Here is a 44,665-nt window from a genome sequence, read left to right as displayed (position 1 = left end):
ATCAGTGATACCTCTCCCTGGGGAACACCGCACGCCACGGCCGTCCGCGACCGGCCGACCTCGGCGCCATGCCGCTCTTTCGAGCAGGAGACCGGTTACCGCGGTTGTCCACGGCTGTGCGAAGCCGGGCTCCGGCTACCGCGGCGTGACCCGAAGATCTCTCGCGACGGCCTCGGTCTTCTCACCGCGAGCGAATCGCCTGGCCGCCTCCAGACGCACCCGCTCTCGTTTCTCCTGCTCCTTGATCGTCAGATCCGCCGTTGATCAGACACTCCCCCTCCACTGGCAGAAGTCCTCCTTCTCGGGAGGAGGAGACGACGAGGACTGCGTCGAACTCGCCGTCACCGCAACCTCTCTGCACCTCCGTGTCGGCCTGGCTATAGGGTCCACACGTGCGTTGATCTTCCGGGCGGCGGCCAAGTGTCGCCGCGGACGGTGCGGGGCGCCCCGACAGCGGGGCCGCCCCGGCAGGCATACCCGTCACCATCCCACCGGAGATCACACAGTGACTGCTCAGCAGCCCCTCGCCTACGACGCGTTCGTCGAACTCGCCCTCGCCGATTCCGCCGTCGTCGGCCTCGCCCTCAAGGGTTCCCAGGCCCACGAGGGCCTGACCACCAAGCACTCCGACCACGACCTGTATGTCATCCTCGCCGATGACGCGGCAACGGATCTCACCCGGTTCACGGGCCACCGCACCCCCGAGCTCGACCTCGTCATCGTCTCCCTCGCTGGGTTCCGCACGGCCGGAATGCCCGGCTTCGAACGCTACGCCCTCGCCCGCGCTCGGGTGGTACTCGACCGGCTCGACGGAGGCATCGCCCAGATCCTGGCCGACAAGGCACGTCTCGACGCCGATGAAGCGTTCCGGGACTCCCGTGAGTGGCTCGACGCCTACGCCAACTCCCTCTACCGCTCCGTCAAGAACGACCGCGACGGCCATTCACTCGCCGCCCGCCTGGACGCCGCCGACAGCATTCGCTTCCTGCTGGAGCTGCTCTTCGCTCTCGACCGTCGCCCCCGCCCGTACAACAAGTACCTGGAGTGGGAACTCGCCCGATACCCGCTGCCCGGCTGGGACACCGACATGCTGCTCGATGCCGCAGCCCACATCTCAGGAACAGGCGACGTGCCCCTACAACGACACCTCTTCGCCCGTGTCGAGGCGGCGGCACGGCGGGCCGGACACGGGGCGGTGCTGGATTCATGGGGCGAGGACCTCGACCTGATGCGACCGCGGTAGAGGGACGTCGCGGAGGGCGGACTGCCGCCGGCACCAGCAAAAGTGGCCTTGTCGGAGCGGGTCCGCCCGCCGCTGCGATCGTCGGGACAATCCCACGCGGACGCGCCCCCCATGACGTACGCGCATCGCAGCCCCATGACCCCTATCGGGAAAAGCGTGAACACACAGGGCCAGAATGCCCTTTAGTCGCTCAAACGAGCGGCGCTTGAACGGAACCGGAAGAAATGCTCACGCCGTGGGACTCACCCCACGTCGCGGCCTCGGCTGCCCGCATTGCCGACGAGCTGGGCTGGAAGGCGAGGTACGACGCCACCGGCATGATCACGTCGGCTCGGGAGGGCTGGGTACGGCTGTACCCGGGGGCACGGCGGGACTGAGCGCGCAAAGGATCAGCCTCGCACTGTTTGCCCTAGAACATGGGGGTACTCAGGGGGGTGCAACCGGTGGGCCGGCGTGAGGGGAGCAACCATGGCGGCCCTCTTCACACTCCGCGGCCGGTGCACCCTCGCGGCGGTCGCCCTTGCCCTCACCGTGACCGCAAGCGGATGCGGCGGGGACGACGACTTCTCCCTGGCGGACTGGGACGCGCCGGGCCAGAACGCCCGCATCGGCGACATCATGATCCGGTACGCGCACGTGGCGGAACCGCGCGGCGAGCCGTGGCAGCCGGGAGACGACGTCCCTGCCTACGTGTGGCTCTACAACAAGGCCGACGAGGCCGACAAGCTCGTGGGCGCCAGCACACCGAACGCGGCCTCGGTGGACATCGTCGACTCCGACGGCAAGCCACTGCCCGACAGGGTGGACCTGCCGGCGAACCAGCTCGTGGAGCTGGAGCCGGGCAAGACCCATCTGATGCTGCGAGACGTGCGCCAGATCATCAGGAGCGGCGACTTCATGAAATTCACCACGCGGTTCAAGAACGCGGGCTCGATCACCTTCAACATCCAGTCCCAGATCCCCGCCTACGACGAAAGCCCGTCCCCGACCGGGTGAACCGCCCGCCGAGGGCTGCCAGCGCTGCGTTCTGCTGCAGCCAAGCACTCGGCTTCCCGCTTGACCTCCTCGCGGTCGGCGAGGTCGTCGAAGAATTCGGCGAGAAGGTCATCAGGCGTCTCGTAGACGCCCGCTTTGGGGTTGCTCATCGTCGGCCCTCCGTCATCCTCCTTCAAGTGTGTACTCATCCCTCGACTCCTTCTCACCCCAGCCGGATGGGCCAGGCGCACCGAGTTCGAACCAGTGATGCGGATTCTTGGAAACGGCTCTGTCCGCAGTCCCGTGAATCGACAGGTAACTTCGCTTCGCCCAGTGGACGAGAGTGGCACTCGGAAGGCTGGCCGGAGGATCAGCAAGTGTGGAGGAGCTGAGGTCTGCTGTCTCAGTCTCTCGCCGTCCTTGCTGCTGAAGCAGCCAACAACTTCTGGGTGTGCTGGTGCAGCCGCCGTGCTTCCTCGACGGTGAACCCGGGCCCGTGTGGGCTGAGCGGCTCGCCCTGCACGAAGGCGCTGAGCGGTGCGGTGGGCGGATCGTCCAGCACTTGGAGGATCGGCGTTATGGCCTCCTCGACCGACTGGGCGGACCGGCGGATGACCTCGATGTGCGCCATGATGTCCGAGGCGTACTGCCCCGAGAAGCTGGTGTTGACCGTTCCTGGGTCGAGCAACACATACCGCACGTTGGTGTCCGGTCGACGGTCCGCGAAGTCGACGCCGAGCAGGTCATTGAGCCGACCGCCTTGCATGAGCGCCCGTTGCCCGTCGTACTCCCGGGCGAGTTGCAGGTCTTCCCAATGGATTTGAGCCTGGCCGCCGGGGCCCGCGACGTTGAGGATAACTGGGGTGTCGGCGGCTTCGAGCAGGTCCACCAGCCCATGGCTCAGCACGAAGCGGCTCAGGTAGAAGTGCGCGAAGGTGTTCTCGAAGCCTTCGGCCGTGACCTGGCGGGTGGTCCGGAAATGCCGGGCGCACAGCACCAGGGTGTCAACCCTCGCAAAAGACGACCGGACGCTGTCAGCCGCTGCTCTGGTCTCGGCTATCAGGCTGAGGTCGGCATTTACGAAGTGTGCTCGCTCGGCCGCACCTCGTTGCCGCGCGGCGTCCAGCCATGCCTTGCCCTTCTCCGCGTTGCGTCCGACGACCACTACCTCGTGTCCTCTGTCCAGGTAGTGGCGGGCGACGGCCTTGCCGATTCCGTCCGTGCCGCCGGTGATGACGTGGGTCTTCATCGCCCTGCTCCTTCGTCGTTGCGGCGACTCACAGGAACCGGGCCGCGATCTTTTCCGGGGTGATGTGGATGGTGACCAGTTCCGGGAGCGTGGCGTACGACTGCGGGTTGTGTTCGGCGTAGGTCTTGCCGGTGTACTTGACCGCCAGTTCGTCCATGCGTTCGCGGGCGCCCACGCTTTCGAATCGGGCGGTGCCGCTGATCACCGCGTATCCGTAGGGATCGTCCGGCGGGTTGACTGTCACGCTGAGCCGAGGGTCGCGCCGCAGATTGCGCACTTTGACCTTGTCCACGCCGGTCACGAAGAGCAGGTTGTCTCCCTGCCTGCCTACCCAGACCACGGACTGGTGCGGACTGCCGTCGGGCTGCAGGGTCGCCACGGTGACGAAGACCCTGGAGTCGAGGACTTCCTTTAACTTCTCGGACATGTGGACCGGGCTCACGTATGACTCCTGGGGTGAGATGACCTGACGACAGGCACGCTGAACCGACGAAGAGCCACAACTATGTGACATTTGACTGGTGATTTGCAATACCCATGTGCCATCAACTGGGTGATCGGCCTCACTCTTGCGTATGCTTCGGTCACGATGAGAGCTGACGCGGCACGCAACCTGGACGCGGTCCTGCAGACCGGAGCACGTCTGCTGGCACACGACCCGAGCACGAGCATCGCGGCGATCGCAGCGGCGGCGGGCCTCGACCGACGTACCGTCTACCGCCGCTTCAAGACCCGCGAGGCACTGATGACCGCCGTCTACGCGGCCAAACTCGACGCCTGCGAGAAGGTCGTCGCCCAGGCACGGCTGACCGAGGCCTCCGTGGCGGTGGCACTGCACCGGTACGCGGAGGGCATCATCACCGTCAGCAGGCGGTGGCCCGTGGACGTCCAACAGGTGCACGACGAAGCGATGGCCGCCCGCCTCCAGCGACTGCTCGAGCAACTCGACGCCTTCATGGACCGCTCGGTCCGCGAGGGTGTCATCCGGCCCGGTCTTCCTGACCGCTGGGCCCGCTCCCTACTCGTCCACCTCACCAACATTGCCGCACACGAGATGCCGGAGCTGTCCCCCGCCCAGGGAGCCGACATGGTGGCCCAGTCCCTGATCACCGGACTCGGCGCCACCTGACGCGGCCGGCCCAGCCACGGCCGACCGGTTCACGGACGCGGGATCAGCCGACCAGCCGGGCTCACCCCGAGCGCCGGATGACCATTCAGAGGCTGCGACCGGAGTCGGGTGAAGGTCATGCCTGGATGAGGATCCGGGTTCGGAGGAGCCGGAAAGCAGGCGCCGATACGGCAGTTGGTCGGTCTGCGGCTGCAGTGGCACCAGAACACAGTCGTTCCGGACGCGCTCGACGAAAGCTCATCCGCTCGGGCGCCGTTGGACTCGGTCTTCGTTCGCGCCCGCGCTCGCCTCACAGAGATCCGGGACACCGACACCAACGTTCCCCAAGATCCCATGGCTGGAGTCTCTCAACATCGGTTCGCCGCCGCGCGAAGGCGGAGTTTCTCCCGCACTTGTGACGAGCGGGGAGCCTCCAGCGGCTGTCCGGTGGGAGGTACTGGGTCGCCATCGCCGCTGACGGTAATCGAGGTGACGCGTGTTCGGACGGCTGGGTAGCGTGAACCGAGTGTCGAGCGAGGAAGTGATGCAGGACGGTGCCCACCGTCGGGTGGTTCGGATCGGTGACACTGTCCGCAGGCCGGCCCAGCCGTGGACGCCCACCGTCCACGCGTTGCTGCGACACCTGGAGAACGTTGGCTTTGCCTACGCGCCCCGACCGCTGGGAATTGACGACGAGGGTCGTGAGGTCCTGACTTACATCGAGGGTGACTCCGGCTCGTTGGGCTGGGCCAAGGTCGTGGACGACCAGGGCCTGAGCAACTTCGCCCGGCTCCTGCGCGACTACCACGATGCCTGCGAGAGCTTTTCACCTCCACCGGGTGCGAACTGGTCCACGGATGCAGGCGGCAGGGAGGCAGGCAGCTCCGACAACGAGGTTATCTGCCATGGAGACTTCGGCCCCTGGAACGTCGTCTGGCAGGGTAACCAGCCGGTGGGAATCATCGACTGGGACTTCGCCCGCCCGGCACCACGCCTGCACGACGTGGCCTACGCGCTCGAGTACGTCGCCCCGTTCCGCGACGATGCCGAGTGCCTGCGCTGGCTGCACTATTCGGCGCCGCCCGACCGCCGTCTGAGGCTGGAGCACTTCTGCAGCGCGTACGGCCTCGACTCGACCGCGGGGATCGTCGACGCCGTCATTGCCAGACAGCAGGACAACGCCGACCTCGTGCGCCGACTGGCCGAGCAGGGGCACGAGCCCCAGGCCACCTGGGCCGCCGACGGGCTCCTGACCGAACTTGACCGCAGGATCGACTGGAGCAAGACACACCGACAACTGCTCGAGTAGCCGATTCGCCGGTCACCGACCGTACTTCTCGCTGCCATATCCAGTCGTTCGTCGGCCTAGACCGACAGGCATCACCCGGGCCGACAACCGCGTGACCTCGGCCTGGACTCAACCAAGCCAGGTCACCCGTTGGATGTACACCCGCTTCCGGTAGTCGATGATCTGATACCACACCATGAGCGGACCCATGGCGATCACGCGCAGGCCTTGCGGGTTCGTCACGCTCGCTCCGTCGCCCGGATCCTGACCCAGTGAGGCGAGTACGACGAGTTCTCTCGCGACTTCCTCGGCGGCTGCGCGTCCTTCGGCCGGCAATTCGCCGACCACCCAGTCAGGGTCCGCGCCGTACTCCCAGGCCCACTCGGGGTCCTGGGACTCCTGGTCGCTCAAGCCTCGATCTCCCGCTCGGCCTCGCGCAGAATCCTGTTGATCTCCGCCATGGCGGCACTGAACGCGGCTTCGTCGACTGTTTCGTTCTGAGAGATCCGCTCGGCCTCGTGCAGACGAGCCGCCCGTGCCGGATCCCGTTCGATCGCCACGAAGACGCCCCAGCGTTTCAGGAAGAGCTGAAGCGGGGCCGTGCTCCCGGTCTGGCTGGCCTGGTCGAACGCTCGCCCGGCTTCCAAGTCGAACTGCGGCAGGTCCACGAGGCTCACCCGCTTCACCGCCTCACGCAACGCGTCCCTGGTCAGGGGCGGCATCGGGATGATCGGCCCATCGTGATGCACCGGCTGTGCGCTCATCCCTCGATCCCTTCTCGCCCGCTGGTCAGGCCCAGTTTGCTCGTGGTCGTCACGTGCCAGGGTATCCACGTATGACCACGTCCGGCCCGTCATCGACCGAGCCCGGATGGTCCGGGCGCACCGAGTTCGAACCAGACGCCCTTGCCTCCCAGGGGCGGGCCGACGGAGTGCGCGGCGTCGGGTTCTGTGCCCCATCTCCCCTCGGTGAGTGCGTCCACGAGCCACATGCCGCGTCCGTTCTCGTCGAGGCAGCCATCTCTCAGGATGGGCGGCTGCAGATCTCCGTCGTAGACGGTGACCCGGACCGCGGCGAGCGGTTCACCGACTGTCAGCCGTAACACAGCGTCGGCCCCCTTGGCGTGTACGCAGGCGTTGGTGACGAGTTCGGAGGTGCAGAGGGCCGCGTCGTCGGCGAGGTCGTCGAGTTGCTGGGAGCGCAGGACGGAGACGACGAAGTCGCGGGCGACGCGAGGGGTGGTGTCCAGGGACGGGCAGAAGAGGGTGTATTCGGGCATGGAGGATCAACTCCGTTACAGGGGTGGGGAAATGTGGGGAGGAGGGAGCAGTAGGGGGTAGGGCGCCGGTTGGTGTCATTGCCCGTGGGGTCGACTTCACACGGGTGCGCTTCCAACTGGCGTTGGGCATAGGTGAGTTGAGCAGCCGAACACTGACGCAACGCAGCGTGTCGGCTTCAGCACTGAAGGTAGGGCGCAACCTAGTGACGGCACAAGCTAACGCCGAAAACTGCCCACTTTTCGGTGACCGTGCCGCGCTTGAGCGGCATACTCGTTCAGCCAAACCACCAGGGAGAGAGCACCAATGCCGCCAAGGAGCACCCCTACCGCCCGACAGGAGCGCCTGGGGGGCGAGCTACGCAAGATGCGTGAGCGTGCGGGAGTGACAGCCCGCGCCGCAGCCGCGCTGCTGGGCTCGAATCCCATGCAGCAGAGCGCCGTGGAAACCGGCCGCAGCGGCATCAGCGAAGAGCGCATTCGCCGCCTGGCAGCGCACTGCGCCTGTGACGACGCCGCGTACATCGATGCCTTGGTCGTCATGGCCACTGAGCGCGGGAAAGGCTGGTGGGAGGATTTCCGGGGCGTCATCCATCCCGGCGGGCTCGACCTGGCAGAGCTCGAACACCACGCCGTAGGCGTCCGCACCTTCCAAGTGACTCATATCCCAGGGCTGTTCCAGACCGAGGACCACATGCGAGCCGTCTTCCGCTTCGCCTCGCCCGACTGGCCGCGTAAGGATCAGGACGCCCACGTCGAGTTCCGCACACGTCGACAGCAGATCATCACCGGTCAGCGTGCGACGCCGTACGAGGCCGTGATCCATGAGGCCGCACTTCGCATCCGAGTTGGCGGCCGGAAGACTGCACGATCCCAGCTCGAACGCATCCTTGAACTCTCCGCGCTGGATCACGTGACCGTACGCGTGGTCCCCTTCGACAGTGAGGACTTCGCCGGAGCCGGACACTCCATGCTCTACGTGCGCGGCCCCGTCCCCCAACTCGACACGGTGCAATTGGACACCGCCCATGGGGGCAGGCTCCTCGATGCCGAGTCTCTGCTCCAGCAATACCGGAGGCGCTTCGACCAGGTCGTCACCACAGCCCTGACGCCGAAGCAGTCCCAAGACCTCATCACTCACATCACCACGGAACTCTGAAAGGCTCCCAACGTGTCCGCCCCCATCCAGTGGCAGAAGTCGACGTTCTCCGGTGGTGGTTCAAGCGAGGACTGCGTCGAACTCGCCACCGCCGACACTGCGATACGCCTCCGCGAAAGCGAACGCCCAACAGCCTTCCTCACCGCAGCCCCCGCCTCCCTGCGCGCCCTCCTCTCCACCCTCAAGGCCGGCCGCCTCGCCTCACGATGACGCCGGCCGACCGCACATCACGCGCCCTCGGGACCGTCCTCGGCTCCGCCGTCGGGGACGCCCTGGGCGCGCCCTTCGAATTCGGACCCGAAGGGGCGTTCTCGGCACGGTTTCCCAAGCCCGGTGGCGGCGGCGAGATGTGCGGAGGCGGCGGCTGGGACCCCGGTGAAGCCACCGACGACACGCAGATGGCTGTACTCGTCGGGGAGTCGCTGCTGGAGTGCGGTGGGCTCGAACTGGCCGACATCTTCCGGCGGTTCCAGCGGTGGGCGGTGTCCGGGCCCAAGGACATCGGGCTGCAGACCGAGGACGTCCTCACCAGCGGAGAACCCTGGGACTTCGCCGCCGCGCTCCACTTCCAGGTCAATCAACGGGCGGCGGGAAACGGGGCGTTAATGCGGGCGGCCACGTCCGCCGTGTACTTCGCGGGCGGTGGTACGGAGGCCACGATGGACGCCGGGCGTCGCATCGCCGCGCTCACCCACGGCGACCGGGCGGCCTGGGAGGGGACGGCGCTCTTTCACGAACTGGTCCGGGTGGCTCTGAGCGGGGGCGATCCGCTCGATGCGCTGCCGGGCGCCCTGGATCTCGTACACCCGGATCATCGGGCGCGGTACACGGCCGTCCTCGCGCCGGACTGGCATCCCGACCAGGCCACCGAGTTCAACGGGGCTGTGTGGCCTTGCCTCGGGTCCGCCGTGTGGGCGCTGCGTACCACCGATTCGTACGAAGGTGCCGTGCGGGCCGCCGTGGACCTGGGCGGGGACACCGACACCGTGGCGGCGGTCACGGGTGGGCTCGCGGGGGCGGTGTACGGGGCGGACGCCATCCCGTCGCGGTGGACCGAGCCGTTGCAGGTGCCGCTGCCGGGGTTCGACGGGCGGGTGCTGCGGGCGGCGGAGCTGGTGGGGCTGGCGGAGCGGCTGGCTCGGTAGCCACGCCGCGGGCGCGGAGACACGTTCGCCGCGGGCGGGACGGCGGTCCCAGTCCGCGGCGAGCGTTAGCGAGCGTTTCCGACGGGATCCGTCAGAGCTTGTCCATGCGGGTGTAGGGGCTGACGATTCGGGCCTGGCGGGCGCCGAAGTCGACGAGCATCGCGACGCCGTCCTCGACGCCGACGATCGTGCCCAGGCCGAACTGGTCGTGCGACACTCGGTCGCCCAGCTCGAAGTGCTTGGCGACCGGGGCAACCGGAGCTTTGAAGGGACTGGTGGGCAGATGGCGCCGGGGCGCGGAAGGCTTCGTCATCGTGTTACCAGTATGCGCCCCCGGAGGCTCCGAAAGTGAGTCACTGATGACAACGATCCGGTCGCTGCGGGGGCCGACCGGCCCTACGGCACGCGGATTCGCCGGGCCGAGGGCCTGGATTCACCGGGCCTGGGGCCCGTAAGAGGCCCGCAAGAGACGGCTTCGCCCGCCCCTTACAACGCCCTTACAACGCCTTGAGCGCCGCCGCCGTGGCCCGTGCCAGTTTCTCCAGGTAACCCTTCGGCAGCTTCGTGTCGCGGATCACCACCAAGCGCCAGTACAGCGGTCCGGAGATCAGGTCGAGGGCCATCTCGTCGTCTATGCCCATACGGACCTCGCCGCGCCGCTCGGCCGCCGCGACGATGCCGCTCGCGACGCCCTCCTGCCCTTCCCGCAGGGCCTTCTGCATGGCCTGGGCGATGTCCGGGTTGCGGGCCGCCTCCGCCTGGAGGTCGGGGATGACCTGCGAGGCGACGGGGTGGCGCAGGGCGCGGGACGTGACCTCGTACAGCAGCCGCAGGTCTCCCTCCAGGGTGCCGGTGTCGGGGGCCGGCAGTCCCTGTACGGCGATCGCCGACACCAGGTCGAGCACCAGGTGCAGCTTGGAACGCCACCGGCGGTAGACCGCCGTCTTGCCGACGCCCGCGCGGCGCGCGATCCCCTCGATGGACATCCGGGCGTAGCCGACGGCCGCGAGTTCCTCGAAGACGGCCGACCGGATGGCTTCCGTCACATCCTCGCGGAGTACGGCCGCCCCGGCGGGAGCCCTTCGGCGTGGCTGCTGAGGGCCCTGGGCGGCTTCGTCGGCTTTCCCGTCGGGGTTCGTCGTCATGCCGCACAGCATAGGGGCGTTACGACGAAACGGTTGCGTTCCGACGTCGAATCGGCCTACGCTCACGTTGCGACGATACGGTCCCGTCCCGACGTAAACGCCAAAGGATGCCGATGTGAGTCAGGTCCTCGACACAGCGCCTCCGGCGCCGGCCCACCCCGACGCCCCGCCCGACGACGACCCCGCGGCACTCGCCGCCCGCTACGGCCTGACGGTCAGCGGCGCCCGCCCCTCGCTGCCCGCGTACGTCCGCGAGCTGTGGGCGCGGCGGCACTTCATCACGGCGTTCGCGACGGCCAGGCTCACCGCGCAGTACAGCCAGGCGAAGCTCGGGCAGGTCTGGCAGGTGGCGACGCCGTTGCTGAACGCGGCGGTCTACTACTTCATCTTCGGCGTCCTGATGGGCACCAAGCATGGCGTGCCGGACTACGTCCCGTTCCTGGTCACGGGCGTGTTCGTGTGGACGTTCACGCAGAGTTCGATCATGGCGGGCACGCGGGCGATCTCCGGCAGCCTCGGCCTGGTCAGGGCGCTGCACTTCCCGCGAGCCGCGCTGCCGGTGTCGTACGCGCTGCAACAGCTACAGCAGCTGCTGTTCTCGATGGCGGCGCTGATCGTGATCCTGCTCTGCTTCGGAGTTCCGGTCGGCGTGTCGTGGCTGCTGGCGCTCCCGGCTCTGGCACTTCAGTTCGTGTTCAACGCGGGCGTGGCGATGATCATGGCGCGGTTGGGGGCGAAGACACCGGACATCGCGCAACTGATGCCGTTCGTGCTGCGGACCTGGATGTACGTCTCGGGTGTCATGTGGAGCATCGACAGGGTGCTCAGCGCCCACCAGGACATGCCGCACGTCGTACTGCTCGCGCTGGAGTGCAATCCGGCCACGGTCTACATCGACCTCATGCGGTTCGCGCTGATCGACAGCTTCCACGCGAGCCAGTTGCCGCACCACGCGTGGCCGCTCGCGATCGGCTGGGCGCTGCTCGCGGGCGTCGGCGGCTTCATCTACTTCTGGAAGGCCGAGGAGACGTACGGACGTGGCTGAGCAAGCAGAGAACCCAAAGCACACTGAGCACGCTGAGCACAACGAGAAGATCCCCACCGTCATCGCCGACCGCGTCGACATCGTCTACCGGGTCAACGGCACCGGCGCCGGCCGCGGCTCCGCGACCGCCGCGCTCAACCGCATCGTGCGCGGCAGAAAGGCCGAGCAGGCGGCGGGCGTACGCAAGGTGCACGCCGTGAAGAGCGTGTCCTTCACCGCGTACAAGGGCGAGGCCATCGGCCTGATCGGCACGAACGGGTCCGGCAAGTCGACCCTGCTCAAGGCGGTCGCGGGGCTGCTGCCCGTGGAGAGCGGCCGTATCTTCACGCACGGCCAGCCCTCCCTCCTCGGTGTGAACGCGGCCCTGATGAACGACCTGACCGGTGAGCGCAACGTCCACCTCGGCGGGCTCGCCATGGGCATGTCCCGCGAGCAGGTCCGCGAGCGGTACCAGGAGATCGTCGAGTTCTCCGGCATCAACGAAAAGGGCGACTTCATCACACTGCCCATGCGGACGTACTCCTCCGGAATGGCGGCGCGGCTTCGGTTCTCCATCGCCGCCGCCAAGGACCACGACGTACTGATGATCGATGAGGCGCTGGCCACCGGAGACCGCTCCTTCCAGAAACGCTCCGAGACTCGGATCCGTGAGCTGCGCAAGCACGCCGGCACGGTGTTCCTGGTCAGCCACAACAACAAGTCCATCCGGGATACGTGCGACCGGGTGCTGTGGCTCGAGCGGGGGGAGCTCCGGATGGACGGGCCGACCGGCGAAGTCCTCGCGGCATACGAGGAGTTCACCGGCGGAAGGCGCTGACGGACGGACCTCCTCAGCGCTCCAGGAAAGCAAACAGCTCCTCCCAGCGCCGTACGACCTCATCCGTCCCGTATCGCTGGATGTTCGCCCTCGCCGCAGCCCCCATCCGGTCCCGCAGCTCCTTGTCCGACATCAACGTGCCCAGCCTGCGGGCCAGTTCGCCCGTGTTGCCGAGCGCTGCGAGCAAACCGTCCTCCCCGTCCCGGACGATCTCGCGTACTCCGGGCGCGCAGTCGAACGCGACGCACGGCAGGCCCGTAGCCATCGCCTCCATCAGGGCGAGCGGGAAACCCTCCCCCCGCGACGACTGGACGAAGACCGAGCCGCCGCGCAACGCGCTCGCCACAGCGCCCGTACTCCCCATCCACTCCACGGAGTTGTCGAGCCCCAGTGCCGTGCACTGCTTTTTCAGGAGCTCCTCGTCCTCCCCGGAACCGTAGATCCGCAGGGTCCAGCCAGGGTGGTGCGGGGCGACCTCGGACCAGGTGTCGAGGAGCATGTCGATGCCCTTCTGGTCGTGCAGGCGGCCCATGCTGACGACCACGTTCGCGGTGCGCGGCGAGGGGACGTCGGGCATGAAGGGCAGTGGATTCGGCATGTACGAGGCGTTGTTGAGGCCCTCGCCGATCCACAGGTCGGCGTCCTCGCGGGTCAGGGTCAGCAGGCGGTCGACGTCGCGGTAGTGCTTGAGCACGCGCCGGAAGCGTCCGGCCGCCTTGGAGTACGCGTACGACTCGTGGCTCATGCCGATGACGGTCAGGCTGCGTGTGTCGGCCAGTTCCACCCACTCCATGGCCCACACCTGCGTGACGATCACGACCGCGCCGGGCCGAGCCGCCCGGAACAGCGCCGTCAGCCTGGCGGCCTGCTCGCGCATGCTCGCCCGGCGGGCACGGCCGGGGCGGGGCGGCCGTCCGGAGTGCAACGTCTTGGTCCGATACGGAAGTTCGCCCAGCTCCTGCTCGACCTCGGCCGGAGCGATGCCGACGACGTGCACGCGATGCCCGCGCCCGGTGAACAGCCGGGCCATCTGGTGCGACCAACTCGTCACTCCGCCCAGCTCGTTGACGCTGTTGGAGACGAAGAAGACGTCCCGCTCCGGATACCCGCTCACGCGCGCCTCCACTGGGAGAAGAACTGCTCGACGACGCTCCGCGCCGCGTCCCCCTTGTCGTACTCGCCGAAGTCCGCGACGAACCGCTCCCGCGCCGCCGCGTACTTGACCACCTGCTTCTCCAACGAGCCGAGGACGGCGTGCAGTTCGTCCTCGGTGCGCACGACGGGTCCGGGCGCCCGTTCCAGCAGGTCGAAGTAGGTCCCGCGGCCCTCGTACACGTACTCCTCGTAGTCGTACGCGAAGAAGAACATCGGCCGGTCGAGGAGGGCGTAGTCGAACATCACGGACGAGTAGTCGGTGATCAGGCCGTCGGCGAGCGCCAGGAGCGGTGTCACGTCGTGATGCGTCGATACGTCGATGACGCGGCCCCGTACGGACGGCGGGAGCACCACGTGGTCGAGGTAGTGCGAGCGGACGAGGAGGACGTAGCGGTCGCCGAAGGTGTCCGCGAAGCGCTCCACGTCGAAGGGCAGCTCGAAGCGGCGCTGCCCACGTCCGCGGAAGGTGGGCGCGTACAACAGGACCCTCCTGTCCTCCGGGATGCCCAACTCTGCGGCCAGCGGCGGTCGTTCGGTGGACTGGCGGGCCCGTACGAGCGCGTCGTTGCGTGGATAACCCACCCGCAGCAGCGTCTTCTCCTTGAGGCGGAAGGCGCGGGCGAGCGTGCGGACGTCGTGCTCGGAGCGGATCAGGAAGCGGTCGAAACGATCCAGCGTGCGCTGCTGCTCCTCTTGCCGGCGACGGGACTTGAGCTTCCACTCGGGTTCGTCGAAGCCCATCCGCTTGAGCGCCGAGCCGTGCCAGGTCTGGATGTACGTGGTCCGGGGCCGCTTGGTGAGCTTCAGCGGATAGCTCTGGTTGTCGATCCAGAACTCGGCCCGGGCCAGCGCCTGGAGATAGGGCAGTGACCAGCGGCGTACGAGAGTGGCATCGGACGGAAAGCCCACCGGACTGCCGCTGTACGACCACACCGCCTCGAACTCCAGGCCCTGGCGCCGCATTTCCTCGTAGATCGCCCGCGGACTGTCGCTGTACTGCCGGCCCAGGTGGCTCTCGAAGACGACCAGGCGTTTCTTCACGGGCAGCCGGCTGAACACCTCGTGGTACAGCCGGATCTTGGTGTCGCCGGAGGTCAGCTTCTTGCGCACCGCCTTCGCCTTCCGGTACCCGGACTTGGCGAGCCGGCCCGGCGGCCCCTGTACGCCGCGCGCGACGAAGGCGTCCACCTGCTCGTGGGACACGAGCCGGAAGCAGAGATGGCCGCGTGCGGAGATCTCGGGTTCGATGTGGTGGGCGGCCAGGCGGGTGAGCCGGGGCCTGACGGGCAACTGCCCGGTGGCCAGGCCGGGTTCGGAGGCGGTGAGGCGGGTCGTGGTGCGGGTTCCGTCGACGTCGAGATGGAGGCGTACGTCCCATACGGCGTCCACGATGCCCAGCGGACGCAGCCCGCGCGCGAGGTCCGCCGAGGCCTCCCAGGCGATGGTCTCGCCCTCGTGCCGCAGGGTGGCCACCGGGAAGCGGAAGGTCTGGAGGCGCAGGCTCTTGCGGCGGGCGTAGAACTCCAGCTCGCCGCTGAGCAGCGCGCCGGGCGGGACGACGCCGAGGGGGTTGGTGATGCGCCCGGCCAGCCGGACCGTGCCGGCCGCTTCCGCGTAGCCGGTCAGGGCGTTGCGCAGGAACATCTTCTCGACGGGCTTGGTGTGGTAGCCGAGTTCGGTGACGTCCATGACCTGCCGCCCGAAGCCGTCGCCGTCTCCGTCGAGATGACCGGCGTCGCACCAGTAGATCCGCCCGTCGCGTTCGAGGAGCGGCGAGGAGATCTTGTCGCGGTTGGTGAGCGTGTCCACGGCCGGGAGGAGGTGGTCCCAGTCGCTCCCCCGCAGCAGATGGGCGCAGATGGCGTGGATGGGTTCCACCTCGTCGAACGCGGCGTGGTCGATCGAGTCGAGGTAGTCGCGGGTGAGCGCGGCAAACTCGTGGCGGTAGGCGGCGTCCCGGAACGGCAGGTCGCGCAGGTGCAGCACCAGATCATGCTTGAGGAACTTGACGTCCTTGTGGAACTTCAGCTCCAACAGGCCCTGTTCCGCGAGCAGTTGGTCGACCCGGCGGTGGATCTCCATCCGTTGCGCGAAGTTGGCGATCTCGTCACGCCGGTTGCTGATCGACTTCGTGGCGGCCTTCTCGACGACGTTCCAGTCGTACACGCGGTTCGGGATCAGGGTGATGCGGCGGGCGGCGGCGTACGCCTGCGCCGAGAAGAGCAGGTCCTCGTAGTGGATGCCGACGGGGAAGCGCAGGTCCCGGTCCAGCAGGAACTGTCTGCGGTAGCACTTGTTCGTCGACAGGGTGTCGAAGACCAGCAGGTCGGGCAGCTCGGCGATCGACTCGAGGGTGCGGGTGCGCTCGTACAGCCAGGGGTACCACTTGACCTCCTTGCGGCTGCGCGAGTCCACGTGTACGCGGACGCACAGCCCGGAGACGAGGTCGGCGCCGGTGGTCTCGGCCGCTTCCAGGAGGTTCCGGCAGGCGTTGCGCTCCAGTACGTCGTCGCTGTCGAGGAAGACGACGTACGTACCGCGTGCCTGCTCGATGCCGTGGTTGCGCGGCGCGCCGCAGCCACCGCTGTTCTCCGGGAGCCGGTAGGCGCGTACGCGCTCGGGGTGCTCGGCGGCGAGCCGCCGGGCCACCTCGTACGAGCCGTCCGTGCTGCGGTCGTCCACGATCACGACCTCGACGCCGCGCAGCGTCTGCGCCAGCACGGACTGGACGGCCGTCGGCAGGCGGGACTCGTCGTTGTAGACGATGACGACGACGGTGACGTCGGGCACGGCAGCGGTGGCGTCGGGCGGCCGGGACGGATCCACGTTCATCCCATGAATCCTAAATGTCCCGGTCGCCCCCGTCCGCGCACATACCGCCGTACGTACCGACGCGCGTACCGACGTACCTACCGCCTACGAATGCGTACGCAACAACGTCCGCATCGTCCGCATCGCCACCGACAGGTTCGCCAGGTCGAAGGCCTCGGAGCCCTGGATCTCCTCCAGGGTCGTACGGGCCCGGCTCAGGATCGCCGCGTTCTTCTGCTCCCAGGCCTTGAAGCGCTGCTCCGGCGTGGCCGCGCCGTTTCCGCAGGCGAGGACGTCGGAGGTGAGCGCCGCGTGGGCCGCGTACAGGTCCTCGCGGATGGAGGCGCGGGCCATGGACTGCCAGCGGTCCGCGCGCGGGAGCTCGATGATGCGGTCCATCAGCTGGGTGATGCGGAGGCGGTCGGCGAGGTCGTAGTACACCTCGGCGACGGCCATCGGGTCCTTGCCGGTGCGGTCGGCGACCGCGACGACGTCGAGCGCCGGGAAGGCCGCGGAGAACCCTGCGACGCGCTGGGCGAGCTCGTCCGGGACACCGGCCTCCGACAGCTCGTCGTAGATCCGCTGGTACCACTCCAGGTCCGCGCCGCGCAGCATGTTGGGCAGCTCGGCCCAGACCCGTGCGACCCCCTCGCTGAAGAAGTCGATCGTCTCGGCGAGCTCGAGCGGCTGCGGCCGGTTGTTGAGCAGCCAGCGGGTGCCGCGCTCGACGAGACGGCGGGAGTGCAGTCGGATACGGGTCTGGACGGCCGCCTCGACCCTGTTGTCGAGCGCCTCGACCTCGTCCCACACCTCGCTCAGCCCGAAGATCGCGCGGGCCGCGGTCTGCGCCCGGACGATCTCCTCGAGGGAGGCTCCGGTCTCCTCGCGCAGTCGGTGCAGGAAGCTCGTACCGCCCGTGTTGACCGTGTCGTTGACCAGCACCGTCGTGGTGATCTCACGGCGCAGCGGGTGGTTGTCGATCTGCCCGATGAACTGCTCGCGCAGCGCGGTCGGGAAGTACGCGTGCAGCAGATTCTGCAGGTACGGGTCGTCGGGCAGCGAGGTGCGCAGCAGCTCGTCGGCGACCGTGATCTTCGTGTACGCGAGGAGGACGGCCGTCTCCGGCTGGGTCAGGCCGTGCCCGGTGTTGAGGCGCTCGCGGATCTGTCGCTCGGTGGGCATGAACTCCAGGGCCCGGTCGAGGTGCCCGGCGCGCACCAGGTGGCGCAGGTAGCGGTGCTGGGCGTGGAGCATGTCCGGGGACTGGGCCTGTGCGTTGGAGAGCGCGACGTTCTGCGCGTAGTTGTTGCGCAGGACCAGCCCGCCGACCTCGTCGGTCATCTCGGCGAGCAGCTTGTTGCGCTGCTTGACGGTCATGTCGCCGTCCGCGACGACCGTGTTGAGCAGGATCTTGATGTTCACCTCGTGGTCGGAGGTGTCCACGCCCGCGCTGTTGTCGATGGCGTCGGTGTTGACCTTGCCGCCATGCTGCGCGAACTCGATCCGGCCGAGCTGGGTCAGGCCCAGGTTGCCGCCCTCGCCGACGACCTTGACCCTGAGGTCGGCGCCGTCCACGCGGATCGCGTCGTTGGCCTTGTCGCCGACGTCCGCGTGCGTCTCGGTCGACGCCTTCACGTACGTACCGATGCCGCCGTTCCACAGCAGGTCGACCGGTGCCTTGAGGATGGCCCGCATCAGATCGGCCGGGGTCATCTTGGCGACGCCGCCCTCGATGCCGAGAGCCCTGCGGATGTGGCTGTTGAGCGGGATGGCCTTGGCGGTACGCGGGAAGATGCCGCCGCCCTGCGACAGCAGCTCCTTGTTGTAGTCGGCCCAGGAGCTGCGCGGCAGCTCGAAGAGGCGGCGGCGCTCGGCGTACGAGGTGGCCGCGTCCGGGTTCGGGTCGATGACGATGTGCCGGTGGTCGAAGGCGGCGACCAGGCGGATGTGCTCGGACAGCAGCATGCCGTTGCCGAACACGTCGCCGGACATGTCGCCGACGCCGACGACGGTGAACTCGTCGGTCTGGGTGTTCACGCCCAGCTCCCGGAAGTGCCGCTTCACGGACTCCCAGGCGCCGCGGGCGGTGATGCCCATCTTCTTGTGGTCGTAGCCGGCGCTGCCGCCCGAGGCGAAGGCGTCGCCGAGCCAGAAGTTGTAGCTCTGCGCGACTTCGTTGGCGATGTCCGAGAAGGTCGCGGTGCCCTTGTCGGCGGCGACGACGAGGTAGGTGTCGTCCTCGTCGTGCCGTACGACGTCGGCGGGCGGTACGACCTCACCGGCCACCATGTTGTCGGTGATGTCGAGCAGCGCCGAGATGAAGGTCTTGTAGCTGCGGATGCCTTCGGCCAGCCAGGCGTCGCGGTCCACGGACGGGTCCGGCAGCTGCTTGGCGACGAAGCCGCCCTTCGCGCCGACCGGCACGATGACGGTGTTCTTGACCATCTGCGCCTTGACCAGGCCGAGGATCTCCGTGCGGAAGTCCTCACGGCGGTCGGACCAGCGCAGACCGCCGCGCGCGACCTTCCCGAACCGCAGGTGCACGCCCTCGACACGAGGTGAGTACACCCAGATCTCGTACGCCGGACGCGGCGCCGGAAGGTCGGGGATGGCCGTCGGGTCGAACTTCATGGAGACGTACTCGTGCGGCTTGGCGCCCGCCGCCTCCTGGAAGAAGTTGGTGCGCAGGGTCGCCTTGATGACGGTCAGGAACGACCGCAGGATCCGGTCCTCGTCGAGGGAGGCGACCTGGTCGAGGGCGGCGTCCAGCTCCTCGAGGAGGGCGTCGGTCAGTTCCGTACCCGCCCGCTGGCGGTCCGGGGACATCCGCGCCTCGAAGAGGGAGACGAGCAGCCGGGTGGTGTGGACGTTGTTGCGGAGGGTGTCCTCCATGTAGTCCTGGCTGAAGGTGGAGCCGGCCTGGCGCAGGTACTTCGCGTACGCGCGCAGCACCATGGCCTGCCGCCAGCTCAGCCCGGCGCTCAGGACGAGCGAGTTGAAGCCGTCGTTCTCCGCCTGCCCCGTCCAGGTCGCCGAGAAGGCGTCCTGGAAGCGCTCGCGGGCGTCGTCGGCGAGATAGTCGCCGCTGCCCTTGGTGGGGGGCACGCGCAGGCCGAAGTCGTAGATCCAGGCGGAAGTGCGGTCCGAGCAGCGCAGCTCGTACGGGCGCTCGTCGGTGACCTCGACGCCGAGCCGGGTGAGGACCGGCAGGACGGCGGAGAGGGAGACCGGCGCTCCGGTGCGGTAGATCTTGAAGCGACGCTCGCCGGGCGCGGCGCCCACCGGCTCGTACAGGCTGAGCGCGAAGTCCTTGCCGTCGCCGAGCTGCTCCAGGTTCACCAGGTCGGCGACCGCCGCACGCGGGTTGTGGTCGGCCTTGTAGCCCTCGGGGATGGCGTTCCCGTACCGGCGCAGCAGTTCGGCCGCGCGCTCCTCGCCGCACTCGGCGTTCAGCGCCTCGGCGAAACCATCGTCCCAGGAGCGGGCGGCCTCGACGAGCCGGGCCTCGATGCGCTCCTTGTCGGCGTCGGACAGCTCCGGCAGCTCGGTGCCCTGCGGGACGCGGACCACGAAGTGCAGCCGGGACAGGATCGACTCGGTGTTCCAGGCGGTGAAGTCGACGCTGGTGCCGCCGAGTTCCTCCTTCAGGAGGTCGATGATCCGCAGGCGTACGGCGGTGGTGTAGCGGTCGCGCGGCAGGTAGACGAGGGCCGAGTAGTAGCGGCCGTACTCGTCCTGGCGCAGGTAGAGGCGGAGCCGGCGGCGCTCCTGCAGGTAGAGGACGGAGGTGACGATGGAGCGCAGCTCGTCGACCGGGGTCTGGAACAGCTCGTCACGGGGGTACGTCTCCAGGATCTGCAGCAGATCGCGCCCGTCGTGGCTGTTGGGCGAGAAGCCCGCACCCTTGAGGACCTCCTGGACCTTGCGGCGGATGACCGGCACACGGCGTACGGACTCGGTGTACGCGGCGGAGGAGAAGAGCCCGAGGAAGCGCCGCTCACCGATGACGTTCCCGTTCCCGTCGAACCTCTTCACGCCGATGTAGTCGAGGTAGGACGGCCGGTGCACGGTGGAGCGGCTGTTGGCCTTGGTGAGGATGAGGAGCTTGTGCTCGCGGGCCTTGGCGCGCGCGTCGGCGGGGAGCCGGCTGAAGGAGTGCGAGTGGCCGTGGGCGTCGTCGCCGCTGTGGTGCGGGTCGGCGCGCAGAATGCCGAGGCCGGTGCCGGGTACGGCGGCGAGGGAGTCGTCCTCCGTCAGTTCGTACTCGCGGTAGCCGAGGAAGGTGAAGTGGTCGGCGGCCAGCCAGCGCAGCAGCTCGCGGGCCTCCTCGACGTCCTCGTCGCGCAGATCGTCGGCGGTGGGCTCGGCCGGCAGGTCGTCGGCGATGCGCAGCGCGGCGTCCCGCATCTTCTCCCAGTCCTCGACGGCCTCGCGGGTGTCGGACAGCACGCGCAGCAGGTCGGCGGTGATCTGCTTCAGGTCGGCGCGGTCGGTCTCGCGGTCGATCTCGACGTGGATCCAGGACTCGATGTGGGCGTCGTGCGGCAGGTCCTCGGCGGCGGGCCGGGTGGGCTGCACCTCGATGAGCTTGCCGGTGACATCGCGCCGCACGACGAACTGGGGGTGGATGACGACATGGATGCCGCGACCCTGCCGTGACAGCTCGTTGGTCACGGAGTCGACGAGGAAGGGCATGTCGTCGGTGACCACCTCGACGACGGAGTGGCTGCAGGTCCAGCCGTTCTCCTCGACGGTCGGGGTGTGGACCCGCACATTGGCCGTGCCCTGGGGGCGGTTCTCGGCCAGTCGGTAGTGGGAGAAGGCGGCTCCGAAGACATCGACCGGGTCACGGTCGGTGAGGTCCTCCGGGGCGGTGTGCAGGTAGTAGCGCTGGAGGAACGTGAGCACGGTGGCGTGGTCCGGGGTGTCGGAGGTGCCCTCGTCCTTCGTCCCGGTCGGTAGATGCACCCCGGCCGGGCTGTTCTCAGCTACCCGGGCGGCCCGTTCGAGCAGCTCGGCCTTGGCTTCGTCCAGCTTGGTCTGCATTGTCCTCTGGCTCCTGTCGCGCGCCGTTGCGTGACGCCGAAAAACGTGAAGTGACGTAGCGCCGCGACGCGGGGTGTCCGGTCTGCTTCGACGCTATGCCGCGATGTGAGAGGGGCGGGGCGTTATCGGCCATGTTCGGCACCGCCGGAGACTGTGAGACTGCTCTCGGTGACCCGTACCGCCCGCGAAGACCAGCGACCGCCCGGCCACGGATGTCGTCCGTGCGGTCCGGGCGCAAAGCGGGAAGACAGACGCTCCCGCGACATATCGCGCTGATCACGTGACAAGGCTATCGCCCCGCACGGGGGCTCCGTCATGAGCCGCATGTGTACAAAAGAGGGGGTGGGATTTTGACAGTCTGCACAGTGCGCGGGGGCTTACGAGCGGCTGGGTGGCGCCGGACGGGATGCGGCTTGAGGGTGGGGAGGGAGAGAACCCACCCGCCAATACATCCGCAGCCGAGCACCCGAGTCCCTCAGCTCAACGCAAACCCCAGCGCGCAGCCCTCTTGGCAAAGCCCCGGCGTGGAGGCAGGTTGGGCGGGACAGATCCCGGCAAAGGGAGCGGAGCGACATGAGTGCGAAGATCCTGATCGTCACCGGAGACGCCGCGGAGTCACTGGAAGTTCTGTACCCCTACCAGCGCCTGCGCGAAGAGGGCTACGAAGTCCACATCGCCGCCCCTGCCCGCAAGCAACTCCGCTTCGTCGTCCACGACTTCGAGCCAGGTTTCGACACGTACACGGAGAAGCCCGGCTACACCTGGCCCGCCGACCTGGCCTTCTCGGAGGTCGACCCCGGCCAGTACGCGGCCCTGGTGATCCCCGGCGGCCGGGCGCCCGAGTACCTCCGCAACGACCCCGAACTCCGCAAGATCCTGAAGTCCTTCTTCGACACGGACAAACCCGTCGCCCAGATCTGCCACGGCCCCCTGCTGACCGCGGCGATCGACGGCCTGCGGGGGCGCCGCGTCACGGCGTACCCGGCGCTGGAGCTGGACATGCAGGCCGCGGGCGCCAGCTTCCAGGACGCCGAGGTCGTGGTCGACGGCACCCTCGTCTCGTCGCGCGTCTGGCCGGACCACTCCGGCTGGATGCGGGAGTTCCTCACGGTGCTACGGGCGAAGGCTCCGGTGACCTGACCTCGGCTTCGGCTGACCTGACTTCGACGGGGCGTACGTCACGGGTCCATCACCCTCGTACGCCCCTTCAAGCCGCCAACCGCTCCGCCTCCACGACCGCTTCCTCCAGGCTGTCCACGACAGGGACCCCTACCGCTTCGAGGCTGGCCCGGCTGTGCGAGCCCCCGGTGTAGAGCACGGCCCGCGCCCCCACGTGCAGGGCCGCGATCGCGTCGTCCGCCGCGTCGCCGATCACGACCGTACGAGTGGGCTCCACGCCGGTCAGCGCTCCCACATGCCGCACCATGTGCTCGGCCTTGCTGCCGCCGGACGGCCCGGTCCGCCCGTCGACCCGTATGAAGTGCGGCTCGATCCCGAAGTCCCGTACCAGCGGGACGAGTTCGTCATGACCGTACATACTCAGCAGTGACTGGCTGCCTCCGGCCGAAGCCCACTCGGCGAGCAGCCCCGGAACTCCGTCGGTGAGCCCGCAGCCGATCCGGTGCTCCGTGTAGTACCGGTGGAAGGTCTCGTCCATGACCGCCCACTCCGCGTCCGTGGGCAGCCGGCCCATCAGCCGCTCGTAGAACCGCGGCACCGGCACGCAGTACAGCTCCCGGTACCGCTCCAGCGTGATCGGCTCCAGCCCCAGCTCGGCGAACGCCGCGTTCGTCGCCCCGATGATGGCCGCGTTGTCGTGGAACAGGGTCCCGTTCCAGTCCCACACGATGTGCGCTGCTCTGTGCTTCCCCATGCCAAAGAACGTACCCGCCCGCACTGACAACGCCGACGGCATTTCTTCACCGGCGGCCGCGGCTCAGTCCCCTCGGCCCCGAGTCCCACCAGGTTCGGGTCAGTCCCCGAGTCCCACCAGGTTCGGGATCTCCTGCGTGGCGAACCACAGCAGCTCGTGGTCCTCGGCCCCGTCCACGACGAACTGCGCGTCGTCGTCGCCCGTGTCCGCCGCGCCCAGCGCGTCCGCCGCCGCCGTGACATCCGTCTCGGCCTCGCCCGAGTCGACGTGCACGGCCGCGGCCTTGGTCAGCGGCACGGGCCCCTCGACCCGCACCTCTCCGAGCGAGCCGGGGTCGAGTCCACGATCGGGATCGGCGACCGCGGCCCCCTCCGGGACGTCGACGGCGACGACCACGCGCCGCCGCACGGCCCCCGGGTCGAGCGCGAGCAGCCGCAGCGAGGCGAGCGCGGCCCGGTTCAGCGCCGCGTACTCCAACTCCTCGATGTCGTCGGACAGATACCACTCGCGCAACGCGGGCGTGACGGCGTACGCGACGAAGGGCCCGGCCCCGAGCTCGCCCGTCTTGTACGCCTCGGCGAGACCGGAGAGGGTCAGGGGGACGTAGACGCGCATGGCTGGCCGCTTTCGTAGTCGGAGCGCTCCGAGGAGGGCTGTTCCGCACCTCCGGAAGGACCTTCAGGATACGTGCGGGAGGTCCCCTTTCGAGTCCGGGCAACCCCCTCGCACAACGTCAACCACAAGGCCGGGATCTCACCCGGTACACCCCAGCCCTGCCATGGATCTTGCAGGCCTTCGTCACCCTGATAGGTGAAGATTCCGGCCCCCACGGCGCGCAGCCGACGTCCTTGCAGTCGCCCGCTCCGGCCCCGTACAAGATCCCCAACAGCAAAGTTACCGCCCGGTATCGACTCGGGCCCAGTGAGCGGGGACAGCGCCATGAACAAGGTGATGACCAGGACGAAGCGCAACCCGGGCACCCGCCCACCCGGCCGCCACGACACCCGCCGCCCCGCCGGAACCACCCCACGCACGACCCCGGGCAGGGAGACACCGGGCAGCTCGCCGCGGGGTGAGAACGGTGAGAACAGGGACAGCGCCACCGGCACGGGGCCCGGCGGAAGCACTGCGAGCACCTCCCGGACCATGCCCGGCGGCAACCCGCCCCGGACGGCGGGCCCTCGCCACAGGGCGCCCGCTCGAAGCCCGCTCAGGACGCCGCCGCAGCCTCGTCCCACCGACCTCTTCGCCGACCTCCTGCTCGCGGTGCTGAGCGGGCAGCGTCCCGTTCACAGCATGCTCCGGCACACGGCAGGCCGCGCGTACGACGAACTGGCCTGGCTCGCCGAACGCGGCCCCCTCCGCACCCGCGGCACCCGCCCGGTCGTCCGCGACGTCGGCTACGAGGTCCCCCGCCCGGGCGCCATCGAGGCTTTCGCCCGTATCGGCGCGGGCGACCAGCTCCGCGCGATGGCCTTCCGCCTGGAGAAGGGCCACGACCTCCGCTGGCGCTGCACAGCAGTGGAACTGGGCGGCACCCGCATGCCACGCACGGACGACAACTGAGCCGTACGACACGGACAACCGCCGCGGCCAACAGGCCCAGCGCGCCTGAGCGGACTTGCCGAAGTCCGGTGCGGTATCGCGCCCCTAAGGAGGCCGCAGGCCTCTTAGGGGCGCGGGGAACTGCGCGACCAGCCACGACGCACCCGCAGCTTCAAACTGAGCCCCGGCACCCAACAGCCCGAAGGGCCGGGCACCCCAAGGTGCCCGGCCCTTCACAGCTAACCTCCGCCAGACAGGTTCAACCCATCGGAGCGAACCGTCACTTCTTGCGGCGCCGGCCGCCCTTCTGCTGCTTGCGGCGCTCCGCGCGCGTGAGGCCGTCCGACTCGGAGCGCGCCGGCTCCTCGTCGCTGGTGAAGTCGCCCTCCACGACGCCGCCCTCGCCGTCCACGGTCGGCGCGGAGAAGTGCAGCCGGTCCGGCCGCTGCGGGGCATCGAGGCCCTTGGCGCGGATCTCCGGACGCGCCCCCGCGGGCACGGCGTCCTCCTTCTTGTCGAGCGACGGCCGCGCGTCCTCGACCGGAACCTCCTCGACCTGCTGCTCGACCTGGACCTCCAGGTTGAACAGGTAGCCGACGGACTCCTCCTTGATGCCGTCCATCATGGCGGTGAACATGTCGAAGCCCTCACGCTGGTACTCGACCAGCGGGTCCTTCTGGGCCATCGCTCGCAGGCCGATGCCCTCCTGGAGGTAGTCCATCTCGTAGAGGTGCTCACGCCACTTGCGGTCCAGGACCGACAGCACGACCCGGCGCTCCAGCTCCCGCATGATCTCGGAGCCGAGCTGCGCCTCACGCGCCTCGTACTGCTCGTGGATGTCTTCCTTGATGGACTCGGAGATGAACTCGGCGGTGAGACCCGCGCGGTCGCCTGCCGTCTCCTCGAGCTCCTCGATGGTGACCTTCACCGGATAGAGCTGCTTGAAGGCGCCCCACAGCCGGTCCAGGTCCCACTCCTCGGAGAAGCCCTCGGCGGTCTCGGCGTCGATGTACGCGTCGATCGTGTCGTCCATGAAGTGCTGGATCTGCTCCTGCAGATCCTCGCCCTCCAGGACACGGCGCCGCTCTCCGTAGATGACCTCGCGCTGCCGGTTGAGAACCTCGTCGTACTTGAGGACGTTCTTCCGGGTCTCGAAGTTCTGCTGCTCGACCTGCGACTGGGCGGAGGCGATCGCGCGCGTGACCATCTTGTTCTCGATCGGCACGTCGTCCGGAACGTTCGCCATCGACATCACGCGCTCGACCATCTGGGCCTTGAACAGCCGCATCAGGTCATCGCCCAGGGAGAGGTAGAAGCGGGACTCGCCGGGGTCGCCCTGACGGCCGGAACGGCCGCGCAGCTGGTTGTCGATACGGCGCGACTCGTGCCGCTCGGTGCCGAGGACGTAGAGGCCGCCGAGGTCCGTGACCTCCTCGAACTCGGCCCGCACCGCCTTTTCGGCCCTCTCCAGGGCGGCGGGCAGCGCCGCGGCCCACTCCTCGATGTGTTCCTCGGGGTCGAGGCCGCGCTGGCGCAGCTCCGCCTCGGCGAGGTCTTCGGGGTTACCGCCGAGCTTGATGTCCGTGCCTCGTCCGGCCATGTTCGTGGCGACGGTGACGGCGCCCCTGCGGCCGGCCTGGGCGACGATCGTCGCCTCACGGTCGTGCTGCTTCGCGTTCAGCACTTCGTGCTGGATGCCGCGCTTGCTGAGCTGCTGCGAGAGGTACTCGGACTTCTCGACCGAGGTGGTGCCGACGAGGATCGGCTGGCCCTTCTCGTGCTTCTCGGCAATGTCGTCGACGACCGCGTCGAACTTGGCGACCTCGGTGCGGTAGATCAGGTCCGACTGGTCGTTGCGGATCATCGGCTTGTTGGTCGGGATCGGCACGACACCGAGCTTGTAGATCTGGTGGAACTCGGCGGCCTCGGTCATCGCCGTACCGGTCATGCCGCAGAGCTTGTCGTAGAGGCGGAAGAAGTTCTGCAGGGTGATCGTGGCGAGCGTCTGGTTCTCGTCCTTGATGTCCACCCCTTCCTTGGCCTCGATCGCCTGGTGCATGCCCTCGTTGTAGCGGCGGCCGGCGAGGATACGGCCGGTGTGCTCGTCGACGATCATGACTTCGCCGTCGATGACGACGTAGTCCTTGTCCTTCTTGAAGAGTTCCTTGGCCTTGATGGCGTTGTTCAGGTAGCCCACCAGCGGGGTGTTCACCGACTCGTAGAGGTTGTCGATGCCCAGCCAGTCCTCGACCTTGACGACGCCGGACTCGTGGATGGCGACGGTGCGCTTCTTCTCGTCGACCTCGTAGTCACCGGTCTCTTCGATGCCCTTGAGGGTGTTGCCCGCCTCGCCCTTCTTCAGGCGCGTGACCAGCTTGGCGAAGTCGCCGTACCACTTGGTGGCCTGGTCGGCCGGGCCGGAGATGATCAGCGGCGTACGGGCCTCGTCGACGAGGATGGAGTCGACCTCGTCGACGATCGCGAAGTTGTGACCCCGCTGCACCAGTTCGTCCTTCGACCACGCCATGTTGTCGCGCAGGTAGTCAAAACCGAACTCGTTGTTCGTGCCGTACGTGATGTCGCAGTTGTACTGCTCGCGGCGCTGGGCCGGCGTCATGTTGGCCAGGATGCAGCCGACGTCCAGGCCGAGGAACTTGTGGACGCGGCCCATCATCTCGGAGTCGCGCTCGGCCAGGTAGTCGTTGACCGTGATGAGGTGGACGCCCCGGCCGGACAGCGCGTTCAGATACGCGGGCAGGGTGCCGACCAGGGTCTTGCCCTCACCGGTCTTCATCTCGGCGACGTAGCCCATGTGCAGGGCGGCGCCGCCCATGATCTGGACGTCGTAGTGCCGCTGGCCCAGCACGCGCTTGGCGGCCTCGCGGACGGTCGCGAACGCCTCGGGGAGCAGGTCGTCGAGAGCCTTCGTCACGACCGCGTCGTGCTTCGACTCGTCGGGCTCGTCGGCGAGGGCCTCGGCGATCCGCTCCTTGTATTCGTCCGTGAGGGCCCGCAGCTCGGCGTCGGAGAGGTCGACGAAGTCCTCTTCGATGGAGTTGACCTGGTCCGCGATGCGGTGCAGTTTGCGCAGGATCTTGCCTTCGCCTGCACGCATGATCTTCGAGAGGACGGACACGGGGGTTTGTCTCCTTGCCGGTCGGGCCGGACGGTCGGGTTCAACAACAGTTTCAAATCACAGCTTGAGCAACGGCCATCGTAAGCGAGGACCCCACCGCGCCGGGAGGTCTGCCCGTGACAGCCACTAGGACAACGGACGGGAGTTGCCGAAGGTGCCGCGCCCGCAGAGCGAAAAGTAACCGAGCCCTCACTCAGGGCAAAAGTGATGGCTTCCTCGGGGCAGGCCGAGCAGAATCGGGCAATGGACCCCGTAACGCTGACCTCCGAGCGGCTCCTTCTGCGCTCGGTGGGCCCGCACGACACCGACGCCGTGTACGACGCCTGCCAGGACCCCGACATCCAGCGCTGGACCACGATCCCCTCCCCCTATCTGCGGGAGCACGCGGCAGGCTTCACGGAGCAGATGGTGCCCGACGGCTGGGCGGACTCCTCGACGTTCACGTTCGGCGTCTTCCTGCCGGCCTCCGGCGATCTCGTCGGCATGATCGGAATCACGATGCGCTCCCTCGGCGTCGGCGAGATCGGCTTCTGGGCGACGAAGGAACACCGGGGCAACGGTTACACCACCGAAGCCGCGGTCACCACGTCCCGCTGGGTCTTCACAGACACGACGATCGACCGCGTGGAGTGGCGGGCCGAGGTCGGCAACACAGGTTCGCGCGCGGTGGCCGAACGCGCCGGCTTCAGCATCGAGGGCGTCCTTCGCTCCGGCATCAACAACAAGGGCGTACGCCGCGATTGCTGGGTCGGCTCCCTGCTCCCGTCCGACCTGGGGCTGCCGTCGACAGCGCCGTACCTGCCGGCTCCACAACGGGACTGAAGCCCGGCACCTGGCACTTCTGGGGCGATATCCACAGGTCAGGCCCGACTGTCAGTGGGACCGCCTATCGTGCGGACCATGACGAGTCTCCCTCGCCCCACCGCCGGACTCTCCGCAGACGAGGCCCGCCGTATCGCCCTGCGCGCCCAGGGATTCCTCGGCGCCCCTGACCGCAAGGCCGGCGTGCGCGGCGTGCTGCGGCACCTGGGAGCGGTCCAGCTCGACACGATCTCGGTCCTCGCCCGCTCCCACGAACTCATCCCGTACGCCCGCCTCGGCGCCGTCGACCGCAAGACGGTGGACAAGGCGTACTGGACCACTGCATCTCCTGGCACGTCTCCGGCACGACCTCATGCCTTCGAGTACTGGTCGCACGCCGCCTGCATCCTCCCCATCGAGGAGTGGCCCCACTTCGCCTTCCGCCGCCGCGCCTACCGCGCCCGCCCGCACTGGAACCACGAGCTCCCGGACGGCACGTACGACCAGGTCATCAAGCAACTGAGAGCGGAAGGCCCCCTTACGGCCACGGAGTTGGGCGGCGCGAAGAAGACCAGCGAGTGGTGGGACTGGTCGGGCACGAAGGTCGCCGTCGAGCGCGCACTGATGTACGGCGAGGTGGTGTGCGTCGAGCGCCGCGGCTGGAAGCGGGTGTACGACCTCGCCGAGCGCGCCGTCCCGGAGGCGCTGCTCCACGACGAGTTGGACGACGCGGAGTGCCTGCGCCGTCTGGTCCGGCTCGCGGGCCAGGCGCTGGGCGTCGGCACGCGCGCGGACATCGCCGACTACCACCGCCTCAGGGGCGACCAGGTCGACGCGGTGATAGCGGACTCCGGACTGGTCCCGGTGACCGTCGAGAGCTGGGGCAAACCCGCCTGGGCCGATCCGGCGGCCCTGGAGACCACGCCGCGCGGCCGCCACCGTACGACGCTGCTGTCCCCATTCGACTCGCTGATCTGGGAACGGGCCCGCACAGAGCGGATCTTCGGCTTCACCCACCGCCTGGAGGCCTACGTCCCCAAGCCGAAGCGGGTGTACGGCTACTTCGCGATGCCGGTCCTCGCCGGCGGCCATCTCGTCGGGCGCCTGGACCCCGCCCGCGAGGGCCGGACACTGGTGGCCAAGCAGACGACCCTCAACGGCCCCAAGGCGGTTCCCGCGGTGGCCCAGGCCCTGATCGAGGCCGCGAGCTGGGTGGACTGCACGGACGTACGTGTGGAACGGGTGGACGCACCGGAACTGCGCGAACCGCTGACGAGAGAGCTGGCCCGCGCACTATAAGGGGCGCGGGGCTGTGACATATGCGGCTCCGCCGCGCGGGCGCGATCAGCCACCCACGGCCCGCAGCCGCCGTACGCGCTTCAGTCCCCCAGCGGAGCGCTTCGCGGGCTCAACGGATCTCGAGGATTTTCTCCCGCATCGCGTACACCACGGCCTCCATCCTGGAGTGCAGCTGCAGCTTCTCCAGGATGTTGCGTACATGGTTCTTCACGGTGTTCTCGGAGATGAACAACTCCTTGGCGATGTCCCGGTTGTTCATCCCCGTGGCCACCAGCTTGAGGACCTCCAGCTCACGGTCGGTGAGCCGGGGCGCCGGCACCAGACGCCGCTCGTCGGTGCGCTGGATCATCGACTTGAACTCGGTGAGCAGCTTGGACGCCATCGAGGGGCTGATCTGCGACTGCCCGTCGGCGACAGCACGAATGGCCGTGGCCACCTCGTCCGTGGAGATCTCCTTGAGGAGATAGCCGGTCGCGCCCGCCTTGATCGCGTCGTAGAGGTCGGCCTCCTCATCGCTGATCGTCAGCATGATGATCTTCGCGCTGGGGGCCACCTCCTTGATGGACGTGCACGCCTCGATACCGCCGCGCTTGGGCATGCGTACGTCCATCAGCACGATGTCGGGCAGCAGGTCGGCGGCCTTGTCGACCGCCTCGGCTCCGTCACCCGCCTCCCCGATGACCTGGATGTCCTCCTCGGCGGCGAGCACAATCTCCAGGCCGCGGCGGAAAAGGGCATGGTCGTCCACGACAAGGACCCGGATCGGCTCCTTGCGTGGGGGGCCCTCATTCGGGCCGGGGCCCGCGTCCGGGCCCATGCCGACGACGCCGTCGCCGGCATCTTCGTTCCGCACCGGTCCGAAGCTGTCCGCCATCGTTCCTCCCCCTGAAGGCCGTGGCCTTTTGTTCCTGTGCCATCGCCAACCCAAGGCAACGGCCCACCGGTTGGGGCCCGGTGCGGCCATGATTTCATGCCCGGACGACAGTGCGGTGACGTAGCGGGGCGTGAGGGGTCGTACACCGGTGCCCCTGGGGGCGCACGCGCACCCCAGGGGCACCGGCTGGGGCTCCCCCGGCCGAAGGCTGGGGGAGCTCATCGGGCAAGGTCAGCCGCCGAGCGATCCGCCCGTCGAGGGCTTGTGCGCCTGGGCGACCATCGGGTCCGTACTGAGGTGGATGACGCCGTAGTCGTATGCGTGCCGCCGGTAGACGACACTCGGTTCCTTGGTCTCGGAGTCGACGAAAAGATAGAAGTCGTGCCCGACCAGCTCCATCTCGTAGAGAGCCTGGTCGAGGGTCATCGGAGAGGCGACGTGAGTCTTCTCGCGCACAACGAGGGGGCCTTCGCCCTTCACCTCGAGGGAGCCGATCTTCTTGGTCGGCACTGCGTCGGGCTCTTCCTCGTGGACGGCGTTGCCGTTCCCGTTCAGTGTCGCCACACCCGGAACGTGGTCGGCGACCTCAGCTGCCGTGAGCCGACGGGCACCACGGCGCGTGTAGCGCTTGTCGTGCTGCTTGCGCAGCCGGGCTTCCAGCTTGTCCGCCGCCAGGTCGAGCGCCGCATATGCATCACTGGCCGCTGCCTCCGCCCGGATCACCGGGCCGCGGGAGTGCAGCGTGATCTCCACTCGGTCGGACCGGTCGGCCTGTCGCGGGTTGGGCTCCTTGGACACCTCGACGTCGAGGCTGATCACCTTGGCATCGAGCTTCTGGATCTTCTCCAGCTTCAGCTTCTCGGCCACGTGCTTGCGGAACCGCTCTGGCACCTCGGTCTTGCGGCCCTTGACGACGATGTCCACGCAGAACTCCGTTCCCGGATCGCTCCGCATCGGTGCGGAGCAACTCCCTTTTTTGCACCAGGCTCCGGCAAGCCCCAGAGCCTCGGACTTGATGACTCCACCTCCTCCTCCCCCAGGGGCAAGATCTCCACCCCACCTCTGCGGGTGATTGCAGAAACCCGCAGCATGGCAATCCGATATACGAGGGACAGCACCCGCCATTCCCTCACAACCGAACATATCTCGCCCGGACGGATGTCGTCACCCTCTACGGCGGTGTACCTCCATTCCAGCGAATTGAACCTCTCACTACCTGCAACGACGCAACTTCCCAGTCAGTTCCGGATTATTTCGAAAGATGCCCGAGACGCCGCGACCACAGCCGCACTGATCATGCTTCCGGTGCTGTTCGGATCGCCCATTCCCGCGATCGCTTGTGGCCGGTCCCCCACTTCCGCAAAAGCCGCGCGCAGCGCCCGCGCCGCCTCCGTCAAGGACGCCCCCGTCGTCATCAGGTCGTCGACGAGTACGGCCCGGCCGCCTTCGGCCAGCAGTCGGGCGCCCCCGGCTGCCACCTCCAGGGCGCCGGCCAGATTGTCCAGCCGCTGCCGGGAGTTGAGCCCCGACTGGTCGGCCACGGCACGCCGCTGCCGCAGCACAGCGAGCACCCGGACCGACGTCCCCGCGCGCCGCAGCTCGCCCGCCGCCGCGAGCGCGATCCGCCGCGCCGGGTCGTGCCCCCGCGCCCGCACCGCCCGCCGCGCGGAGGGCACGGGAACGAGCAGCACAGGCGCCCCGGACCCACCACCGGACGCGAGCCCCGCCCGCACCGCACCCGCGAGCGCCACTCCCAGCGGCCCTGCGAGCATCAGCGCACCCCGTTCCTTGTGGGCGAGGAGCGCCGCCCGCACCTCGTCCTCGTACGGAGCCGCCGCGTGCACCACAGGCAAACCCGGCGGCTCGGGCGCCGGTCGCACCCGGCGCGGCGCGGCCTCCATCAGGGCGGCACGGCACCCCGGGCAGAGCACCGTACGAGGCCTCCCGCAGCCTCCGCACTCGGCCGGCAGCACCAGGTCGGTGAGGTCCTGCCACCACCCGCGCATGCCCACCACTGTGCCAACGCCTGAATCGTCCGGCCACCCCTGTGGATATCTCCCTGTGGACAACTCCGGGGCTACCCCGGATAGACCGGCGCCGTCCCCGTCTTGACCACCTTCTGCCACTGCGCACTGGACGAAAGCTGCACAATCCCGTCCTCCGAGTGCGCCACCAGCGGCAGCCGCTCGTCCTCGGAGGCGGCGATCTCCTCCACACCCGTGAGCGCGGCAGGCGGCGCCCCGACCGGAGTGGAGCCGTCGACCTGGACGTACCGGATCTGCTGCACGCCGCCCTCCTCCTGGCCGACCACGACCAGACGGCTGTCCCCGGCCCAGGACATGGCCGTGACTTCCTCCAGCTGCGGTGCGACCGAACGCGGTTCGTGGATCGTGACGACAGGCCGCCCGTCCGAGCCGTTCTGCCGCTCGATCCGCCCCATGAGCAGCGAGGTCTTGCCCTCCTTCTCCACTATCAACGCGATCCGCACGCCGTCGGCGGCCACCCGCACCGCCTCGATCCGCCCCTCGACCCCGGGAGCCTTGACCTCCAGCGGCTCGCCCCCGCCCTCCTCCAGCAGGAGCAGCCGGGAGTTCTTCGGATCGCGGTCGGCCACCCACAGGTCGCCGCCCGCATCCCAACTGGGCGTTGTCAGCCCGTCGTTCTCCGCCTTGGACTTGCTCTGCAGCACGGGATCCCCGAGCGAAGCACCGGACGCGAGCGACCCCACGTACAGCGAGCGCCCGTCCAGCGACACCCCCGCCGCGCTCTCCTCGTTCCGCGAGACCGCGGCCGTCCGCAGCGCCGTGTCGCCCGCGCCGAGCGCTCCGGGCACCGGTTCGGCTTGCTGTTCGGTGTCGGCGGGTATCCGTACGAGCCGCTTCTCGCCGTCGATGAAGTACTCGTACTGGACACGCTGCCCCGTGCCGTGCGAGGCGATGATCTCGGCCTCGCCCTCCTTGATCGCGCACAGCTGTGAGCCGTCCGGGCGCTGCAGTTCGACCTCGTTGATGCCCGTGGGCGTCAGGTCCTTCAGGGTGAAGATGAGCTGGGCCGCCATCTCGGCGCACTGGGTCTGCCCGACGCCCTCGGCCTTCTTGTTCAGCGGCACCGTCAGCCTGTTCTGGTCGTCGGGCGTGAGCGTCTTGACACCCTTCTTCAGTGCCGTACCGGTGGGGAAGCGCGACCTGACGACCGGCTTGAGCCAGCTGGTGGGCCCGTTCAGCAGTGCCTTGACCATCTGGGTCACGGGGTCGACCTGCTGGCGCACATAGACGGGATCGGCCACGGTCCCGAGCCGGTCGGCGGTCGGCGAGTTCGACGCGAAGTAATACTTGTTGACGGAGACGTAGCGGCGCTGGAAGTCGGAGTTGCCGAGCACCACGCCCTGCGGCAGGTAGTCGATGCGCCACTGCTTGCTGCCGTCCGCCCCCTTCTGCTCCGTAAGGTGCACCCTCTTCTTGTATGGGCCCTCGGCCGGCTCGTACGCGAATTGCTCGTCCACCTCGGCGACCTTGTCACCAGTCAGCGCGTACGCGTAGTCGCCGGTGGCCTCCCTGCTGCCGCTGTGCTCGGCCCATGCGGTCGGCCCGTTCGCGAGCACCGTGGTCGAGCGCTCGGGCTGCCAGTTCTTCGAAGCGTCCTCAGTGAGGTACTTGCGCGCCGTGTCGAACTCCGGCTCGTCGCTGGTCAGCGCCTCCAGGAAGCCCTGCACGATCTCCTCGGGCGGGGCGTTCTCCCGCGGCGGCATCGCGAAGACCCGGACCTGCGCATCCGGCCGCTGCGAGGCCTTGACGTCGCGCAGATCCCCGCTGTCCGGCATCGAGGCGCACCCGGCCAGCAGTATGGTTCCGCAGCCGACGTACGTCATCACCCGCATCGGGCGCCGTCGGCCGCCGAGATCGCGGTCAGCGCCCACGAGATCCCTCCCCTTGCTTCAACTGATCAGGCCCCTCGCCGGTTCCCGCGCCACCCTCGGACGGCGCCTCCCCGGGCTCTTCGCGCTCCCCGGACTCCACGGGCGCCGTGGCCACCGCGCGCGCCTCCGCTGCGGGCCGCGGCACCACCCGCGCACCGTTGCCGGGCAGCGCCGCCGGATCCACCCCGCCGGCCAGCCGCGGGGCCACCGGCGCCCGCGGCGGCATCGGCGGTACACCGTGCTCGCCGTGCGGCTGGGCCGGCACCGTGGCGAGTTTCTGCGTGCCGCCGAGGGGCAGCCCCGCGTCGTTCAGCCCGCGGTTGCGCCGCGAGTCCCTGGGCTCCAGGGGTATCGGCGAGCCCCGAAGCGGCTCGTCCGCGGTCCGCGGCAGCGTCAGCCGGAACTGCGATCCGCCGCCCGGCTCGCCCCAGGCCTGCAGCCAGCCGCCGTGCAGCCGCGCGTCCTCCAGGGCGATGGACAGCCCAAGGCCCGTACCACCGGTGGTACGCGCGCGTGCCGGGTCGGCCCGCCAGAAGCGACTGAACACGCGGGTCGCCTCGCCGGGCTTGAGCCCCACTCCGTAGTCACGCACCGCGACCGCGACCGCGCCGCCCGCCGCCGCGAGCCTGACCACCACGTCCTTGCCCTCGCCGTGCTCCACGGCGTTGACGACGAGGTTCCGCAGCACCCGCTCCACCCGCCGGGCGTCGGCCTCGGCGACCACCGGCTGGTGATCGCCGACGACCTTGATCTGCGTGCCCTTGCGCTCGGCGAGCGGCTCGGCCCCGCTCACCACCCGGCGTACGACCTCGCGCAGGTCTATCGGCTCGGCCTCCAGCGCCGCCGCGCCGGCGTCGAACCGGCTGATCTCCAGCAGATCCGCGAGCAACGTCTCGAACCGGTCCAGCTGGTCCGCGAGCAGCTCGGCCGACCGCGCGGTCACCGGATCGAAGTCCACCCGCGCGTCATGGATGACATCGGCGGCCATCCGTACCGTCGTCAGCGGCGTACGCAGCTCGTGTGACACGTCGGACACGAACCGCCGCTGCATCCGCGACAGATCCTCCAGCTGCTGGATCTTCAACTGAAGGTTCTGCGCCATCTTGTTGAAGGCCTCACCGAGCCGCGCGATGTCGTCCTCGCCGGTGACCTTCATACGTTCCTGAAGGCGCCCGGCGGACAGCCGCTCGGCGATCCCCGCGGCCATCCGTACGGGCGTGACGACCTGCCGCACCACGAGCCAGGCGATCGCGCCCAGCAGCACCACGACGAACAGGCCGGCCGTCGCGAGCGTCCCCTTGACCAGGCTGAGCGACTTCTCCTCCTGCGTGAGCGGGAAGAGGTAGTACAGCTGGTACGGGTCGCGGTTCGGGTCGTTCACCTGCTTGCCGATGACCAGCCCCGGCTGGGAGTCCTGGCCGGTCTTGTAGACGATGCGGGTGTAGCTCTGGGCCGGGAGCGTGTTCTCGTCGATGCGGCGGCGCAGATCCTCCGGCACACTCGTCGCCGGATCGACACCGCCGGACGAACGCGGGCCGCGCCCACCGCTGTCCGCGCCGGCGACCGTGCTGGAGGAGCTGAGCGTGACCACGTCGAAGGCGCCCTGTCCGCCACTGGAGAGGGACTCCACGAGGTCGCTCAGCCATGCGCTGATGTTCTGGACGGGCCGCTCGTCCGTGCTCGAACCGTCGTCGCCCCCGGCGCTCGCCGCCGCGTCCGCCCGCTGCTCGGCCACCCCGAAGCCACCGGTGGCCTGGCTCTCCGAGGCCCTCACCTTGGCGTCCAGCAGGCCGTTGCGCACCTGCCCGATGACGACGAAGCCGAGCAGCAGGACGACGCCCAGCGACATCAGTAGCGTCGTGACGACGACCTTGAGCTGGATGTTGCGCCGCCACAGCCGCATGACGGGCAGCAGCGGACGGCGCACCCAGCGCATGAACAGCCGTAGGACGGGGCTGCCCTGGACCCCGCCCTGCAGCAGCCAGCCCTCGCTGAACCGAGCCCAGAAGGAGCTCGTCGTCTTCCGGCCGACAGGCCGCGAACGGCTGCCCGGCTGACCGGGCGCCGAAGCGGCACTGTCCCGGGACACGTCAGCTGGGTCCGGCCTTGTAACCGACGCCACGGACAGTCACCACGATTTCCGGCCGCTCCGGGTCCTTCTCGACCTTGGAACGCAGCCGCTGTACATGAACATTGACAAGGCGGGTGTCCGCCGCGTGCCGGTAACCCCACACCTGCTCGAGGAGCACCTCACGCGTGAACACCTGCCAGGGCTTCCGGGCCAGCGCGACCAGCAGGTCGAACTCCAGCGGCGTCAACGCGATCGACTGCCCCTCCCGCTTCACGGAGTGACCGGCCACATCGATGACCAGATCGCCGATGGCGAGCTGCTCGGGCGCCGGCTCCTCCGACCTCCGCAACCGCGCCCGGATCCGCGCCACCAGCTCCTTCGGCTTGAACGGCTTCACGATGTAGTCGTCAGCACCCGATTCGAGCCCGACCACCACATCGACGGTGTCGCTCTTCGCCGTGAGCATCACGATCGGCACCCCGGACTCCGCCCTGATCAGGCGGCACACCTCGATACCGTCCCGCCCCGGCAGCATCAGATCGAGCAGCACCAGATCGGGCTTGGTCTCACGGAAAGCGGCCAGCGCCTTGTCGCCGTCGGCTACGAAAGACGGTTCAAAACCTTCACCACGCAGCACAATGCCGAGCATCTCGGCCAGTGCGGTGTCGTCATCGACGACAAGGACTCGTCCCTTCATGAATGCCATCATCCCATTAACTAAATCGTTACCTGGCGTGACCTGGCACACAGCTCGGCAAGCGCCTCTGCCGTGACGGGCGAAACGACGCCCTCCTCGGTGACGATCGCCGTCACCAGTTCGGGGGGCGTCACGTCGAACGCCGGGTTGTACGCCTGGGTCCCCAGGGGTGCCATCGGAATTCCGCCTCCCGCTTCCGCTCCCGCCACCGGCACCTGGGGTGCGATGATCTCGGTCACCTCATGTCCGGCGCGCTGCTCGACCTCGATGGACGCCCCGTCCGGGGTGTCGGGGTCCACCGTCGTCACCGGCGCCACCACGACGAACGGTACGTGGTGGTACCGGGCCAGCACTGCGAGCGGGTAGCTCCCCACCTTGTTCGCCACCGAACCGTCGGCCGCGATCCGGTCCGCCCCGATCAGCACCGCGTCCACCTCCCCCGCCGAGAACAGCGATCCCGCGGCGCTGTCCGTGAGCAGCGTGTACGCCATCCCGTTGCGCGCCGCCTCGTACGCCGTCAGACGAGCACCCTGCAGCAACGGCCGCGTCTCGTCCACCCACAGCCTGCGCAGCCGCCCGGCCCGGTGCGCGGCGAGCGCGACGGCGAACGCCGTGCCCTCCCCGCCGGACACCAGAGCCCCGGTGTTGCAGTGCGTAAGAATCCGGTGGTTGCCCCCGGGCAGCAGCTCGTCCAGCAGCGCCAGACCGTGCTCGGCCATGCGCGTACTGGCCTCGGCGTCCTCCTGGTGAAGGGCTCGAGCGGCGGCGAGCGCAGCCTCGGCTGCCTGCTTCTGGTCGCCGCCACCGGCCAGGGCAGCACGGTGAGCCGCCTGGGCTCTGCGCACGCCGTACGTGAGGTTCACCGCGGTGGGCCGTGCGCTGGCGAGCGCGTCGGCGGCGTCGTCCACGTCGAACCCTCGCTCGGCGGCGAGCGCGACCCCGTACGCCCCGGCGATCCCCAGCAGCGGCGCCCCGCGCACGGCGAGTGTGCGGATCGCCTCCACCAGCGCTGGAGGGTCGGTGCACACCAGCTCGACCTCCTCGGCCGGCAGCCGCGTCTGGTCGAGAAGGACCAGTACGGAGCCTTCCGGCGGTTCGTCCCACCGGATCGCCGGAATCTCGGTGGGCGCGTGGTCTTCGCGGGAATGCGCGTGCTGATCAGCCATCCGCCCAGTCTGCCCCGTACAGGGCGGACAATTGAAGGTGTGCAGCCCATACGGGGGCCGGTCACTTCCCGGCCGCACCGTGGCACGATGGCTGCCAACCTGCCGCCGCAACCGCGGACGGGCACCGTGAAGGAGCGACGATGAAAGACACTCCGGGCTGGGCATCGCCCGGATCTGCCCCCGCCGACGGGCAGGACGGACAGGAGCCGAACGCCTCCGGCCCTGCCGAGCCCGCGGACCGGCCCGCTGCCCCAGAGCCCACGGATCAGCCGGGACAGCCCGGACCCGACCCGTCCGGCCCAGGCACGAAGTGGTCCAAGGAGCAGCCCCCGCCCAGCCAGTGGTCCGCCCCCAGCGGCTCCCAGGGCAGCCCGGCCCAGGCCCCACCGCCGCCTCCACCCGGCCCAGGCTGGGGCGGACAGCCCCCTGGCGGTCCGGGAGGCGGCCCTGGATACGGCGGCCCCGGTGGCCCTGGCGGATACGGCGGTGGCTACGGCCCCGGTCCCGGTGGCCCCCCCGGCTGGGGAGGCGGCTGGGGCGGCCCTCCGCCCGCCGCCAAGCCCGGCGTGATCCCGCTCCGCCCCCTCGCCGTCGGCGAGATCCTCGACGGCGCCGTGTCGACCATGCGTACGCACTGGCGGACGGTCCTCGGTATCTCGCTGACCGTCGCTGTGTTCACGGAGATCGTCGTGGTGCTGCTCCAGGGCTTCGTCCTGGAGGACGCCGCGAGCTCGGACGCCCTCAACGACCAGAGCGCCTCCGTCGACGAACTCACCCGCGCCCTGGGCGACACCCTGCTGAGCTCCGGCGTCATCCTGCTGATCGCGCTGCTCGGCACCATCGTCGCGACCGCCCTCCTCACGACCGTGACCAGCCGCGCTGTGCTCGGCAAGTCGGTGACCACCGCCGAGGCCTGGCGCGACGCCCGGCCCCAGCTGGCGAAACTCTTCGGCCTGACCTTCCTGCTCCCGCTCATCGGCATCGCTGTCGTCGCGGTGGGCGCCCTGCCCGGCTTCCTGGTCACCCTCGCCGGCGGTGGCGACGGCGGTGTCGCACTCGCCGTCCTCGGTGGCATGGCCGCGAGTGTCGTCGCGATCTGGCTGATGGTCCGCTTCTCGCTGGCCTCGCCCGCCCTGATGCTGGAGAAGCAGAGCATCCTGAAGTCCGTGAGCCGCTCCGCCAAGCTGGTCCGCGGCTCCTGGTGGCGGGTCTTCGGCATCCAGTTGCTCGCCACGATCATCGCGAACGTCGTCGCCTCGATCATCGTGATCCCATTCACCTTCCTCGCCGCCGCCCTGAGCGGTGACGGTGTCAGTGGTTTCCTCAACAGCGGCACCGGAGACCTCGGCTGGACGTTCCTCATCGTCAGCGGGATCGGCTCGGTGATCGGGTCGATGCTCACCTTCCCGATCACCGCGGGTGTCTCCGTGCTTCTCTACATCGACCAGCGCATCCGCCGCGAGGCCCTCGACCTCGACCTGGCCCGCGCCGCCGGCGTCCAGGGCTACGGCTCCGACGCCCCCGGCACCACCTCGGGGAGCTGATGCGGTGAGCCCATCGGGGGGTGTTCTCACAACGGTGCTCGCACTGCCGGGCTCCGGCGCCGCGGCCGTACTCGTGCTGCCGCGCTCCGCCGACGAACCACCGGTGACGCTCCCGCGCGACCCCGCGCGGGAGGCGGCCCGGCGCGAGTTGTCCAAGCGGATGTACCACGAGAACGACCCCGGCTGGTTCCAGCGCGCTCTGAACGCCTTCTGGGAGTGGCTCGACAAGCTGTTCAGCGCAGCCTCCGGCGCGACCCCGGGCGGCGCACTCGGCCTCGTCGTCATCGCGCTGGCGGCAGCGGCGCTCATAGGCGCCCTCTGGTGGCGGCTCGGCACTCCGATGCGCGGCCCCACGTCGGCCGCCCCGCTCTTCGACGACCGGCCACGCAGCGCCGCCGAGCACCGGGCAGCCGCCGAGAGCCACGCTGCCCAGGGCCACTGGAACCAGGCCGTCCAGGAGCGCATGCGCGCCATCGTCCGCTCCCTGGAGGAACGCGCCCTGCTCGAGCCCCGCCCCGGCCGCACCGCTGACGAGGCAGCCGCCGAGGCAGGCCGTACGCTCCCCTCCCACACGGACCGGCTGAGCGCCGCGGCCCGGGACTTCGACGACGTGACGTACGGCGGACGAACGGCCACATCACAGGCGTACCAGCGCCTCACTGAACTCGACCGTGACATGGAACGCACCAGGCCGGTCCTCGCGAGCAGCACCCCGAGCAGCCAGAACACGGCCCACAGCACGCGCCAGGGGGCCGCCGAATGACCACCGAGGCCACCCTTCCGTCCACCACCTCGGCCTCCCCCACCGCTCGCCAGGTGTGGACCCGCGCGCGCGGTGTCCTCCTCGGACTCGTGATCCTCCTTGTAGCCGCGATAGCCATCGCCGCGGTCCGCTCCGACGCCCAGCACGGCAGCCTCGACCCGCGCTCCGTCGACCCCAACGGCAGCCGCGCCGTCGCCGAGCTCCTCGCCGACCGCGGCGTTTCCACCCGCGTGGTCACCACCCTGGAGGACGCCCGCAACTCCGCCGGCCCCGACACCACCCTCCTGGTCGCCGCCCCCGACCTGCTGACCGACCGCCAGCAGACCCGGCTCCACTCGGCTTTCACCAACTCCGGCGGCCGCACCGTCCTTGTCGCGCCCGGCATCCCGTCCGTCGGCAACCTCGCCCCCGGAGTCACCACCGCCGACCCCACGCCCAGCTACGACTCCACGCTCCCGCCCGACTGCGCCCTGCCCGCCGCCCAGCGAGCGGGCACCGCCGACACCGGCGGCATCCGCTACACGACGACCGCGCCCGACGTCGATTCCTGCTACCTCAGCGACGGCCTGCCCACCCTGCTGCGCGTCCCGGCGCTCGAAGGGGACGGCGACACCGTCGTACTCGGCGCCCCCGACATCCTCCACAACGACCGCCTCGACGAGCAGGGCAACGCCTCGCTCGCTCTCCAACTGCTCGGCTCCCGCCCCCACTTGGTCTGGTACCTCCCCTCGCTCTCCGACGACTCGGCCACCGACTCCGGCGATCGCAGCTTCTTCGACCTGATCCCCTCCGGCTGGCTCTGGGGCACCCTGCAGCTCTTCATCGCCGCAGTCCTGGCCGCCCTCTGGCGTGCCCGCCGGCTCGGCCCGCTCGTCCCCGAACGGCTCCCCGTCGCGATCCGCGCCTCCGAGACCGTCGAAGGCCGCGCCCGCCTCTACCGCAAGTCCAACGCCCGCGACCGCGCCGCCGCAGCTCTGCGCTCCACCACCCGCACCCGCCTCGCCCCCCTCGTCGGCCTGTCCCCCGCCCAGGCGCACGCGCCCGAAGCCCTGCTCCCCGCCCTGTCCGCCCGCCTCCACGGCGACGGACAGTCGTCCCCGCAATCCCTCCTCTTCGGCCCGCCACCCCGCGACGACGCAGCCCTCATCAACCTCGCCGACCAACTCGACGCCCTCGAAAGAGAGGTACGCCGTCCATGATGGACCCGACCACTGACAACGCCGCGCACACCGGGGATCCGGGCGCCGCCCGGGCCTCCCTGGAGGCCCTGCGCGCCGAGATCGCCAAAGCCGTGGTCGGCCAGGACCCCGCCGTGACCGGCCTCGTCGTCGCCCTCCTCTGCCGCGGACACGTCCTGCTCGAAGGGGTCCCCGGGGTCGCCAAAACGCTGCTCGTCCGCGCCCTCGCATCCGCCCTCGAACTCGACACCAAGCGCGTCCAGTTCACCCCGGACCTGATGCCCAGCGACGTCACAGGCTCCCTCGTCTACGACACCCGCTCCTCCGAGTTCTCCTTCCAGCCCGGCCCGGTCTTCACCAACCTTCTGCTCGCCGACGAGATCAACCGCACCCCGCCCAAGACCCAGTCCTCGCTCCTCGAAGCGATGGAGGAGCGCCAGGTCACGGTCGACGGCACCGCGCGCCCCCTCCCCGAACCCTTCCTGGTCGCCGCGACCCAGAACCCGGTCGAGTACGAGGGCACGTACCCCCTCCCCGAAGCCCAGCTGGACCGTTTCCTCCTCAAGCTGACGATCCCGCTGCCCTCCCGCAAGGACGAGATCGACGTCCTCACCCGCCACGCCGAGGGCTTCAACCCACGCGACCTGCGCGCCGCCGGCGTACGCCCCGTAGCCGGCCCCGCCGCCCTGGAAGCCGCCCGCGCGGCAGTCGGCAAAACAGCGGTATCCCCCGAAATCACCGGCTACGTAGTGGACATCTGCCGCGCCACCCGCGAATCCCCGTCCCTCAGCCTCGGCGTCTCTCCGCGGGGCGCGACAGCGCTCATGGCCACCGCCCGCGCCTGGGCATGGCTGACCGGCCGCGACTACGTCATCCCCGACGACGTAAAAGCCCTCGCGCTCCCAACTCTCCGCCACCGGGTCCAACTCCGCCCCGAGGCCGAGATGGAAGGCGTAACCGCCGACTCCGTGATCAACGCGATCCTCGCCCACGTCCCCGTGCCCCGCTGATGGCACTCACCGGACGCGCCGCCCTCCTCGCGGCCCTCGGCACCCTCCCCGTCGGCATCTGGGAACCCAGCTGGACGGGCATCCTTGCCGTGAACATCCCCCTGGCCCTCGCGTGCGCCTGCGACTTCGCCCTGGCCGCGCCCGTACGCCGCCTCGGCCTGACCCGCTCCGGAGACACCTCGGTACGCCTGGGCGAAGCCGCCGATGTCACCCTCACGGTCACCAACCCGACCAGCCGCCCCCTACGCGCCCGCATCCGCGACGCCTGGCCCCCCAGCAGCTGGCAGCCCGGCACGGAAGTCACCGCATCCCGCCACCGACTGACGATTCCCCCGGGCGAACGCCGTCGCATCACAACTCACCTACGCCCCACCCGTCGCGGCGACCGCCAGGCAGACCGCGTCACCATCCGCTCATACGGCCCTCTCGGCCTCTTCGCCCGCCAGGGCAGCCACAACGTCCCCTGGACCGTGCGCGTCCTGCCCCCGTTCACCAGCCGCAAGCACCTCCCGTCAAAGCTGGCCCGCCTGCGCGAACTCGACGGCCGCACCAGTGCCCTGACCCGCGGCGAGGGCACCGAATTCGACAGCCTCCGCGAATACGTCCCCGGGGACGACACCCGCTCCATCGACTGGCGCGCCACCGCCCGGCAGACCACGGTCGCTGTACGCACCTGGCGCCCCGAACGCGACCGCCACATCCTGCTGGTCCTCGACACAGGCCGTACCTCGGCGGGCCGCGTGGGCGACGCCCCACGCCTCGACGCCTCCATGGACGCGGCCCTGCTCCTGGCTGCCCTCGCGTCCCGAGCCGGCGACCGCGTGGACCTCCTCGCGTACGACCGCCGGGTACGCGCCCAAGTGCAGGGCCGAGCCGCGGGCGATGTCCTCCCCTCCCTGGTGAACGCCATGGCCCGCCTCGAACCGGAACTCATCGAGACGGACGCACGCGGCCTCACCGCCACCGCCCTCCGCACAGCCCCACGCCGCTCCCTGATCGTGCTCCTCACCAGCCTCGACGCGGCTCCCATTGAGGAGGGCCTGCTTCCCCTACTCTCCCGCCTCACCCAGCGCCACACAGTCCTGGTTGCCTCAGTAGCCGACCCGCATATAGAGCACATGGCCACGGCACGGGGAAACACCGATGCCGTGTACGAGGCCGCCGCCGCAGCCCAGGCTCAGACAGAACGCCATCGCACCGCCGAGCAACTCATCCGCCATGGCGTCACGGTCGTGGACGCGACACCGAACGATCTTCCTCCGGCTTTGGCGGATGCTTATCTAGCCCTCAAGGCAACGGGCCGTCTTTGACGCAGAAAGCCCCCGGGCCG

40 protein-coding genes and 2 pseudogenes are annotated in these 44,665 nt (G+C 69.2%); 20 read left to right on the top strand and 22 right to left on the bottom strand.

Annotation, left to right across the window (positions count from 1 at the left end; genetic code table 11):
* Positions 1–138: 138 nt before the first annotated feature.
* Positions 139–252: pseudogene (locus IEZ21_RS49175) on the bottom strand (IS630 family transposase); the annotation flags it as partial.
* On the opposite strand from IEZ21_RS49175, the pseudogene IEZ21_RS49170 reads away from it, so the two are divergent.
* The 4 genes and pseudogenes from IEZ21_RS49170 to IEZ21_RS42020 form a co-directional block, all read left to right on the top strand.
* Positions 242–355: pseudogene (locus IEZ21_RS49170) on the top strand (DUF397 domain-containing protein); the annotation flags it as partial. The pseudogenes IEZ21_RS49175 and IEZ21_RS49170 sit on opposite strands and share 11 nt — an antisense overlap.
* A 150-nt stretch (positions 356–505) precedes the next feature.
* Positions 506–1,243: a hypothetical protein gene (locus IEZ21_RS42030; RefSeq protein WP_189327101.1), complete on the top strand. Its 738-nt coding sequence runs from the start codon at positions 506–508 to the stop codon at positions 1,241–1,243.
* Positions 1,244–1,467: 224 nt separating this feature from the next.
* The gene (locus IEZ21_RS42025; RefSeq protein WP_373302366.1) at positions 1,468–1,620 is read left to right on the top strand and encodes a hypothetical protein; all 153 of its coding nucleotides are present in this window, start codon (positions 1,468–1,470) and stop codon (positions 1,618–1,620) included.
* Positions 1,621–1,711: 91 nt separating this feature from the next.
* Positions 1,712–2,239 (top strand): copper chaperone PCu(A)C, encoded by a 528-nt coding sequence (locus IEZ21_RS42020; RefSeq protein ID WP_189327085.1) that lies wholly within the window; start codon positions 1,712–1,714, stop codon positions 2,237–2,239.
* Here IEZ21_RS42020 and IEZ21_RS42015 read toward each other — a convergent pair.
* From IEZ21_RS42015 to IEZ21_RS42005, 3 genes are all read right to left on the bottom strand, one after another.
* The gene (locus IEZ21_RS42015) at positions 2,209–2,427 is read right to left on the bottom strand and encodes a hypothetical protein (protein WP_189327084.1); all 219 of its coding nucleotides are present in this window, start codon (positions 2,425–2,427) and stop codon (positions 2,209–2,211) included. The genes IEZ21_RS42020 and IEZ21_RS42015 overlap by 31 nt on opposite strands.
* Positions 2,428–2,621: 194 nt before the next feature.
* Positions 2,622–3,467, bottom strand: coding sequence for an SDR family NAD(P)-dependent oxidoreductase (locus IEZ21_RS42010; RefSeq protein WP_189327083.1), 846 nt, complete (start codon positions 3,465–3,467; stop codon positions 2,622–2,624).
* 28 nt (positions 3,468–3,495) lie between these two features.
* Entirely contained in the window at positions 3,496–3,894 is a 399-nt protein-coding gene (locus IEZ21_RS42005; protein WP_189327082.1) for a PPOX class F420-dependent oxidoreductase, read from the bottom strand.
* A 162-nt stretch (positions 3,895–4,056) separates the two neighbouring features.
* Between IEZ21_RS42005 and IEZ21_RS42000 the strand changes: the two genes are divergently transcribed.
* Both IEZ21_RS42000 and IEZ21_RS41995 read left to right on the top strand, forming a co-directional pair.
* A complete protein-coding gene (locus IEZ21_RS42000) occupies positions 4,057–4,596 on the top strand; it encodes a TetR/AcrR family transcriptional regulator (protein ID WP_189327081.1) in 540 nt (179 codons plus the stop codon).
* Between the two features lie 475 nt (positions 4,597–5,071).
* Positions 5,072–5,884 (top strand): aminoglycoside phosphotransferase family protein, encoded by an 813-nt coding sequence (locus IEZ21_RS41995; RefSeq protein ID WP_246568755.1) that lies wholly within the window; start codon positions 5,072–5,074, stop codon positions 5,882–5,884.
* A gap of 108 nt (positions 5,885–5,992) precedes the next feature.
* On the opposite strand, the gene IEZ21_RS41990 is transcribed toward IEZ21_RS41995, so the two are convergent.
* From IEZ21_RS41990 to IEZ21_RS41980, 3 genes are all read right to left on the bottom strand, one after another.
* Positions 5,993–6,274: a hypothetical protein gene (locus tag IEZ21_RS41990; protein ID WP_189327080.1), complete on the bottom strand. Its 282-nt coding sequence runs from the start codon at positions 6,272–6,274 to the stop codon at positions 5,993–5,995.
* Positions 6,271–6,627, bottom strand: a complete 357-nt coding sequence (locus IEZ21_RS41985; protein WP_189327079.1) for a hypothetical protein — start codon at positions 6,625–6,627, stop codon at positions 6,271–6,273. The genes IEZ21_RS41990 and IEZ21_RS41985 overlap by 4 nt, the downstream gene beginning before the upstream one ends.
* Positions 6,628–6,716: 89 nt before the next feature.
* Positions 6,717–7,142, bottom strand: coding sequence for an ATP-binding protein (locus tag IEZ21_RS41980; RefSeq protein WP_189327078.1), 426 nt, complete (start codon positions 7,140–7,142; stop codon positions 6,717–6,719).
* Positions 7,143–7,446: 304 nt separating this feature from the next.
* Between IEZ21_RS41980 and IEZ21_RS41975 the strand changes: the two genes are divergently transcribed.
* From IEZ21_RS41975 to IEZ21_RS41965, 3 genes are read left to right on the top strand one after another with little or no spacing between them, the layout of a single operon-like run.
* Positions 7,447–8,298 (top strand): DUF5753 domain-containing protein, encoded by an 852-nt coding sequence (locus IEZ21_RS41975; protein ID WP_189327077.1) that lies wholly within the window; start codon positions 7,447–7,449, stop codon positions 8,296–8,298.
* Between the two features lie 12 nt (positions 8,299–8,310).
* A complete protein-coding gene (locus IEZ21_RS41970; RefSeq protein WP_189327076.1) occupies positions 8,311–8,508 on the top strand; it encodes a DUF397 domain-containing protein in 198 nt (65 codons plus the stop codon).
* Positions 8,505–9,443 carry an ADP-ribosylglycohydrolase family protein gene (locus IEZ21_RS41965; protein ID WP_189327075.1) on the top strand — a complete coding sequence of 313 codons (939 nt, stop codon included), beginning with the start codon at positions 8,505–8,507 and terminating at the stop codon, positions 9,441–9,443. Before IEZ21_RS41970 ends, IEZ21_RS41965 begins: the two co-directional genes overlap by 4 nt.
* Before the next feature lie 91 nt (positions 9,444–9,534).
* Here the strand turns inward: IEZ21_RS41965 and IEZ21_RS41960 are convergent, their stop codons facing one another.
* Positions 9,535–9,756: a hypothetical protein gene (locus IEZ21_RS41960; protein ID WP_033326538.1), complete on the bottom strand. Its 222-nt coding sequence runs from the start codon at positions 9,754–9,756 to the stop codon at positions 9,535–9,537.
* A 184-nt stretch (positions 9,757–9,940) separates the two neighbouring features.
* Entirely contained in the window at positions 9,941–10,588 is a 648-nt protein-coding gene (locus IEZ21_RS41955; RefSeq protein WP_246568753.1) for a TetR/AcrR family transcriptional regulator, read from the bottom strand.
* Positions 10,589–10,703: 115 nt separating this feature from the next.
* Here IEZ21_RS41955 and IEZ21_RS41950 point away from each other — a divergent pair, with 115 nt between their 5' ends.
* Positions 10,704–11,633, top strand: a complete 930-nt coding sequence (locus IEZ21_RS41950) for an ABC transporter permease (protein ID WP_189327074.1) — start codon at positions 10,704–10,706, stop codon at positions 11,631–11,633.
* A complete protein-coding gene (locus IEZ21_RS41945) occupies positions 11,626–12,450 on the top strand; it encodes an ABC transporter ATP-binding protein (protein ID WP_189327073.1) in 825 nt (274 codons plus the stop codon). Before IEZ21_RS41950 ends, IEZ21_RS41945 begins: the two co-directional genes overlap by 8 nt.
* 13 nt (positions 12,451–12,463) lie before the next feature.
* Here the strand turns inward: IEZ21_RS41945 and IEZ21_RS48175 are convergent, their stop codons facing one another.
* The 3 genes from IEZ21_RS48175 to IEZ21_RS41935 form a co-directional block, all read right to left on the bottom strand.
* Positions 12,464–13,564, bottom strand: coding sequence for a glycosyltransferase family 4 protein (locus IEZ21_RS48175; RefSeq protein WP_246568751.1), 1,101 nt, complete (start codon positions 13,562–13,564; stop codon positions 12,464–12,466).
* Entirely contained in the window at positions 13,561–16,437 is a 2,877-nt protein-coding gene (locus IEZ21_RS48170) for a bifunctional glycosyltransferase/CDP-glycerol:glycerophosphate glycerophosphotransferase (RefSeq protein ID WP_246568749.1), read from the bottom strand. The genes IEZ21_RS48175 and IEZ21_RS48170 overlap by 4 nt, the downstream gene beginning before the upstream one ends.
* A gap of 84 nt (positions 16,438–16,521) precedes the next feature.
* A complete protein-coding gene (locus IEZ21_RS41935; RefSeq protein WP_189327072.1) occupies positions 16,522–21,462 on the bottom strand; it encodes an NAD-glutamate dehydrogenase in 4,941 nt (1,646 codons plus the stop codon).
* 573 nt (positions 21,463–22,035) lie between these two features.
* On the opposite strand from IEZ21_RS41935, the gene IEZ21_RS41930 reads away from it, so the two are divergent.
* A complete protein-coding gene (locus tag IEZ21_RS41930; protein ID WP_189327071.1) occupies positions 22,036–22,602 on the top strand; it encodes a DJ-1/PfpI family protein in 567 nt (188 codons plus the stop codon).
* A 67-nt stretch (positions 22,603–22,669) separates the two neighbouring features.
* Here IEZ21_RS41930 and IEZ21_RS41925 read toward each other — a convergent pair whose 3' ends face one another.
* Together IEZ21_RS41925 and IEZ21_RS41920 are read right to left on the bottom strand one after the other, a co-directional pair.
* Positions 22,670–23,335 (bottom strand): HAD family hydrolase, encoded by a 666-nt coding sequence (locus IEZ21_RS41925; protein ID WP_189327070.1) that lies wholly within the window; start codon positions 23,333–23,335, stop codon positions 22,670–22,672.
* A gap of 99 nt (positions 23,336–23,434) precedes the next feature.
* A complete protein-coding gene (locus tag IEZ21_RS41920) occupies positions 23,435–23,950 on the bottom strand; it encodes a DUF6912 family protein (protein ID WP_189327069.1) in 516 nt (171 codons plus the stop codon).
* 324 nt (positions 23,951–24,274) lie between these two features.
* Here IEZ21_RS41920 and IEZ21_RS41915 point away from each other — a divergent pair, with 324 nt between their 5' ends.
* On the top strand, positions 24,275–24,901 hold the full coding sequence (locus IEZ21_RS41915) for an Rv3235 family protein (protein WP_189327068.1): 627 nt from the start codon (positions 24,275–24,277) through the stop codon (positions 24,899–24,901).
* Positions 24,902–25,160: 259 nt separating this feature from the next.
* Here the strand turns inward: IEZ21_RS41915 and secA are convergent, their stop codons facing one another.
* Positions 25,161–28,016: a preprotein translocase subunit SecA gene (gene secA, locus IEZ21_RS41910; protein WP_189327067.1), complete on the bottom strand. Its 2,856-nt coding sequence runs from the start codon at positions 28,014–28,016 to the stop codon at positions 25,161–25,163.
* A 243-nt stretch (positions 28,017–28,259) separates the two neighbouring features.
* Between secA and IEZ21_RS41905 the strand changes: the two genes are divergently transcribed.
* On the top strand, positions 28,260–28,838 hold the full coding sequence (locus IEZ21_RS41905) for a GNAT family N-acetyltransferase (protein WP_189327066.1): 579 nt from the start codon (positions 28,260–28,262) through the stop codon (positions 28,836–28,838).
* Between the two features lie 78 nt (positions 28,839–28,916).
* The gene (locus IEZ21_RS41900; protein ID WP_189327065.1) at positions 28,917–30,116 is read left to right on the top strand and encodes a winged helix-turn-helix domain-containing protein; all 1,200 of its coding nucleotides are present in this window, start codon (positions 28,917–28,919) and stop codon (positions 30,114–30,116) included.
* Positions 30,117–30,225: 109 nt separating this feature from the next.
* Here IEZ21_RS41900 and IEZ21_RS41895 read toward each other — a convergent pair whose 3' ends face one another.
* The 7 genes from IEZ21_RS41895 to mtnA all read right to left on the bottom strand — a co-directional run bounded on the left by IEZ21_RS41895 (position 30,226) and on the right by mtnA (position 38,840).
* A complete protein-coding gene (locus IEZ21_RS41895) occupies positions 30,226–30,990 on the bottom strand; it encodes a response regulator (RefSeq protein ID WP_189327064.1) in 765 nt (254 codons plus the stop codon).
* 231 nt (positions 30,991–31,221) lie between these two features.
* Positions 31,222–31,914 (bottom strand): ribosome hibernation-promoting factor, HPF/YfiA family, encoded by a 693-nt coding sequence (hpf, locus tag IEZ21_RS41890; protein WP_373302365.1) that lies wholly within the window; start codon positions 31,912–31,914, stop codon positions 31,222–31,224.
* 314 nt (positions 31,915–32,228) lie between these two features.
* Positions 32,229–32,996: a ComF family protein gene (locus tag IEZ21_RS41885; RefSeq protein WP_189327062.1), complete on the bottom strand. Its 768-nt coding sequence runs from the start codon at positions 32,994–32,996 to the stop codon at positions 32,229–32,231.
* 71 nt (positions 32,997–33,067) lie between these two features.
* Positions 33,068–34,906, bottom strand: a complete 1,839-nt coding sequence (locus IEZ21_RS41880; RefSeq protein ID WP_189327061.1) for an LpqB family beta-propeller domain-containing protein — start codon at positions 34,904–34,906, stop codon at positions 33,068–33,070.
* Entirely contained in the window at positions 34,896–36,995 is a 2,100-nt protein-coding gene (gene mtrB, locus IEZ21_RS41875) for an MtrAB system histidine kinase MtrB (protein ID WP_189327060.1), read from the bottom strand. The genes IEZ21_RS41880 and mtrB overlap by 11 nt, the downstream gene beginning before the upstream one ends.
* A 1-nt stretch (position 36,996) precedes the next feature.
* Complete coding sequence (mtrA, locus tag IEZ21_RS41870; RefSeq protein WP_189327097.1) at positions 36,997–37,686, bottom strand: two-component system response regulator MtrA; 690 nt, start codon at positions 37,684–37,686, stop codon at positions 36,997–36,999.
* Positions 37,687–37,694: 8 nt separating this feature from the next.
* A complete protein-coding gene (gene mtnA / locus IEZ21_RS41865; RefSeq protein ID WP_189327059.1) occupies positions 37,695–38,840 on the bottom strand; it encodes an S-methyl-5-thioribose-1-phosphate isomerase in 1,146 nt (381 codons plus the stop codon).
* 140 nt (positions 38,841–38,980) lie between these two features.
* Between mtnA and IEZ21_RS41860 the strand changes: the two genes are divergently transcribed.
* The 5 genes from IEZ21_RS41860 to IEZ21_RS41840 are packed head-to-tail and all read left to right on the top strand — an operon-like array spanning position 38,981 to position 44,645.
* Positions 38,981–40,384, top strand: coding sequence for a DUF7847 domain-containing protein (locus tag IEZ21_RS41860; RefSeq protein ID WP_189327058.1), 1,404 nt, complete (start codon positions 38,981–38,983; stop codon positions 40,382–40,384).
* 4 nt (positions 40,385–40,388) lie between these two features.
* A complete protein-coding gene (locus IEZ21_RS41855) occupies positions 40,389–41,147 on the top strand; it encodes a DUF4129 domain-containing protein (RefSeq protein WP_189327057.1) in 759 nt (252 codons plus the stop codon).
* Positions 41,144–42,346 (top strand): DUF4350 domain-containing protein, encoded by a 1,203-nt coding sequence (locus IEZ21_RS41850; RefSeq protein ID WP_189327056.1) that lies wholly within the window; start codon positions 41,144–41,146, stop codon positions 42,344–42,346. Before IEZ21_RS41855 ends, IEZ21_RS41850 begins: the two co-directional genes overlap by 4 nt.
* A complete protein-coding gene (locus tag IEZ21_RS41845) occupies positions 42,346–43,335 on the top strand; it encodes an AAA family ATPase (protein ID WP_189327096.1) in 990 nt (329 codons plus the stop codon). The genes IEZ21_RS41850 and IEZ21_RS41845 overlap by 1 nt, the downstream gene beginning before the upstream one ends.
* Positions 43,335–44,645, top strand: a complete 1,311-nt coding sequence (locus IEZ21_RS41840) for a DUF58 domain-containing protein (RefSeq protein WP_189327055.1) — start codon at positions 43,335–43,337, stop codon at positions 44,643–44,645. Before IEZ21_RS41845 ends, IEZ21_RS41840 begins: the two co-directional genes overlap by 1 nt.
* Positions 44,646–44,665 lie beyond the last annotated feature (20 nt).

The organism is Streptomyces flaveus (assembly GCF_014647675.1).
GTDB classification, from domain to species: Bacteria; Actinomycetota; Actinomycetes; order Streptomycetales; family Streptomycetaceae; genus Streptomyces; species Streptomyces flaveus.
The sequence above is the reverse complement of the archived record's forward strand: the minus strand, read 5'-3'. Positions and strand labels throughout refer to the sequence as shown.

Coding starts and splice junctions, on each gene's coding strand:
- IEZ21_RS41850 (WP_189327056.1), top strand. CDS start 41,144: ATGACCACCGAGGCCACCCTTCCGTCCACCACCTCGGCCTCCCCCACC.
- IEZ21_RS41935 (WP_189327072.1), bottom strand. CDS start 21,462: ATGCAGACCAAGCTGGACGAAGCCAAGGCCGAGCTGCTCGAACGGGCC.
- IEZ21_RS41860 (WP_189327058.1), top strand. CDS start 38,981: ATGAAAGACACTCCGGGCTGGGCATCGCCCGGATCTGCCCCCGCCGAC.
- IEZ21_RS41925 (WP_189327070.1), bottom strand. CDS start 23,335: ATGGGGAAGCACAGAGCAGCGCACATCGTGTGGGACTGGAACGGGACC.
- mtrA (WP_189327097.1), bottom strand. CDS start 37,686: ATGATGGCATTCATGAAGGGACGAGTCCTTGTCGTCGATGACGACACC.
- IEZ21_RS42005 (WP_189327082.1), bottom strand. CDS start 3,894: ATGTCCGAGAAGTTAAAGGAAGTCCTCGACTCCAGGGTCTTCGTCACC.
- IEZ21_RS42010 (WP_189327083.1), bottom strand. CDS start 3,467: ATGAAGACCCACGTCATCACCGGCGGCACGGACGGAATCGGCAAGGCC.
- IEZ21_RS41975 (WP_189327077.1), top strand. CDS start 7,447: ATGCCGCCAAGGAGCACCCCTACCGCCCGACAGGAGCGCCTGGGGGGC.
- IEZ21_RS41980 (WP_189327078.1), bottom strand. CDS start 7,142: ATGCCCGAATACACCCTCTTCTGCCCGTCCCTGGACACCACCCCTCGC.
- IEZ21_RS41920 (WP_189327069.1), bottom strand. CDS start 23,950: ATGCGCGTCTACGTCCCCCTGACCCTCTCCGGTCTCGCCGAGGCGTAC.
- IEZ21_RS42000 (WP_189327081.1), top strand. CDS start 4,057: ATGAGAGCTGACGCGGCACGCAACCTGGACGCGGTCCTGCAGACCGGA.
- IEZ21_RS42015 (WP_189327084.1), bottom strand. CDS start 2,427: ATGAGTACACACTTGAAGGAGGATGACGGAGGGCCGACGATGAGCAAC.
- mtnA (WP_189327059.1), bottom strand. CDS start 38,840: ATGGCTGATCAGCACGCGCATTCCCGCGAAGACCACGCGCCCACCGAG.
- IEZ21_RS41955 (WP_246568753.1), bottom strand. CDS start 10,588: ATGACGACGAACCCCGACGGGAAAGCCGACGAAGCCGCCCAGGGCCCT.
- IEZ21_RS41845 (WP_189327096.1), top strand. CDS start 42,346: ATGGACCCGACCACTGACAACGCCGCGCACACCGGGGATCCGGGCGCC.
- IEZ21_RS41960 (WP_033326538.1), bottom strand. CDS start 9,756: ATGACGAAGCCTTCCGCGCCCCGGCGCCATCTGCCCACCAGTCCCTTC.
- IEZ21_RS41895 (WP_189327064.1), bottom strand. CDS start 30,990: ATGGCGGACAGCTTCGGACCGGTGCGGAACGAAGATGCCGGCGACGGC.
- IEZ21_RS41900 (WP_189327065.1), top strand. CDS start 28,917: ATGACGAGTCTCCCTCGCCCCACCGCCGGACTCTCCGCAGACGAGGCC.
- IEZ21_RS41930 (WP_189327071.1), top strand. CDS start 22,036: ATGAGTGCGAAGATCCTGATCGTCACCGGAGACGCCGCGGAGTCACTG.
- IEZ21_RS41965 (WP_189327075.1), top strand. CDS start 8,505: ATGACGCCGGCCGACCGCACATCACGCGCCCTCGGGACCGTCCTCGGC.
- IEZ21_RS42020 (WP_189327085.1), top strand. CDS start 1,712: ATGGCGGCCCTCTTCACACTCCGCGGCCGGTGCACCCTCGCGGCGGTC.
- IEZ21_RS41885 (WP_189327062.1), bottom strand. CDS start 32,996: ATGCGCGGGTGGTGGCAGGACCTCACCGACCTGGTGCTGCCGGCCGAG.
- IEZ21_RS41840 (WP_189327055.1), top strand. CDS start 43,335: ATGGCACTCACCGGACGCGCCGCCCTCCTCGCGGCCCTCGGCACCCTC.
- IEZ21_RS42025 (WP_373302366.1), top strand. CDS start 1,468: ATGCTCACGCCGTGGGACTCACCCCACGTCGCGGCCTCGGCTGCCCGC.
- IEZ21_RS48170 (WP_246568749.1), bottom strand. CDS start 16,437: ATGAACGTGGATCCGTCCCGGCCGCCCGACGCCACCGCTGCCGTGCCC.
- IEZ21_RS41905 (WP_189327066.1), top strand. CDS start 28,260: ATGGACCCCGTAACGCTGACCTCCGAGCGGCTCCTTCTGCGCTCGGTG.
- IEZ21_RS41985 (WP_189327079.1), bottom strand. CDS start 6,627: ATGAGCGCACAGCCGGTGCATCACGATGGGCCGATCATCCCGATGCCG.
- IEZ21_RS41915 (WP_189327068.1), top strand. CDS start 24,275: ATGAACAAGGTGATGACCAGGACGAAGCGCAACCCGGGCACCCGCCCA.